General features: G+C 59.5%; 60 protein-coding genes and 1 pseudogene (1 of these 61 cut by a window edge). 32 read left to right on the top strand and 29 right to left on the bottom strand.

The window, feature by feature from the left end; translation table 11 throughout:
• The 3 genes in view from Q1A06_RS17405 to Q1A06_RS17395 are tightly spaced (each overlapping or abutting the next) and all read right to left on the bottom strand, a layout consistent with a single transcriptional unit that may run on beyond the window.
• On the bottom strand, positions 1-17 hold the start of the coding sequence (locus tag Q1A06_RS17405) for a CusA/CzcA family heavy metal efflux RND transporter (RefSeq protein WP_299566620.1). The gene continues 3,133 nt to the left of window position 1, outside the view; only the first 17 of its 3,150 coding nucleotides appear in the window; it begins with the start codon at positions 15-17; the stop codon falls past the left edge of the window.
• Complete coding sequence (locus Q1A06_RS17400) at positions 14-1,450, bottom strand: efflux RND transporter periplasmic adaptor subunit (RefSeq protein ID WP_299566619.1); 1,437 nt, start codon at positions 1,448-1,450, stop codon at positions 14-16. Before Q1A06_RS17400 ends, Q1A06_RS17405 begins: the two co-directional genes overlap by 4 nt.
• Positions 1,447-1,845, bottom strand: a complete 399-nt coding sequence (locus Q1A06_RS17395; RefSeq protein WP_299566617.1) for a FixH family protein — start codon at positions 1,843-1,845, stop codon at positions 1,447-1,449. Before Q1A06_RS17395 ends, Q1A06_RS17400 begins: the two co-directional genes overlap by 4 nt.
• A 265-nt stretch (positions 1,846-2,110) precedes the next feature.
• Between Q1A06_RS17395 and Q1A06_RS17390 the strand changes: the two genes are divergently transcribed.
• Entirely contained in the window at positions 2,111-2,383 is a 273-nt protein-coding gene (locus Q1A06_RS17390; protein ID WP_299566615.1) for a hypothetical protein, read from the top strand.
• On the opposite strand, the gene Q1A06_RS17385 is transcribed toward Q1A06_RS17390, so the two are convergent.
• Entirely contained in the window at positions 2,380-4,707 is a 2,328-nt protein-coding gene (locus Q1A06_RS17385; protein WP_299566613.1) for a heavy metal translocating P-type ATPase, read from the bottom strand. The genes Q1A06_RS17390 and Q1A06_RS17385 overlap by 4 nt on opposite strands.
• Before the next feature lie 215 nt (positions 4,708-4,922).
• Between Q1A06_RS17385 and Q1A06_RS17380 the strand changes: the two genes are divergently transcribed.
• Together Q1A06_RS17380 and Q1A06_RS17375 are read left to right on the top strand one after the other, a co-directional pair.
• The gene (locus Q1A06_RS17380) at positions 4,923-7,274 is read left to right on the top strand and encodes a cation-translocating P-type ATPase (protein ID WP_299566611.1); all 2,352 of its coding nucleotides are present in this window, start codon (positions 4,923-4,925) and stop codon (positions 7,272-7,274) included.
• Between the two features lie 61 nt (positions 7,275-7,335).
• Positions 7,336-7,836 (top strand): L,D-transpeptidase family protein, encoded by a 501-nt coding sequence (locus Q1A06_RS17375; RefSeq protein WP_299566737.1) that lies wholly within the window; start codon positions 7,336-7,338, stop codon positions 7,834-7,836.
• Between the two features lie 6 nt (positions 7,837-7,842).
• On the opposite strand, the gene Q1A06_RS17370 is transcribed toward Q1A06_RS17375, so the two are convergent.
• The 11 genes from Q1A06_RS17370 to Q1A06_RS17320 form a co-directional block, all read right to left on the bottom strand.
• Positions 7,843-8,007: a hypothetical protein gene (locus Q1A06_RS17370; RefSeq protein WP_299566609.1), complete on the bottom strand. Its 165-nt coding sequence runs from the start codon at positions 8,005-8,007 to the stop codon at positions 7,843-7,845.
• Complete coding sequence (gene lnt / locus Q1A06_RS17365; protein WP_299566607.1) at positions 8,004-9,500, bottom strand: apolipoprotein N-acyltransferase; 1,497 nt, start codon at positions 9,498-9,500, stop codon at positions 8,004-8,006. The genes Q1A06_RS17370 and lnt overlap by 4 nt, the downstream gene beginning before the upstream one ends.
• 45 nt (positions 9,501-9,545) lie before the next feature.
• Positions 9,546-10,022 carry a signal peptidase II gene (lspA, locus tag Q1A06_RS17360; RefSeq protein WP_299566605.1) on the bottom strand — a complete coding sequence of 159 codons (477 nt, stop codon included), beginning with the start codon at positions 10,020-10,022 and terminating at the stop codon, positions 9,546-9,548.
• Between the two features lie 3 nt (positions 10,023-10,025).
• The gene (locus Q1A06_RS17355; protein ID WP_299566735.1) at positions 10,026-10,751 is read right to left on the bottom strand and encodes a ZIP family metal transporter; all 726 of its coding nucleotides are present in this window, start codon (positions 10,749-10,751) and stop codon (positions 10,026-10,028) included.
• Between the two features lie 67 nt (positions 10,752-10,818).
• Positions 10,819-11,271, bottom strand: coding sequence for a DUF411 domain-containing protein (locus Q1A06_RS17350; protein WP_299566733.1), 453 nt, complete (start codon positions 11,269-11,271; stop codon positions 10,819-10,821).
• 20 nt (positions 11,272-11,291) lie between these two features.
• Positions 11,292-12,644, bottom strand: coding sequence for a M23 family metallopeptidase (locus Q1A06_RS17345; RefSeq protein ID WP_299566603.1), 1,353 nt, complete (start codon positions 12,642-12,644; stop codon positions 11,292-11,294).
• The gene (locus tag Q1A06_RS17340) at positions 12,641-13,264 is read right to left on the bottom strand and encodes an SCO family protein (protein WP_299566601.1); all 624 of its coding nucleotides are present in this window, start codon (positions 13,262-13,264) and stop codon (positions 12,641-12,643) included. Before Q1A06_RS17340 ends, Q1A06_RS17345 begins: the two co-directional genes overlap by 4 nt.
• An 8-nt stretch (positions 13,265-13,272) precedes the next feature.
• Positions 13,273-13,704, bottom strand: coding sequence for a copper chaperone PCu(A)C (locus Q1A06_RS17335; RefSeq protein WP_299566731.1), 432 nt, complete (start codon positions 13,702-13,704; stop codon positions 13,273-13,275).
• A 70-nt stretch (positions 13,705-13,774) separates the two neighbouring features.
• A complete protein-coding gene (locus Q1A06_RS17330) occupies positions 13,775-14,437 on the bottom strand; it encodes a thioredoxin domain-containing protein (RefSeq protein ID WP_299566599.1) in 663 nt (220 codons plus the stop codon).
• A complete protein-coding gene (locus Q1A06_RS17325; RefSeq protein ID WP_299566597.1) occupies positions 14,434-14,877 on the bottom strand; it encodes a disulfide bond formation protein B in 444 nt (147 codons plus the stop codon). The genes Q1A06_RS17330 and Q1A06_RS17325 overlap by 4 nt, the downstream gene beginning before the upstream one ends.
• On the bottom strand, positions 14,874-15,413 hold the full coding sequence (locus tag Q1A06_RS17320) for an SCO family protein (protein WP_299566729.1): 540 nt from the start codon (positions 15,411-15,413) through the stop codon (positions 14,874-14,876). The genes Q1A06_RS17325 and Q1A06_RS17320 overlap by 4 nt, the downstream gene beginning before the upstream one ends.
• Before the next feature lie 247 nt (positions 15,414-15,660).
• On the opposite strand from Q1A06_RS17320, the gene Q1A06_RS17315 reads away from it, so the two are divergent.
• From Q1A06_RS17315 to Q1A06_RS17280, 8 genes are all read left to right on the top strand, one after another.
• Positions 15,661-16,089, top strand: coding sequence for a helix-turn-helix domain-containing protein (locus tag Q1A06_RS17315; RefSeq protein WP_299566595.1), 429 nt, complete (start codon positions 15,661-15,663; stop codon positions 16,087-16,089).
• Entirely contained in the window at positions 16,086-16,412 is a 327-nt protein-coding gene (locus Q1A06_RS17310) for a YnfA family protein (protein ID WP_299566593.1), read from the top strand. The genes Q1A06_RS17315 and Q1A06_RS17310 overlap by 4 nt, the downstream gene beginning before the upstream one ends.
• Positions 16,413-16,481: 69 nt before the next feature.
• Entirely contained in the window at positions 16,482-17,285 is an 804-nt protein-coding gene (locus Q1A06_RS17305) for a transglutaminase family protein (protein ID WP_299566592.1), read from the top strand.
• Positions 17,286-17,304: 19 nt separating this feature from the next.
• Positions 17,305-17,925 carry a cation transporter gene (locus Q1A06_RS17300; RefSeq protein WP_299566590.1) on the top strand — a complete coding sequence of 207 codons (621 nt, stop codon included), beginning with the start codon at positions 17,305-17,307 and terminating at the stop codon, positions 17,923-17,925.
• Between the two features lie 15 nt (positions 17,926-17,940).
• Complete coding sequence (locus Q1A06_RS17295; protein WP_299566588.1) at positions 17,941-18,849, top strand: cation diffusion facilitator family transporter; 909 nt, start codon at positions 17,941-17,943, stop codon at positions 18,847-18,849.
• A complete protein-coding gene (locus Q1A06_RS17290) occupies positions 18,842-19,399 on the top strand; it encodes a methyltransferase (protein ID WP_299566586.1) in 558 nt (185 codons plus the stop codon). Before Q1A06_RS17295 ends, Q1A06_RS17290 begins: the two co-directional genes overlap by 8 nt.
• A gap of 110 nt (positions 19,400-19,509) precedes the next feature.
• On the top strand, positions 19,510-20,100 hold the full coding sequence (locus Q1A06_RS17285) for a L,D-transpeptidase (protein ID WP_299566584.1): 591 nt from the start codon (positions 19,510-19,512) through the stop codon (positions 20,098-20,100).
• 19 nt (positions 20,101-20,119) lie between these two features.
• Positions 20,120-20,389: a hypothetical protein gene (locus Q1A06_RS17280; protein ID WP_299566582.1), complete on the top strand. Its 270-nt coding sequence runs from the start codon at positions 20,120-20,122 to the stop codon at positions 20,387-20,389.
• A gap of 85 nt (positions 20,390-20,474) precedes the next feature.
• On the opposite strand, the gene Q1A06_RS17275 is transcribed toward Q1A06_RS17280, so the two are convergent.
• The 3 genes from Q1A06_RS17275 to Q1A06_RS17265 all read right to left on the bottom strand — a co-directional run bounded on the left by Q1A06_RS17275 (position 20,475) and on the right by Q1A06_RS17265 (position 23,272).
• Positions 20,475-21,140, bottom strand: a complete 666-nt coding sequence (locus Q1A06_RS17275; protein ID WP_299566581.1) for a L,D-transpeptidase — start codon at positions 21,138-21,140, stop codon at positions 20,475-20,477.
• A 296-nt stretch (positions 21,141-21,436) separates the two neighbouring features.
• Positions 21,437-22,279: a hypothetical protein gene (locus Q1A06_RS17270; RefSeq protein ID WP_299566579.1), complete on the bottom strand. Its 843-nt coding sequence runs from the start codon at positions 22,277-22,279 to the stop codon at positions 21,437-21,439.
• 237 nt (positions 22,280-22,516) lie between these two features.
• Complete coding sequence (locus tag Q1A06_RS17265; RefSeq protein ID WP_366523541.1) at positions 22,517-23,272, bottom strand: hypothetical protein; 756 nt, start codon at positions 23,270-23,272, stop codon at positions 22,517-22,519.
• Between the two features lie 110 nt (positions 23,273-23,382).
• Between Q1A06_RS17265 and Q1A06_RS17260 the strand changes: the two genes are divergently transcribed.
• A complete protein-coding gene (locus Q1A06_RS17260; RefSeq protein WP_299566577.1) occupies positions 23,383-24,642 on the top strand; it encodes a Fic family protein in 1,260 nt (419 codons plus the stop codon).
• Between the two features lie 26 nt (positions 24,643-24,668).
• On the opposite strand, the gene Q1A06_RS17255 is transcribed toward Q1A06_RS17260, so the two are convergent.
• From Q1A06_RS17255 to Q1A06_RS17245, 3 genes are read right to left on the bottom strand one after another with little or no spacing between them, the layout of a single operon-like run.
• Positions 24,669-24,968: a type II toxin-antitoxin system RelE/ParE family toxin gene (locus Q1A06_RS17255; RefSeq protein WP_299566575.1), complete on the bottom strand. Its 300-nt coding sequence runs from the start codon at positions 24,966-24,968 to the stop codon at positions 24,669-24,671.
• 9 nt (positions 24,969-24,977) lie between these two features.
• Positions 24,978-25,244, bottom strand: coding sequence for an antitoxin (locus Q1A06_RS17250; RefSeq protein WP_299566573.1), 267 nt, complete (start codon positions 25,242-25,244; stop codon positions 24,978-24,980).
• A gap of 42 nt (positions 25,245-25,286) precedes the next feature.
• On the bottom strand, positions 25,287-25,466 hold the full coding sequence (locus Q1A06_RS17245; RefSeq protein WP_299566725.1) for a hypothetical protein: 180 nt from the start codon (positions 25,464-25,466) through the stop codon (positions 25,287-25,289).
• A gap of 294 nt (positions 25,467-25,760) precedes the next feature.
• Between Q1A06_RS17245 and Q1A06_RS17240 the strand changes: the two genes are divergently transcribed.
• Genes Q1A06_RS17240 through Q1A06_RS17175 form a run of 14 tightly spaced genes read left to right on the top strand, consistent with a single transcriptional unit; the run spans position 25,761 to position 37,142 of the window.
• Positions 25,761-26,120 (top strand): hypothetical protein, encoded by a 360-nt coding sequence (locus tag Q1A06_RS17240; protein WP_299566571.1) that lies wholly within the window; start codon positions 25,761-25,763, stop codon positions 26,118-26,120.
• Positions 26,074-26,811 carry a lytic transglycosylase domain-containing protein gene (locus Q1A06_RS17235; protein ID WP_299566723.1) on the top strand — a complete coding sequence of 246 codons (738 nt, stop codon included), beginning with the start codon at positions 26,074-26,076 and terminating at the stop codon, positions 26,809-26,811. The genes Q1A06_RS17240 and Q1A06_RS17235 overlap by 47 nt, the downstream gene beginning before the upstream one ends.
• The gene (locus Q1A06_RS17230; RefSeq protein WP_299566569.1) at positions 26,808-27,098 is read left to right on the top strand and encodes a TrbC/VirB2 family protein; all 291 of its coding nucleotides are present in this window, start codon (positions 26,808-26,810) and stop codon (positions 27,096-27,098) included. Before Q1A06_RS17235 ends, Q1A06_RS17230 begins: the two co-directional genes overlap by 4 nt.
• 9 nt (positions 27,099-27,107) lie before the next feature.
• On the top strand, positions 27,108-27,386 hold the full coding sequence (locus tag Q1A06_RS17225; protein ID WP_299566567.1) for a VirB3 family type IV secretion system protein: 279 nt from the start codon (positions 27,108-27,110) through the stop codon (positions 27,384-27,386).
• Positions 27,376-29,772 (top strand): type IV secretion system protein B4, encoded by a 2,397-nt coding sequence (locus tag Q1A06_RS17220; protein WP_299566565.1) that lies wholly within the window; start codon positions 27,376-27,378, stop codon positions 29,770-29,772. Before Q1A06_RS17225 ends, Q1A06_RS17220 begins: the two co-directional genes overlap by 11 nt.
• Positions 29,769-29,984 carry a hypothetical protein gene (locus Q1A06_RS17215; protein ID WP_299566563.1) on the top strand — a complete coding sequence of 72 codons (216 nt, stop codon included), beginning with the start codon at positions 29,769-29,771 and terminating at the stop codon, positions 29,982-29,984. The genes Q1A06_RS17220 and Q1A06_RS17215 overlap by 4 nt, the downstream gene beginning before the upstream one ends.
• A gap of 4 nt (positions 29,985-29,988) precedes the next feature.
• Positions 29,989-31,167, top strand: a complete 1,179-nt coding sequence (locus Q1A06_RS17210; RefSeq protein WP_299566561.1) for a lytic transglycosylase domain-containing protein — start codon at positions 29,989-29,991, stop codon at positions 31,165-31,167.
• A complete protein-coding gene (locus tag Q1A06_RS17205; protein ID WP_299566559.1) occupies positions 31,164-31,961 on the top strand; it encodes a type IV secretion system protein in 798 nt (265 codons plus the stop codon). The genes Q1A06_RS17210 and Q1A06_RS17205 overlap by 4 nt, the downstream gene beginning before the upstream one ends.
• A 14-nt stretch (positions 31,962-31,975) precedes the next feature.
• A complete protein-coding gene (locus Q1A06_RS17200) occupies positions 31,976-32,623 on the top strand; it encodes a type IV secretion system protein (protein ID WP_299566557.1) in 648 nt (215 codons plus the stop codon).
• Entirely contained in the window at positions 32,620-33,324 is a 705-nt protein-coding gene (locus Q1A06_RS17195; RefSeq protein ID WP_299566555.1) for a TrbG/VirB9 family P-type conjugative transfer protein, read from the top strand. Before Q1A06_RS17200 ends, Q1A06_RS17195 begins: the two co-directional genes overlap by 4 nt.
• Complete coding sequence (locus tag Q1A06_RS17190) at positions 33,321-34,646, top strand: TrbI/VirB10 family protein (protein WP_299566553.1); 1,326 nt, start codon at positions 33,321-33,323, stop codon at positions 34,644-34,646. The genes Q1A06_RS17195 and Q1A06_RS17190 overlap by 4 nt, the downstream gene beginning before the upstream one ends.
• 1 nt (position 34,647) lies before the next feature.
• Positions 34,648-35,682 (top strand): ATPase, T2SS/T4P/T4SS family, encoded by a 1,035-nt coding sequence (locus tag Q1A06_RS17185; RefSeq protein ID WP_299566551.1) that lies wholly within the window; start codon positions 34,648-34,650, stop codon positions 35,680-35,682.
• A 15-nt stretch (positions 35,683-35,697) separates the two neighbouring features.
• A complete protein-coding gene (locus Q1A06_RS17180; protein ID WP_299566549.1) occupies positions 35,698-36,117 on the top strand; it encodes a hypothetical protein in 420 nt (139 codons plus the stop codon).
• On the top strand, positions 36,117-37,142 hold the full coding sequence (locus tag Q1A06_RS17175) for a type IV secretion system protein (protein WP_299566547.1): 1,026 nt from the start codon (positions 36,117-36,119) through the stop codon (positions 37,140-37,142). The genes Q1A06_RS17180 and Q1A06_RS17175 overlap by 1 nt, the downstream gene beginning before the upstream one ends.
• Before the next feature lie 197 nt (positions 37,143-37,339).
• Here Q1A06_RS17175 and Q1A06_RS17170 read toward each other — a convergent pair whose 3' ends face one another.
• From Q1A06_RS17170 to Q1A06_RS17150, 5 genes are all read right to left on the bottom strand, one after another.
• The gene (locus Q1A06_RS17170) at positions 37,340-37,861 is read right to left on the bottom strand and encodes a hypothetical protein (RefSeq protein ID WP_299566545.1); all 522 of its coding nucleotides are present in this window, start codon (positions 37,859-37,861) and stop codon (positions 37,340-37,342) included.
• Between the two features lie 179 nt (positions 37,862-38,040).
• On the bottom strand, positions 38,041-38,982 hold the full coding sequence (locus Q1A06_RS17165; RefSeq protein ID WP_299566543.1) for a toll/interleukin-1 receptor domain-containing protein: 942 nt from the start codon (positions 38,980-38,982) through the stop codon (positions 38,041-38,043).
• A 129-nt stretch (positions 38,983-39,111) separates the two neighbouring features.
• Positions 39,112-39,372: a hypothetical protein gene (locus Q1A06_RS17160; RefSeq protein WP_299566541.1), complete on the bottom strand. Its 261-nt coding sequence runs from the start codon at positions 39,370-39,372 to the stop codon at positions 39,112-39,114.
• A gap of 382 nt (positions 39,373-39,754) precedes the next feature.
• Positions 39,755-42,835: an SMC family ATPase gene (locus Q1A06_RS17155; protein WP_299566539.1), complete on the bottom strand. Its 3,081-nt coding sequence runs from the start codon at positions 42,833-42,835 to the stop codon at positions 39,755-39,757.
• A complete protein-coding gene (locus tag Q1A06_RS17150; protein ID WP_299566538.1) occupies positions 42,832-43,968 on the bottom strand; it encodes an exonuclease SbcCD subunit D in 1,137 nt (378 codons plus the stop codon). Before Q1A06_RS17150 ends, Q1A06_RS17155 begins: the two co-directional genes overlap by 4 nt.
• A 72-nt stretch (positions 43,969-44,040) precedes the next feature.
• Here Q1A06_RS17150 and Q1A06_RS17145 point away from each other — a divergent pair, with 72 nt between their 5' ends.
• Positions 44,041-44,832 carry a WYL domain-containing protein gene (locus tag Q1A06_RS17145; protein WP_299566536.1) on the top strand — a complete coding sequence of 264 codons (792 nt, stop codon included), beginning with the start codon at positions 44,041-44,043 and terminating at the stop codon, positions 44,830-44,832.
• A gap of 89 nt (positions 44,833-44,921) precedes the next feature.
• Here Q1A06_RS17145 and Q1A06_RS17140 read toward each other — a convergent pair whose 3' ends face one another.
• From Q1A06_RS17140 to mobC, 3 genes are all read right to left on the bottom strand, one after another.
• Complete coding sequence (locus Q1A06_RS17140) at positions 44,922-46,898, bottom strand: type IV secretory system conjugative DNA transfer family protein (protein ID WP_299566534.1); 1,977 nt, start codon at positions 46,896-46,898, stop codon at positions 44,922-44,924.
• Entirely contained in the window at positions 46,891-49,140 is a 2,250-nt protein-coding gene (locus tag Q1A06_RS17135; protein WP_299566532.1) for a relaxase/mobilization nuclease domain-containing protein, read from the bottom strand. Before Q1A06_RS17135 ends, Q1A06_RS17140 begins: the two co-directional genes overlap by 8 nt.
• An 88-nt stretch (positions 49,141-49,228) precedes the next feature.
• A complete protein-coding gene (mobC, locus tag Q1A06_RS17130) occupies positions 49,229-49,816 on the bottom strand; it encodes a plasmid mobilization relaxosome protein MobC (protein ID WP_299566530.1) in 588 nt (195 codons plus the stop codon).
• A gap of 522 nt (positions 49,817-50,338) precedes the next feature.
• Between mobC and Q1A06_RS17125 the strand changes: the two genes are divergently transcribed.
• The 5 genes and pseudogenes from Q1A06_RS17125 to Q1A06_RS17105 all read left to right on the top strand — a co-directional run.
• Entirely contained in the window at positions 50,339-51,040 is a 702-nt protein-coding gene (locus Q1A06_RS17125) for a ParA family protein (protein WP_299566528.1), read from the top strand.
• 247 nt (positions 51,041-51,287) lie between these two features.
• Positions 51,288-51,686, top strand: coding sequence for a hypothetical protein (locus Q1A06_RS17120; RefSeq protein ID WP_299566526.1), 399 nt, complete (start codon positions 51,288-51,290; stop codon positions 51,684-51,686).
• A gap of 159 nt (positions 51,687-51,845) precedes the next feature.
• Positions 51,846-52,085, top strand: coding sequence for a hypothetical protein (locus tag Q1A06_RS17115; protein WP_299566524.1), 240 nt, complete (start codon positions 51,846-51,848; stop codon positions 52,083-52,085).
• Between the two features lie 121 nt (positions 52,086-52,206).
• Positions 52,207-53,328, top strand: a complete 1,122-nt coding sequence (locus tag Q1A06_RS17110; RefSeq protein WP_299566522.1) for a Fic family protein — start codon at positions 52,207-52,209, stop codon at positions 53,326-53,328.
• Positions 53,329-53,957: 629 nt separating this feature from the next.
• Positions 53,958-56,086 (top strand): annotated as a pseudogene (locus Q1A06_RS17105) (restriction endonuclease); the annotation flags it as partial.

Here is a 56,086-nt window from a genome sequence, read left to right as displayed (position 1 = left end):
ATGATACGGGCGATCATTCTGCGGCTTCCGGGGCGACCAGTGCGGCGAGGGCTGCGTTCAGGTTGCTCTCCGCGTCGATCAGAAAGGTCGAGGTGGTGACGATCCGGTCGCCCTCGGCAATACCTTCGCGAACTTCCACCATCCCGGCTGCCTGCCGCCCCAGCACCACATCCTGCGGTGCGAATTTGCCCTCTCCCATATCCCGGATCACCACCTGACGGTCGCCGGTATCGATTACTGCTGTTTCCGGCACTTGCACTACGGGCGCACCGTCGCCCGTCGCCAAAGCCACATCAGCGAACATGTTGACCAGCAAGCGACCCTCGGGGTTGGACAGATCGATGCGGATGCGGGCCGTCCGGGTCTGCATATCGACCTCGGGATAGATCTTGTCGACCAGGCCGCTGAAGATCTCGCCCGGCAGGCCCGGGAAGGTGATCGTCGCAACGTTTCCATCCGAAAGTCCCGCAAGCGCAGACTCCGGCACGTCCGCCATAACCCAGACGACCGAGGTATCGGCAATGCGAAAAAGCGTTTCTCCAGCCTCTGACATCATGCCTTCGATGGCCATCCGTTCGAGCACGACGCCTGACCGCGGTGCCATCAGGGTGATTTGCACCGGCGTACGCCTGTCCGCGGAGATCTTGTCGATGACGGCTGTTGGGACGCCCAAATTTGCCAACCTTTGGCGGCTGCCTTCGACGCGCCCTTCACCGTTTCGCAGGTCGGAAACATACTGCGCTGCAGCAGCGACGACCTCCGGGGAATAGAGCATCGCCAGCGGTTCGCCCGCTTCAACGATTGATCCGGTCGTTACATCCTCGACTTCTTCAATGAACGCATCCGCACGCAATGAGATGACACTGACACGACGATCATCCAGCGCGACGATCCCCGGCGCACGCACCATCGTTGCCATAGGTTGAAGCACCGCGAGTGACGTACGTACGCCGGTGCGCTGTAGTTTGCCCGGTGACACATTCACCGATCCGGCATCGTTTGCCTCGCCTGCATAGACGGGAAGATAGTCCATCCCCATGGAATCCAGCTTTGGCACCGGCGAGGTATCGGGCAGGCCCATCGGGTGGCGGTAGTAGAGAACGGTTCGTTCGCCACCATCTGCATCTGGGGGGGTAACCGACTCTGGATCAAACGATACGTCTTCGCTCGCCAGAACCGGCAAAAACCCCCTGCCATCGGCGGTGTCAGTCGGTGCGGCGGACCATTCGGCAAGACCGTCAGGGTGTCGATAATAAATGATCGGGCCTGTCGCCTTTCGGGGTGCGGCTGGCATTGCTTCAGCTTCGCGTCCCATCAATGCGGTGATTTGCACCTGCACCGCATCCGTCAGCATAGCGGGCGTCCAGCCCTTTCCGCCCGCCGCAAGGCCCGCCCATCCAGCCACACCGCCAACCACTCCGATCAGCACGAGTTTGCCACATATGCTCATGGCTGTACCTCGATCACGATCTGCGCCTGAACGGTTTCCACCTCGCCCTGCACCTTGGCCGCAACTGAGAAGCGCCAGTTTCCGTCCATCGTCAGATCGGCGGAAAAGCGATAGAGACCGGGCTCTTCGCCGGGTAACGCAAGGACCGGTGAAGTCATCGTCTCCATGCCGTCGGGCTCCATATCCAGCCTTGTGGCAAAGATGACGGCACCTTCGACGGGCGCATTGGTGCGGGTATCGATGAAACGAAGTTCTATAACCGCACCATCGCCGAAGGGATAAGTCGTTTCGACAAGAACGAGGTTGAAATCTGATGCAGCCGCGTGAGCCATCGGCACGGAAAGCTGCGTCGCGACCACGAGGGCCGCAAGAATGCTGGGGAAATAACGGGGCATGATACGCCTGTATTGACGGGCAATTGGAACGCCAGCAATCAGGTTGACCTTTTTCCGGTCAAAACGTTACTTCGGCGCGTGGATTTTCTGGTGCGACAGGCACCCGATCCGTCAAGCCTTGGGCGGTCTTTGCAGCGCACCGACCGCGTGTCGTCGGTTTGCGGTCGCATCAGCCCAAAAAAAAGTAGCACGCCCGGAGCCCGCGAGGCTCGTTAGCGCCGCTCGTTCCTGCCCCGGAACAATCGGAGCTACCCGACATTGCATCGTGGAAATGCAAGCGGCATTGCATTCCGGCATGTCCGGACAATCATCCGGGCAGCAATCGCTCTGCATGGCCATTGCAGGCGCAGGGTCCACGCTTGAAATGGACGCAAGACTGGTTTGCGCCAGAACAGCGCCAACCAACAGAGCAACCAGAAAAAGGCGCGTTTTGAGTAACATGCAACGGTCTATGCTGGAGTTTTCGAAAATCAGCAATACACGTTTTGCTGAAGCAGAAATATTGATCGTCTCCACGTTTCAGGCGCAGATCGCCTAAAGTTTCAATCGCCGTAGTCTGAGCGCGTTCGCGATGACCGAGACCGACGAGAGGCTCATGGCGGCTGCAGCGAACATGGGCGACATTAACAGGCCGAAAACCGGGTAGAGCACTCCCGCAGCCAAGGGCACACCGAGCGTGTTGTAGGCAAAGGCCCAAAACAGGTTCTGGCGGATATTGCGGATCGTCGCCACTGCCAGTGTCCGCGCTTTGACGATACCGTTCAGATCACCGCGCAACAGCGTGATGCCCGCACTTTCTACCGCTACATCCGCGCCCGTGCCCATGGCCAGGCCAACATCCGCTGCGGCCAGGGCTGGTGCGTCGTTAACACCATCGCCCGCCATCGCGACCTTGCGGCCTTCGGCATGCAGCTCGTCCACCAGCGCCTTCTTATCTTCCGGCAGAACGCCGGCCCGCACCTCGTCGATACCAAGGCGCTGCGCGACGGCCTTGGCCGTGCGTTCATTGTCTCCTGTCGCCATGATGATCCGCAGGCCAGCCTCGTGCAGTTCTTTGATTGCCGCGGCCGTCGTTTCCTTGATCGGGTCGGCGACGGCGACAATACCGGACAGTTTTCCGTCTATGGCCACGAACATCGCAGTCTTGCCGTCGGCGCGCAGGGCATCTGCTGTTTCCTCCGCCGCAGAGGTATCGAGGGACATGTCGCGCATCATTGCGGTGTTGCCGAGCGCGACTGTCCGGCCCGAGACGGTCCCGCTCACGCCTTTTCCGGTCACCGCCTCGAAGTTTTCGGCATTGCCGACCTTGATGCCCTTTTGCTTCGCGCCTTCGACAATGGCCTCTGCCAGCGGGTGCTCCGAGCCTTTTTCCAGGGCGGCCGCGAAGGTCAGAATGGTCTCCTCGTTCTCGTCGCCCAGAGTGGCCACATCGGTCAGCTTCGGCTTCCCCTCGGTCAGGGTGCCGGTCTTGTCCACGATCAGCGTATCGACCTTCGCCATGCGTTCCAGAGCTTCGGCGTCCTTGATCAGCACACCCGCCTGTGCACCGCGCCCTGCGGCCGTCGTGATCGAAATCGGGGTCGCCAGACCGAGAGCGCAGGGGCAGGCGATGATCAGCACCGATACCGCCGAGGCGATGGCAAAGACCAACGCTGGTTCGGGCCCGAAACTCAGCCAAGCGACGAACGCGAGCAACGCGACCAGGACAACGGTTGGCACGAAATAGGATGCGACCTTGTCTGCAAGACCCTGAATCGGCGCGCGGGACCTACGCGCGTTCGAAACCATCTCGACGATCTGGCTCAGCATCGTATCGGCACCCACGCGCGCAGCCTCAATGACGAGAGAACCATTCTTGTTGATGGTGCCGCCAGTGACGTTATCGCCGGGACCTTTTTCAGCCGGCAGCGGTTCGCCGGTGATCATGCTCTCGTCGATGGAGGACGTGCCGTCGATGACCGTGGCGTCGACGGGGATCGCGTCGCCGGGACGCACCCGCAGACGATCGCCTTCGACGATGTTTTCCAGCGGCGCGTCATATTCCGTGCCGTCAGGCAGGATACGTCGTGCCGTTTTTGGGGCCAGATCGAGCAGCGCCCGAATGGCATCGCCGGTCCGTTCCCGCGCCCGCAATTCCAGAACCTGCCCGACAAAGATCAGCGTAATGATGACCACCGCGGCCTCAAAGTAGGTGCCGACACCCGCGCCCATCCGGTAAACCTCCGGAAACACGCTTGGAAGGAACGTGGCGACCAGTGAATAGATGTAGGCCGCACCGACACCGATGGCGATCAGCGTCCACATGTTGGGCGAACGGTTCACGATCGAAGCCCATCCCCGCTCGAAGAACGGCTTTGCCGCCCACAGCACGATTGGTGTCGCCAGCACGAACTCGATATAGGTCGCCAGCTGATGCCCGATCCAGTCCCGGACAGGCAGACCGACCAGCTCACCCATGGTCAGGATGACCAAGGGAACGGCCGCGGCGGCACTGATCCACATCCGGCGGGTGAAGTCGGTCAACTCTTCGCTGGGTTCGTCCGAAGGAAGCATCGGTTCAAGCGCCATGCCACAGATCGGGCAAGGTCCGGGTTCGTCACGAACGATTTCGGGGTGCATCGGGCATGTATACTGCGCGCCTGCCTGGGACGTCATGCTACGATCCGATGCCTTGCCAGAGGCGTAGTAGACTGGATCGGTCTTGAACTTGGTCTGGCACTTGTCGGAGCAGAAATAGAAAGTGTCACCTTCATAATCCGCCTGACAGGCCTCTGGCGAAATAGTGACGGACATGCCGCAAACCGGATCCTTGGCCTGTTTCGATGACCGCTCTGACGCATCCTTGTTTCTTATCTGATCCATTGCCTAACCTTTCAAAACTACAATGGAAGAGAAAATAGTGATTCCAGCAGATGGAAGGTCAAGTCCTATCGGCTTGCTTTCGTGCCCGAACAATTCAACGGATGTTCAATGTTGACCTGTGACGGTCTCACGACTGGAACATGCAAGAAACTTCTTGAACCTCTAGCAACTGAAGCTCCTATCTTCCATTTAGCGCTCATTTTTCGAGGTTTCCAATGCAAGACGACGGTCCTAGCAAGCATGCACACGTTCATCAGAGTAACCGTAAAGACACAAAAGTCTGCTGCGGTCAGACCGCCGAGACTGTTGCGGAGGTGTCGACCACCCCGGAGTCGGCAGGACGAAGTTTTCGCGTAAACGGTCTCGATTGTGCCGAAGAAGTCGCGATCCTGAACCGTGTCGTCGGGCCTGTAGTCGGTGGATCGGACAATCTGGCGTTCGACGTTTTGAACGGTCGCATGACGATCCTGAAAAGCGCCGGTTCCGTGAGCGATGATCACATCATCAAGGTCGTTGGCTCGACAGGGATGAGCGCGAAGATCTGGGACGCTGAAACCGCCGAAGAAGATCAGGCGGCGCATTTCGCTCGCCAGCGCCTCTTTACCGGGCTGAGCGGCGGCTTCTGGGCGGCAGGCTTTATCTATCACATCATCGAGACCGGAGCAGGAGGGGCGTTGCGGCTGTTTTCCGGTCATGGCGAGACCTCAATGCCTTTCATCGAAATCGGTCTGTTTCTGTTGGCGGTGGTTCTGGGGGCTTGGCTGGTCGCGCCAAAGGCATGGTCGGCGGCGCGCAGGTTGTCGCCGGACATGAACCTGCTGATGATCGTCGCCGTCGCAGGTGCCATCGCCTTGGGCGAATATTTCGAAGCGGCGACAGTCGCGTTCTTCTTTGCTCTGTCGCTCACGTTGGAATCCTGGAGCGTGGGGCGTGCGCGAAATGCCGTCTCGGCGTTGCTGGACCTGGCTCCACCAACGGCCCGGGTCATCCGGGACGATGGAAGCGAGGCGGACGTTCCGGCAGCCGAGGTCGCCATCGGCGACCGTTTCGTGGTGCGGGGCGGCGACAGGATTCCGCTCGACGGCGAAGTGGCCGACGGGCGCGGCGACGTGAACCAGGCTCCGATTACCGGCGAGAGTGCGCTTGTCGCCAAGGAAACCGGCGACGAGGTCTATGCCGGGACGATCAACGGCGACGGCACGCTGACGGTTCGGGCGACGAAGGCCGCAGGCGATACGGTGCTGTCGAAGATCATCCGCATGGTGGGCGACGCCCATTCGAGGCGGGCCGAGGTGGAGCAGTGGGTCACGAAGTTCGCACGCATCTACACGCCCATCGTCATGGTGCTCGCCCTGCTGATTGCCGTCGTGCCCCCGCTGCTGTTCGCGGGCGCGTGGAGCTACTGGATCTACAACGCGCTGGTGCTGCTGGTCATCGCCTGCCCCTGTGCGCTGGTCATTTCCACGCCGGTTTCGATCGTGGCCTCGCTTGCCGCTTCCGCGCGCAACGGCGTGCTGATCAAGGGCGGGGCCTATGTCGAGGCTCCGTCTCGGCTGACAGCGCTGGCAATGGACAAGACCGGCACGATCACGATGGGCGAGCCGGAAGTCGCGGGTCTGCATCCGCTGAACGGCACGACAGACCGTGATTTGCTGAGTGCCGCCGTGGCGCTGGAGGCGCGGTCGTCACACCCACTCGCCCGCGCCATTCTGGCCCGTGGCGAGCGCGATGGGCTGGAGCGGTCGGCGGCAACGGACACACGGACTGTGCCGGGCCGGGGTGTCGAAGGGTCATGGCAAGGCAAGTCCATCTGGCTCGGGTCTGACCGGTTCGCTTTGGAGAAGGGTCTGGGTGATGGCATTCCCCGCGACCTGCTGGAACGGATCGAAGGCGCGGGCAGCACGCTTGTTGCCGTTGGATCGGGCGACCAACTGCTCGGCCTGATCGAACTACGTGACCGTATCCGCCCGGACGCGAAGGGAATCGTTGCGAAACTCCATGCGCAGGGCGTGAAAACTATCGTCATGCTGACAGGCGACAACGAGCGTACCGCGCGCGCAGTCGCGGCGGAAGTCGGGATCGACGAGGTTCGCGCCGAGTTGCTGCCCGAAGACAAGGTACGCGCAATCGAGGAGCTGGTCGCGACCCACGATGTGGTGGCGATGATCGGCGACGGCGTGAACGATGCGCCTGCCATGGCGCGTGCGCATTTCGCCATCGCAATGGGGGCGGTAGGGTCGGACGCCGCCATCGAGACTGCCGATATCGCGCTTATGACGGACGATATCGGCAAGGTGCCGTGGCTGATCGGTCATTCGCGCCGGACGATGAACATCATCCATCAGAACATCGCAATCGCACTGGCGACGAAGGCGCTATTCGTCGGCCTGACCGCCTTCGGCATGGCAACCATGTGGGGTGCCATTGCTGCAGATGTCGGCGTTTCACTACTGGTCGTGGCGAATGCACTAAGGCTGCTTCGATCCACGACCGATACGGGCACCCCGACCGGGGGCGACCAGGTGGGAGAGAAAATGGCGCAAGGGGCCTTGGCGCACGGGCATTGATTGATGCGATGCCCCGCGACCGATACAAGCAAACGCATAATTTGATAGAGCGGATGACATGATGAAAACAACACGTCGTTTTGCGGTTCTGGGAGGATTGGCCATTGGCCTCGCCGGATGTGCCAGCAAATTCCGGACCTATGACGGGCCCGCAGTCACACGGCTGCAAATGTTCAAGGGCGACCGGAGCTTGTTCCTCTACAACAACGCCCGGGTTCTGAAAGCCTACCGGATTGATCTGGGCTTTGCGCCAGAAGGGCACAAGCAGTTCGAGGGTGACGGAAAAACGCCCGAGGGGGCCTATACGATCGACAAGCGCAACCCGGACAGCCTGTTCCACCTGTCAGTTGGCATCTCATACCCAAATGAGGCGGATATCGCATACGCCGCCTCTCAAGGACGCGAGCCGGGTGGCGAAATCTTTATCCATGGCGGGCCACGGCCCGGCATCGACGCGATCAAGCCCGATTGGACGGCGGGGTGTATCGCAGTGACGGATCGCGAGATTGAAGATATTTACGCGATGGTGCGCGACGGGACGCCAATCGACATATTCGCCTAGCGCCGTTCAAATCAGGCGCGCAAGAAGGATTGACAGGAAAAGCGCCAGCAGCCCGAATACGATCGCTGAACTCGTCGCATACTGAGCGATGTCCTTCTTGTTTCCACCACGCTTCTTTGCAAGATATCCGCCCCATGCGGCGCCTACCAACGCTCCGAAGATCACGATCATAGTTCGTTGTCCTTTCTGAAATTCAGTCCGATGGCGCTGGCGAGGCACGCTGCTAAGATAAGCAGGAATGTCATTTGCCCATATTTCGAGAATGGCGTGGGCGGAAGCGCAGCAGGCAAGGGGGTGTCGAGCACGCCGGTTTCGTCCATTTCAAGGCGAGAAACGATCCGTCCGAAGCCGTCGATAACCGCCGAAATACCCGTATTCGCCGCGCGTACCATCGGCAGGCCTTCTTCGACCGCGCGCATCCTAGCAGAAGCCAGATGCTGTCTGGGTCCGAGCGACGCTCCGAACCAAGCGTCGTTCGTGGCGTTGAACAACCAACCCGGTCGATCCGCAGCGTCCACGACCCGTCCGGGAAATATTGCCTCGTAGCAGATTGAAAGACCGACCGGAGGTAAGCCGGGTAAATCGAGAGTATCCGGGCCAGGACCGGGCGTGAAATCACCCAAGCCTGCGGTCAGTCGATCCAGCGGAAGGAGGCTTCGGAAAGGAACGTATTCCCCGAACGGCACAAGATGATGCTTGGCATAACGAGCCACGATCCGACCGTTTGAATCAATCGCCAGCACCGAATTTCTGTAGCTCGTGCCATTCCCGTCCGGCGCGCGGGTCTGTGCCCCGGTCAGAAGGATACTGCCTTCAGGCAGAAGGTCGGCGATCCGGTCCAGCATCGTGACGTCTTCGTCAATATAGCCGGGAAAAGCACTTTCTGGCCAGAGAAGGAGGTCGAACCCTCCCGGTTGCGCCGACAGGTCGAGGTAGCGCGCAATGTTGCGGGCACGAAAGGCAGGGGCCCATTTCTCTCTTTGGGGGATATTCCCTTGAACGATCCTGACGGTGGTGTCGGTCGGCAGCGGTCGCTCCGCAAGTCGGACCATGCCGAACGCTCCGACTCCTGCCGCCACCGCCGTGAAAAGAAAGATGGCACTGACGTTTTGCCGACGATCCTGTGCAAGGAGCGTGACGGGCAGGACCGACAGCAGAACCGTGAGAAGGCCGAGTCCGTAGCTTCCGACCCATGCCGCCATCTGACGCGGTATGTCATAGTCGGCCCACGCATAACCAATCAGGTTCCAGGGAAAACCCGTCAGAACCGTGCCGCGGAGCCATTCCGAGACTGACCAGCAGACGGCGAAGATCAATGCGCCAGGCACACCATGCGCTTTGCTGGATGCGAACGCCGCCATCGCCGCCGCCGGAAACAGGGCAAGTCCCGCTGACAGTCCCGCCACCGCAGGGACAGCCATCCAGCCGAACCGCTCCGCATCGACAAAAAAGCTCTCTGCGATCCAGGACAGTCCGAACAGGAAGAAGCCGACGCCGAACATCCACCCGGCAAGACCGGCCCGTTTGCGGCTCTCTCCGACCGTGATGAGATACAGCCCACCAAATGCGATGGGCAGAACCACCGGTGTAGAAAACGGCGGCAGAGCGCAAACCGCCAGAGCACCGAGGGAAAATGCGCCGAGCGTGCGGGCAATGCCCGTCACTCTCCGAACCCTTGGAGCGGTGATGCCGGTCAAAAACACCATCACTTATTTCGATATTTCCGATGAGGCGACCTTTTCACGTCCTGTAAAGATCAGCAGAACTCCAACGCCGCAAACTACAAAGGCATCCGCCAGATTGAACGCAGGCCAGTGCGTCGTTCCGAGATAAAAGTCCAGAAAATCGGTCACTCCGCCGAAGCGAAGACGATCCAGAATATTTCCCAGAGCGCCGCCGATCACCATGCCATAGGCGATCGCCTCGGCTGCTTGCGTGGCCCGGATCAGCGAGACCACAAGAAACAGAACGACGGCGGTGGCGACCAGTGCCAGTCCCCACCATGGCACGTTCTGAAAGAACCCGAAGGTCACACCATAGTTGCGGTGAAAGATCAGGTTGAAGCCAGGGAAGACGGGAATGCCTGCGGCCAGTGTGTCCGCGTTGGCAAGGACAAAGGCCTTCGATGCCTGGTCGGCGGCGAAGGCCGCGACGGACACGCAAATTCCAAGGGAACGGATTGCCATGATTCACCCCAGCCAGACATCGAGAAACAGCATGACGACGAGGCCGATCGCGAGACCTGTGGTCGCCTGTTTCTGGTGGCCGCTGCGATGGGTTTCGGGGATGATCTCGTGGCTGATGACGTAGAGCATCGCGCCTGCCGCAAAGGCCAGACCCCAGGGCAGAAGGGGTTGGGCCACAACAATTACCGCAGCGCCCAGAAAACCGGTGACGGGTTCGACAAGGCCGGTCAACGCCGCAATGCCAAACGCACGGCCCGCCGAGTATTTTTCACCCAACAGGGCGACTGCCACGGCAAGACCTTCGGGTGCGTTCTGCAATCCGATCCCAAGGGCGACGGGAAATCCGCCGGTGAAACCGTCAGCGCCAAACGCGACACCGACAGCCAGACCCTCCGGCGCGTTGTGAATCGTGATAGCAATAATGAAAAGCCACACGCGCCGCAGCGAGACAGCCTCCGGGCCTTCGCGACCGCTGCTGAAATGCTCGTGCGGGATCATCTCGTTCATCAATGCGACCACGCCCATCCCCATCAGGATTGCCACGCAGACGATCAGCGCCGGGATTGCTCCGTCTCCGTATCGCCCTTCTGCCGCGTCGAGTGCGGGTATGATGAGCGAGAAGAACGATGCCGCGAGCATGACCCCTGCGGCAAAGCCAAGGGAGATGTCGCGCCACTTGCGCGAAGGGGTCCGGCCGAAAAGCACGGGCGTCGCTCCGACGGCGGTCATCAGACCGGCGGTGAGGCTTCCCAGAAATCCAAGTGCGACGGGCGAAAGAGTTGCGACCTGCTCCACCTCAGTTCGCCGGATAGGACGAAAAGACTTCGGTGGTGCCGTCTGCTTTGACCAAAAAGACGTCGTAGGCTTCGATATCGTCGCCGAAATCCATGCCGGGTGAGCCGATGGGCATGCCGGGCACGGCGAGACCTACGGCATCGGGACGTTCCTCAAGCAAACGGGTGATGTCGGCTGGCGGGACATGTCCCTCGATGGTGTAGCCATCGATGGTGGCCGTGTGGCAGGAGAACATATTGACGGGGATGCCGCGATCCATTTTGAGACGGATCAACGCACCGCCCATGTTCTCGCCTTCCGGCGCGAACCCGGCCTCGGACAGCTTTTCCATCCAGGCAACACAGCACCCGCAGCCGCGCGTCTTTCCGACGTGGATGGCGGTCTGGGCGGTCGCTGCCGTGGCGGCGGCAATAAAAAGTGTCGTGGCGGCGAGAGTTCTGAGCCTGTAGATCATCATTTTTCCTTTGAAATTATTCATGTGTCTTCGCTGAGTGTCGTCGCGAAGCGCGTGCGTGTTGCTTCCAGGATCGCCGTGGCATCGCCGGTATCGAGACTTTCGGCTGAGGCCAGTAATTCCTCGCCAAGCGGGTCGATGGGCCGTCCGTCCACGCGCACTTCGTAGTGAAGGTTCGGGGCCGTTGCCGTGCCTGTCTCGCCAACCTGGCCGATCACCTCGCCCGCCTGAACACGGTTCCCGACTGTCAGACCCTCGGGCACGGCGCTGAGGTGCGCGTAGCGGGTCAGCGTATCGGACCCATGGGCGATCTCGACCACCCGACCGTAGCCGTTTCGCCACCCGATAAAGGAAACCCGTCCGGGCGCGGTGGCCGCGATCGGCGTCCCCGCCGCGGCGGCATAGTCGACCCCGGTGTGCATCCGCATGTTGCCGTAGATCGGATGCTTGCGCTGGCCGAAGACGGACGACAGGCGCGCACCTTCCACCGGCGGTGCGACCGTCCGCAGGATTTCGCCATTCAGATAGACCGTCGCGCGCCCTCTATCTTCGTCGGACCACACGATCTCGAATCGGTCGTCTGCCAGATCAAGCGCGGCATAAGTCAGAAGTGGTTGGCCCACCTCGGACCCGTCGGGAAGGATCGGCTGGCCCCAGAGGATATTTAGACTTTCGCCACCTTGCAGATCGCGGCGGAAATCGACCGTGTCTCCCAGAACTTGTGCAAGATCGACAGCGAAACGAGGCGGCACGCCTGCCCTGTCGAGCGACGCATAGATCGACCCGCTCACCAGCAACTGACCCGCCCGTTCGACTGTGGAGGCGGCAGGCGCTATCGTCCGGCCGGCAATCGTGTCGTCCAGAGTGACTTCGATCCGGATCCCATCGTCGACGGTTAATGTCACGATCGCTGGCGAACCATCCAGGCGAAATCCGACACTCAGACGGTGGCCCGGTCGAAGACGACGCAAATCATATTCGACCGCCACTGCGAGTGCGATTTCCGCTCGCATCTGCGCATCCATTTCAGCGCGGGAGAGAAGCACGTCCAGCGTATCACCGGTCTCGACCGTCGCTTCCCAAGGCGGCATGGCGAGGGCCTGAACGATTGCCGCAAGATCATCTTGTTCTGGACGTGCGAGAATAGGAAGCTCCGGCATCTGGAACGCAGCTTCTACGCTGTTCGACATGGGATCGCGGACTGCGCCGATGACGCCGGGTCCAGCAATGGGTTCCGGCGGAGCAACGAGAGCTGTCGGAGCTTCGAAAAAGATGTTGTCGGGTGGGGGCGCTGAGACCAGCGTCCTGCTCGCAATCGTGCCGACCGCTGCCGCAGCCACCGTCGTTCCCAGAACGATATGTCTCAATCTCAAGATTCTGCCCCCTCGGCTCTGTCCTGCATCGCGCGCCTTATCTTCGGCACGGCGAATTCGCGTGGTTCGTGATAGTCGATGATGCTCACGAAACGGCCTGTCGCATCGAACAGGAACACGCCAGCCGTATGGTTCATCGTATAGCCGCCGTCCGCGCCCTCGACCTTCTCATAAGTGGCCCGGAACCCTTCGGCGGCGTCAGCAATCTGGTCTTCCGACCCTGTCCACCCCTGTATCTGTGGGTGAAAGTAGGAAACGTATTCGGCCAGGGTTTCTACCGTGTCGCGATCCGGGTCGACGGTGATGAGGATGGTATTCAGATCCTCGGCCTCTGTCCCGAGATCGTCGAGCCAACCGGAAATATCCGAAAGCGTCGTCGGGCATACATCCGGGCAGTAGGTGAACCCGAAGAAGACCAAGCTGGGTTGTCCGATCAGCGATGCGGGGCTTACATCCGCACCGTCCTGATCGGTCAGATTGAAATCCATTGCGGTCAGCGGCAGGGGCCGCTCGCCCGAAACCGGGCCAGCACCAGGCCCATCGACCTGCCACCATCCGATGAAAAGAGCGAAGACAATCGCTACTGCTCCAATCGCTATGAATTTCGCCGCTTTGCCCATTGCCGATGTCAGCCTTCGGGACCACGGGCTCCGACCCCGAGGATCGGCACGTTCACTTCCAGCTCTGTGCCGTCGGAAAAGAGCAAGGTCAGCGGGAACGTCTCTCCTTCGACTAGCGGTGACTGCAACTGCATCAGCATGGCATGATAGCCGCCGGGTTCGAGAGCGACCGTTCCGCCAGCCGGGATTGCGATATCCTCGGCTGGAGTCATGCTGCTGACTCCGTCAGAGTTTGTCCGGGTTTCGTGGACCGAGGCCATGCCGGAAATTTCGGCGCGCAAGCCGACAAGCGAGACAGTATCCTTGCCATCGTTTCGGATGGTCAGATAGGCGCCGCCCGGTCGCGACATGCCGATGCTCGCGCGCGCCCATGGATTTTCCACCGAGATCAGAGTGTCATTTGAGGCGTCCTGCGCCGCCGACATTGTTGGCAGGTTCATGACCAGAGCGACCGCCAGACCCAGAAACCCCTTTGCAAAAACTTTGAACACTCTGTTTCTCCAATTCATTCTAGTTGCCCGCCGTCGCCGCGACTTCGGACCTTACGAGCGCCAAAAGTTGCTCTGCACCGAAGTCGGGCAAGGGTTTGCCGTTGACGAAGAAGGTCGGCGTCTGTCGTACACCGACGGCTTCGACATCGGCGCGGTCCTGATTGAGAACGCCGACGATGCTGGGCGATCTGATCTGGTCCGCCGCTGCCGCGGTATCCAGACCCGCCGCTCCGGCGATTTCCATGATCCGCTCCGCTGCCGGAGCGCCGTGTGAGGCCCACGCGGATTGGTTTTCAAGGAGCGCCTCAAGCACGGGGATGAAAACCTTCTGCAACCTGGCCGCTTCCAGCACCTTGATTGCCAGCTCCGACCCTTCACCGTGAAAAGGCGTGTAGCGCATGACGACGCGCACATCGTCGGGATATTGCTCCAGTATCTGTTTCACGATGGGATGAAACGCGCGGCAGGCCTCGCAGGCAGGATCGAAAAACTCCACGATCGTCACGGGCGCATCCTCGCGCCCGAGGACGGGAGAATAGGCCCGGATGAGACGGTCCTTTTGCTCCAGAGGAGCAGCCGTCGCCGCCGGTGCCGGATTGGGGCGTGATACGAACCATGCGCCAGCCGCAAAAACGGCCAGCACGACGGCGAGGGTCGCAAGAATGAGTGTCTTTCGATTCATGTTGAAATCCGTCGAAGTTGAAAGAGAAAGAAAAGGATCGCCCCGAACGTCAAAACCGAAAGAAACGGGATCGGCAGACCGACGATCAGCATGGCGTCATCCGTGCAGGACGGTCCGGTTGCGGTGCAGGGCGTGATCGGCGCTGGCACGATCCCGGCGTAAAGCAGGGAATGGTAGAGAGCGATGGCCGCTCCGAAAAGCGCGAGAGGAGCAGCGTAGCGCCATATTGAGAAATCTGATCGCCAGGCGGCCAGACCCAGGATGATGGCAAGCGGGAACATGAAGGCGCGTTGGAACCAGCACAGATTGCAGGGGGCCTGCCCTAGGACTTCGCCGATGAAAAGCACGGCAAGCGATGCCGACAAGGCAATGATCCATGCCGAAAGCAGCAGCGCTACCGGGCGGTAGGCTATCCCCTGTGCATCAGAGGCAGCCGTCACGCGCCGATCCTGTCGCGAAGATCGGAAACGATACGTGCGGGATCCTGATCGTATTCATAGATGCGGACAAACTCCCCCTGTGGGTCGAACAGAAGGAAAGATGACGTATGGCCGACGGAGTAATTCTCAGGAGCCGAAGCGTCGTCGACCTTCTGGTAGTAGATATTGAAGGATTTCGCTGTCCGTTCGATTTGTTCCGACGACCCGCTCAGGCCAAGAATTCCTGGACCAAACTGCGGAATATACTCAGCCAGAACGCTTGGCGTATCCCGTTCCGGGTCGACGGTGATGAAAAGCGGTTGGACACCCGCACTCTGGCTGCCGAGATCGTCCATAACCTGCGCGATGGTGGCCAACCCCATCGGACAGACGTCCGGGCAGTTCGTGAAGCCGAAAAAGACGAGCATCCAGCGTCCGCGAAAATCCTCTTCGGTCTGAACCATGCCGTTGTGGTCCGTCAGTTCGAAATCCGCGCTGAAACCTTCGCCCTCGGGTGCAAGTCGGGCGGCAACCGGACCCTGATCACGTTCGGTCATCCAGAGCGTGGCGACTATCACGACAGCGACCGCCACCATCGACCAGAGAGCTATCCGGACCATTTTCATCGTTTACGCCATCCATTTGTTCAGTTCGTCGATGTGGCGGATACAAGCTACAGCAGATAGAGGTTCAAGCATAAAATTGCTTTTCCTGGATAGTTGTCACGCCAATGTGAAACCTTCGTCTTTTCAAGGGAGTTGGTCCTCCTATAAACTACAGTCGCTGTAGACAGAAGGGGCACACATGCTGGCAATTGGAACACTCTCCCGCAGAACCGGAACCAAAGTTCAGACGATCCGCTATTACGAAGAAATCGGATTGATGAATGAGGCCGGACGAACGGCGGGCGGACAGCGCCGTTACTTCGAAAAGGATCTGGACCGGCTGGCCTTCATCCGGCACTCGCGACAGCTCGGCTTCTCGCTCGACTCCATCCGGGAACTTCTGGACCTGTCAGACAACCCGTCTCAGCCCTGCGCCGAAGCGGACTCGATTGCCCGACGTCAACTCCGTCAGGTCGAACAGCGGATCAAGCGTCTGCAAGCCCTCAAGAAGGAGTTGAAGCGCATGGTCGCCGAATGCGATGGCGAGAGTGTCGCCGAGTGCAAGGTTTTGGAAGTTCTGCGCGATCATTCCGAATGCCTGACGGAGCATGATGAGATCGGCGCATGAACGCTGCAATTGCCTATCCGCTGGCGGCATTGGCCGAGATTGCAGGCTGCTTTGCCATCTGGACCTGGTGGCGCACCGGGTCCTCGCCTCTTTGGATCTTGCCAGGTGTGGTGTCGCTGGTCGTCTTTGCATGGCTTCTCGCGCAAGTTCAGACTTCTGCGGCAGGCCGTTCATTCGCCGCATATGGTGGCATCTATATCGCTGCGTCGATTTCCTGGATGTGGCTGGTCGAAGGGCAACGTCCCGATCGTTGGGATCTGATTGGAACGGTTGTGGCGCTTATCGGTGCAACCATAATTCTCGGGGGAGCGCGAGATACCTGAAGAAAATGCTTGAAGCTACAGTCACTGTAGGTGTTACCTCTTCATCGAATTGATTTGAGGACACTGAAGATGAGCCACCCAGACGCTGAACTTAGTCCAACGCGGCTTCTCGATTTCCAGACTGCTGCGATAGCCGAACTGGTCGAAGCCCGCGCTTGGCGGGATTTGTCCGAACACGACCGGATCGGTGCGGCCTATGACTTCGTGCGGAACAAAATCGCATTCGGCTACAATGCAGCCGACGACCTTCCCGCCTCGGCTGTGCTTCGGGACGGCTATGGCCAGTGCAACACCAAGGCGACGCTGCTGATGGCATTGCTGCGGGCTCTGGACGTTCCATGTCGACTGCACGGATTCACCATCCACAAATCATTGCAGCGCGGGATCGTGCCGGAAATCGTCTATCCGCTGGCGCCGAACAGGATCCTTCATAGCTGGGTCGAAGTCTGGCACGAGGGACGCTGGATCAATCTGGAAGGCTTTATTCTCGATGATGCGGTCCTGACCGCCCTTCAAGCCAGGTTTGCGAATGAGATAAAAAGCTTGTGTGGGTATGGGGTCGGGACAGATAGCCTTTCTGCTCCCTCGGTCGAATGGAGCGGGACCGATACGTATATCCAGAGAACCGGTATCAACGCCGATCTCGGATTGTTTGAGACACCGGACGATTTTTATGCGCAGCACCAACAATCCTTCGGACGTCTGCGAGGGCTGCTTTACCGCTACCTGATCCGCCACTGGATGAATGCCCGCGTAAAGTGGATGCGGACCGGTAAAGTCCCTTTCATTCCGGACCTCGGGCAATGCTCCGTTTTGCCGAGAAACATTCCTGTCGGGAACATGCGGTCCGGTCAAACGGTTGCAAAGCAATAGCTTTATCAGGATTTGCCAAATGTCGAACAAATTTTCCAGCACATCGAATGAACGAGAGCGTCGCACGCTCTGGATCGTCCTCGGGCTCAACCTCGCGATTGCCGTCGGTTTCTTCGCAACCGGAGCAGTCGGCGACTCCAGCGCCCTTATCGCCAACGGTCTCGACAACACGTCCGACAGCCTTGTCTATGCCATTAGCCTGCTTGCCCTGTCACGTTCAGCGAAGTGGAAGCGTGGAGCGGCCAACGCTTCCGGCGCACTGCTTCTCTTATTCGCAGCGGGCATTCTCTACGACGCATGGCGCCGTTATGTCGGAGGATCTGATCCTCTGGGCCCACTTATGGTTGCAATGGCGCTGACAGCCGCTGTCGTGAACGGTATCTGCATCTGGTTGTTGGGCCGTCTGCGGGAGCCGGACGTCAATATTCGGGCCGCGAATACGTTCAGTCTCAATGATTTCGTCGCCAATCTCGGGATCCTGATCGCCGGTGGCCTTGTCGCCTGGCTCGGCACCAACTGGCCCGACCTCGTTGTCGGTGTTGCTGTCGCAGGTATCGCGGCTTGGGGCGGGGTGGAAATCTTACGCGACGCGCATGGAGAACATCACAAGGCTGTCCACGACGACAGACCCGGCAAATAAGAGGAGGATGGCAGAATGCCCCACGATCACGGACATATCGACGCCGAATCCGGCGACAAGAGGGTTGCTATTGCAATCTGGGCCAACGGTCTTCTGACAATCGCACAAATCGTCGGCGGCATCCTGTCGGGCAGTCTCGCGCTGATCGCCGACGCGATCCATAACTTCTCCGACATGGCGTCGCTCGTAATTGCGTTCGGCGCACGCAAGATTGCGCGCCGCCCCGCCGATGCGAAGATGACGTTTGGATACGGCAGGGTCGAGATCGTGGCGGCGCTGATCAACTATACCTCGCTCATCATCATCGGGCTCTATCTGGTCTATGAAGGTGCGATGCGCTTTGTCGACCCGCCGGAAGTCGCCGGTTGGACCGTGGTAATACTGGGTGGCGTGGCGCTGTTCATCGACACACTGACGGCGTTTCTGACCTATTCCATGCAGAAGGGCAGCGTAAATATTCGCGCCTTGTTTCTGCACAACCTCAGCGATGCACTGGCCTCGGTGGCGGTGATCGTCGGCGGTGTGTTGATCCTGCTCTACGACATCCGCTGGGTCGATCCAGCGATCACCATTGGCATTGCCGCATATATCCTCTGGCTCGCGTTCACCGAGATCGGTGGGCCGATCCGCACCCTGATGCTGGGTAGTCCGCCCGACATCGACACGGACGAGGTCATCGCATCCGTCGAGGACTTGGGCGGCGTGGAAGAACTGCACCAGGCGCATTTCTGGCAAATGCAGGAACATCGCGCCGCCCTCGATACGCATGTCGTGATCGAGAACGACCGCTGGGATGACCTCGACAGTATCAAGGCGGCGATCAAGGCGCGGCTGAAAGACCAGTTTGGTATCGACCATTCCACACTGGAATTCGAACGGTCACGGAACAAGCATCAGGACGCAGACAGGTATGGTCATGGATGACCTCAAGACCCTGATCCTCCTGCTGGGGTGTGCCGCAAATCTCCTGCTGATCGCGGGCATACTCTGGTCGATCTTTCAACCGGAGCGCCGTGTCTGGCCCCCGGAGCGCTCTACCGCGACCCATAAAACCATCGTCTGGGGGATGACGTGCTTGGGCTTTGGGTCCACCATAATCCTGGGCTTTCTGGAATGGGGAGCATTCGATTTTCATTGGGCGATACGCTGGGGTCTTGGGTTTGGCCTGATCGTTCTAGGCAATGCCGTCGTCTGGTCTGCTGTCATGCAACTCGGGATGGGCGCGACAAGTGGCGACGACGGCGTTCTTCGAAGCGGTGGCCTATACCTGTTCTCCCGCAATCCTCAGTATGTCGCCGACATCGCGATCCTCATCGGGATCGGGCTGTTCTCCGCGTCGATCCTTGCATGGCCGGTGATTTGCACTGGCATTGCGGCATTGGTCCTCGCGGTGTTCGCTGAAGAGCGCTGGTTGATTGATCGGTTTGGAGACGCATATCGCAACTATCTGCACACAACCCGGAGGTTTCTCTGACAGCGTAAGGACTGATGATCTCACGGTTTTGTGAATAATAGCCTGTTGAAGCTCTAGTTGGTGGAGGTCGGATAGTGCAAAAAAAACAGATATGGTTGGAGGCTTTGACGATGAAACGAGCAAACGAAAAAGCAGTTACACGTAGGGCTGCGCTTCTGGGGGCCGCCGCGAGCGGATTGGTTTTCGGAACTGGCACGGTCACGGCACAGACAAACGATGGTCTGGCGGCACCAACGGTGCGTAGTAATATATCCGGGTTTAGGGTTGCGTCTTGGCAAGACCATTTCGATAATCTGCGAAACGGCGCAATCCTCTGCGACATCGACTCCCGCGCGGTGCAGTTCTGGTCTGAGGACGAAAGCCTTTACAAGCTCTACCCCTCCAGCATCCCACTTACGGAGGAGCTGACACGTCGCGGCTATACCGAAGTCGTCCGCAAAGTGGATGGCCCGAGCTGGCGGCCTACGCCGTCGATGAAGGAGCGCAATCCCGAATGGCCGGACTTTGTCGGCCCCGGCCCCGACAATCCACTTGGGACGCACGCGCTCTATCTGTCGTGGCAGTATTACCGGGTGCACGGGACCGGCGACACACGCAAGATCGGCAGACAGTCGTCGAATGGTTGTATTGGTCTATACAACGAGCATATCAAGGAACTGTTCGGGCTTGCCGAAATCGGAACTCAAGTGAAGATTTTTTGAAAGTAGAAGAGTTATGCGGATGTATCCTCAAACCGGTTTGATCGTTGTAGCTGCGCTATCGTTGGGAGCATGCTCCGGTTCTTTCACGGGTGCATCCGATACTACTGGAGCCAGACAAGTGCCGGAAGCCGTCGTAGCGATGGCGGGACCCAATCAGGATCTTTTGACAGCCCGACTTATGCCGGAAAACGGGTGCTATTGGTATCTGCACAACGGACCTGTTGAAACGACCCTGTTGCCCCTTCGGACCGCCGCGGGAAATCCAATCTGCCAACAATCGGCGACCTAGATTAGTGGGGAGCGTGAAGCCAACGACAGTCAGATTGCCGTTGTTCTCGAAGAGCACTCCCTCAACACCCGCCCAAACCTCAACTTCAGCTCTGGGCGGTTACGCTCTCCTCAGCTGAGTACAGAAAGGCTGTCGATCCGACCTGAACTCGCGGATAAAGTTCGTTGATATGCGCCATGACCATTCGAACGCACCCCGAACTTGCGCGCCCGCCGATTGAGCGTGGGGAGGGTGTTCCGTGGATGCGAAGATATGTATCCCGTTCGCCGACAAAGAGATAGAGGGCTCTTGATCCAAGTGCATTTTCAGGCCCGGGCTCCATGCCGTCGGCGATATCGGCGTAGAGCTCCGGGTCGCGGTCAATCATGTTCTGCGTCGGCTGCCAATGCGGCCAACTTACCTTCCGCTTGATGGAGTATGTACCTGGTTCGTAAAGGGAGCCGCGCGCGATCGCGACACCGTAGCGCATCGCTGTGCCGCCTTCCTCAATGTGATATAAATATCGTGCCACTGCATCTACGTGAATGTCGCCAGGGACCAGCCCGTCTTTCGCTACAACTCGTTGAGGTAGAAAGCGAGGGTGCAATCCCCAAGGATTAGATGTCTCAAGATCAAAGTTGGGTGGTGTTATCTCGGAGTCCCAAGCCGCTTTCTGAGCATTTGTTGGCCAAGTGTCCGCAAAAACTGGTGCAGCCATAGGCGCTGAAAAAAGGGTGGCAGTAGTCACTATGAAATGTCGTCTTGTTAGCATTGAGCGTCTCCAACTGATTGCAAGATCTGAGGTAAACCTAGTATGGCTGCTCGTGACGTCTAAGACCTCTAGCAACTAGAGCCTCAAGGATAGATTTTCTTGATCTCGGTTCTGATCACAAATCGACGCATAGCTGCTAGCATTCAAATTTGCTTTTCGCAGCGCTCCAACCCCATCGCACTAGGATTGCCGATTGCTACATCTTAATGCGGCACGCGCAAGTTTGAACTGCAATAAGTCCCTTGTATCGCTGGAAAAGAAGCAGGCATTTGGCACGCGTGCTGAAACAAATTGATTCATCTAGAGATCTCCCCCGCCAGAACGGCCCTGCCATGCACCGCCAAGATCGCAGAGAATCTCTGGCACCCGAACTGCCGGATCACGTCGATCACCCTGGCTTCGTAATCGGCGTGCCCGATGACCCGACATAGGTCCGATGCGTGAAATTGACGGTTTGCGCTTGGCGCAGCTTGGATCTGATCGAGCAATTCACGCTCTTTTGGATCAATTACCCGTTTCGGGGCTGGAGTGGGTTCCGAGCGAAGCGGTGTTGCCGGTGCAGTGCGCCACCGACGCATGAAGCCGAGCAAGTAGCCTGCAGGAACTCTGCCGTTGCCTCGCGCCCGGTTAAACGCGAGGAAGCGATCCCAGATCAGTTGCGTGTCGACGTTCCAGCAGGGTAGGGCGGTCTTCGCTGCCCTGATCAAGGTTGCCCAACATGTCTGAAAAACGTTCGAGTTCGCGGTGATTTCAATTAGACCTGAGAATATAGTTTTGTTATTATTATCTCTAGATAGTGATGTGTCACCCTCACCTGACACGAGATCATGGGCATCCTCCTCTGCATCAAAGGCCGCAAACCGGAAGAGCCAGGGGGCAAATTTGCCGTTTGATTTCTGGCGCACCAGCTCCAGATCCGACGCTTCGAGTTCGCTCAGAAGGACCGTCAGATACTGGCGCGAGATGCCCATCTTGCTTGCCAAGACTGAGAGGGTGAAGGCGGCTGTCCCGCGCGACAACCCGTTGTAGCCCTCCTTCCAGGCGATGCCGTCAAGGATGAGAGTGGCAAGCTTGTGAGCGGATACGGAAAGATCAGTCTGCGTAATGCGTCGTAGTATCAAGCCGGTTGTGGGTTCCATGGTCGGGGTCTCCTGAGAGAACCGACGCCATGTCGTGAGACAACAACATTCTTGCCAGCAAAACAACTTTGCTGGTTGCGGGTGTTCGGACAGTGCGCTAGAAAATTCTTGTTCACGGATTTTTCTAGCGCGGCGTCAGGCTTCACGGTCTGGCGTCGTTTCCTTTTCTGGGTTGATTGCACGGCTTCCGGTGCAGGGATTTGCGAGGAGCGCTCAGGAAACCTGGCGCTTGGTTGGTCAGTAGCGGACTTCTTCGGAGCCGTAGTTCCCGGCGTGATCACGCCAGTCCACGAAGACAGACCGATAGAAATAGCTTCTGCATCCGTTCGGGATGGTTAGCTCAGACGCGGTCGGCACCTGCGCCACGCCGGACCTTGTCCAGCGATAGTCACCTTGAAGGCCGTATGATCCCAAGCGCGTCGAGTCGCTTCGATTGCAGTCGCCATCGCGGTTTTCGTTTTGGCGGTATTGGATATGGTAGACGCGGATGCTCCTCACGAAGTCGAAGGCGTCGCCCGAGATGTCGATGTCCGCTTGATCATCGGCTTGGACATGAACAAGAGGCAGGGGAGCCGTTTTCTGACGGACCGAGAGCGGATCGCGGAACGCAATGTCATAGAGCCGCTCCATGGGTGACATCGGTGCAGGCTCGTTGAAAGACGCCCCCATCGGGCAACGCCAGATCTGCAACGGCGGTTCGATCGGCCACGGTGTGATCCGGCGAATGAACACTGCCCGCGCGTGCGCGCATGGTGCGGATGCAGGCCATCCCCCAGAAAGACATAGCAGGATCGCGCAGTCGACCTGATAGGCTTGGGCCGCGGCGGGCGAACCCACAAGAGAGGATATGCTGATTGCCGCGGCGGCTGCCACGCTATGGACCATGTGTTTCATGATGCCGACTCCATCTATAATGGTGCAGCGATACGAAACAACATTAATGATAGCAAGGAGATTTGATTGATTGAGATGTGCAAGTTTCAGCGCAGCCATTCATCACATCTTGGACCGTAACAAAGCCTTCTGAAGCGTTAGCGGTCAGAGAACCGGCCAAATTGGCGGAATAATTATCACTTCCTAGCTGATCAACCATTTGATAGCGTTTGTTTTTTATTGAGATTAATCACGGCCAAAAAAGTGGCCAGAAAGCAGGACAAGTGACGATCTCCGATGATGGCGAGACAGTAGGTCTGTTCGAGCCTCTCATGGTTTCGGAAAATTCTCCGGCTCGGGCGGGTTTGAACGATCTCGCGCTGGAGCTGGCTGAAAAGTCTGCGGCGTTCCGGAGTGGATTGCCTGCTTCCGTCTCGGATGCCTTGGCAGATCTGGTGCGGGCGATAAACTGCTACTACAGCAATCTCATCGAGGGACATGACACTCATCCCATCGACATCGAACGAGCGATGCGGAACGACTACAGCGCCGATCCATCGAGGCGTAATCTTCAGCTCGAAGCCAAGGCGCATGTCGCAGTCCAGAAATGGGTCGATGAAGGCGGAATGTCGGAGCCCGCGACCGCGCCTTCATCGATCATCGAGCTGCATCGCCGCTTTTGCGAACTTTTGCCGCCTGAGCTTCTCTTTGTTGAGAATCCGAAGACAGGCGATCAGATCTCAGTTGTTCCTGGCGAGTTTCGCACCCGGTATATCGAAGTTGGACGGCATGTCGCCATCAGCCCAGGTGCTTTGCCGCGCTTTCTCGAACGAATGGACAAGGCTTACAGCCTACCGGGCCGTATCGAACCGATCCTTGCTGCTGCTTGTGCCCATCACCGACTTCTCTGGGTGCACCCTTTTCTGGATGGCAACGGAAGAGTTGCCCGTCTGATGTCCTATGCCATGCTGCGCAAGGCTCTCGATACGCGTGGCCTTTGGTCGGTAGCGCGCGGGTTTGCGCGGCAAGAGGCGGCTTACAAAGAGCACCTGGCCAGCTGTGACGGTCCCCGTCGTGGAGATCGCGACGGACGCGGCACGTTGAGCGAAGCCGCACTTGCTGCGTTCGCGGGCTTCTTCCTGCGCACCTGCATAGACCAGGTGGAGTTTATGGAGAGCCTCATGCGGCCGGGGCGACTGCGTGACCGCATCCTGATCTGGGCGGAAGAAGAAATCCGCGCAGGAGCGCTACCTCCGAAATCCAATACAGTGCTGAAGGCCGTGCTCTATCAGGGGCAGATCGAGCGCGGGGAGGTCGAGACCATCCTTGGCACCAGCGACCGCACCGCGCGGCGGGTGACATCTGCGCTCGTTGAGGCGGGCGCATTGTCCTCGGCATCAACGCGGGCTCCGCTAAAGTTGGCATTCCCTGCTAAGTACGCGGGGAGGTGGATGCCCGGGCTGTTTCCCGACAGGGATGGGCAAGTCTGAGCCACGGAATTCGAGGTCGGTCCGGTTCAAAGCCGGTCCTTGAGCCGCCGTATGAAGTCCATACGTTCATGCAGAACGGCGATAACAATCGGCCGTGTATCGGCAAGCCAGACGATGAAGTGGTGTTCGCAGCGGTGGATCCTGACATTGTCGGGCAGTTGTTCGAACTGTCGGGACCGAGTGCGGTCTGACGCGATCCTGTCACAGCAAGCATCGATCTGGTCGAGATACCTGTCGGCCTGATCCGCGCCCCAAGTTTGATAGGTGTAGGTCCAGATGGCGCGCAGATCGCCCTCTGCTGCACGCGTCAGATCGTAGTCAGCCATCCGAGGGTTTTAACGCTCAGCCTGAGCGCGCGCTTCGCGTCGGATGTCACGGATCGACTTTGAGGACAGTTCGCCGCGACGGGCCTCCTCGATACGCGGCGCGAGGAACTGCGTCAGAGCACCGAAGGCGGCCTCCTCGCTCATACCGTCCAAGGGCGGTGCATCGCCAAGCGTTCGGTTCAACACATAGTCCTTGATACTTTGGCCGCTCAGGGCCGCGATAGCCTTGAGTTTTTGATGTTCTTCAGGGGTGATATCGATCGAGAGTCTGGGCATGGGGGAAACATAACTGCTTCGGTCCCACAAAACAACATTTGTTCACTCCACGGCATCCAAGAACCTGCCATAATCCTCACTGACTTCACGAGCCTCCGCGAAGGCGCGAGCACGCTCTTCATCGACGCAACGGAAATATTCCTGAACATCAGTGATGTAGGTTTCAAAATCCGCCCGGATCAGTGCGGCGTAGGTTCGCATGTCGTCTTGGGACTGGGGCAGAAACGGTCGCTCGGGCGGAACGCAATCCGCAGACGCAGGTACTGGCGCGCTTCCAAGCAAGACCGGCAGCAATAACGTAGCAATGCGCGCACAGGAAATGTGCAGGGCAAAACTCCTTTGCTGCCTTTAAGATCACGTATCTGTCAGCTATCACTGTTATTGGAGCAAGGCGATGTTCATCAAGTCGTTTTAATTGTCTTGCTATCATTAATGTTGTATTGTATCGCCCGTGGTGTTTCAACTCTACGGGACCGATGCTGCACCTCAGGCAGAGAAAGGACCCGTGGGAAAGCCATGATAGAAGAAGCCCCCAATGTGGTTACAGAAGACGGACTGCGCGGCCTGCTCACCGAGGGCTACCTCATCGAGGTGGTCTGCAAGGAAGAAGCCGAGAAGCGGCATAACAGCTGGTACGGTACGTGGGTCATCCGCGCCGTCGCGTCTGATGGACGTGATGACAAGATGCTCGTTACCAGCCGAAGTGTTCTCAAGCTGCGCGATTTCAAAACCATCGTTGGCCTTGTCAGCTTCCTGGCCGACATGGGCTGCACGACAGTCAGCATTCCGCTCAACGAAGGTGGTCGTGAGCGTCACGCCGCTCCCGGTCATACATCAGGGTCGCAAAACGGAGCGACCCCGGTCAAGGACAGCTAACCGCGCCTTTGCGCTCGTCGTTGTTTTGGGTACAGGCGTTTGTTCCGCGCCCTTGGCGGCTGAAACACGGGCGGGTGCCGACGCTTTCATTTTCTCTGTTGGTCCCGATGGCCGACTGAATTCCGTCTCTGATGACGCAAGCACCCTGCGCTCCTTCTCCGAGACCCAAGAGGCGACGGATCGCCTTTTTCTTTTCGCAGAACCACGTGGCCCTGAAGTAGTCACTGAGGTGGCGATCCCGGCTCCGCGTGCTGTTCGCGCCTCCGCAGAAATCCTTGATGCGATCGAGACCACTGCCCTGCGGTATGCCGGGCATGGCGCTCTGCGTCGTGCGGGCCTCTCCGTCACCGACTGGGCGCTCCTCTACCGCGCCAATATTGAAGTCGAGAGTGCCTACAACCCGATCGCACGAAGCCCGGTTGGCGCCATCGGCCTCGGACAGTTGATGCCGGGCACTGCAAGCGATCTCGGCGTCGATCCCCACGATGTCGCCCAGAACCTCGACGGATCAGCGCGCTACCTTTTGATGATGCTCGACCAGTTCGGCGACGGAGCCTTGGCGCTTGCGGCCTACAATGCCGGCCCTGAAGCGGTCACCCGCCACGGAGGCATTCCCCCCTACACCGAAACCCAAGGGCATGTGGCCCGTGTGACAGCCGTGTTTCAGCGGTTGAGAGGAGATCTTTCGTGAATTCCAAACCATCTGTTGTCGCGCTTGGCGCGATGGCTCTCATCGTACTGGCAGGGCCCGCACTCGCACAGAGCATCGACCTCTCGCCTGTGCAGACGCTGCTGCAGGGCATCGTCGATGCGATCACGGGTCCCTTGGGCATCGTGATCGGCACGCTGGCGTTAATCGGCGTGTTCCTCTCCTGGCTCTTTGGCATCCTCGATTTCCGCCAAGCGCTCTGGGTGGTGGTTGCAATCGCCGGCATCGCCGCAGCGCCCACCATCGTCGCCGCGATCTGGACGACCTGAGTAAAACCCATGGCTGACCAGTCCCGCGTCTTCATCGGCCTTCTCAGGCCACCCAAGCTGATGGGCTTGCCAATCATGTACGCCATGGTCTGGCTCTTCGGCTCAACGCTTCTGTTCCTCTGGGTGCAGAGCTGGGTGGTGGCCGTCTTTGCGGGCCTGGCCTGGCCCGCGCTCTGGAAAGCCGCGGACTGGGATCCGAACTTCCTCGATGTTCTGGTGACCACGTTGCAGGAAACGCCGCCGACAAAGAACCGCAAGCTCCACAGAGGCGATAGCTATGCCCCGTGATGGAATTGCAGGCCAGGATGCAGGCGCGCTCGATCCGCTGACGGCGCTGCCCACATGGGTCAAGGGCGAAAAGCGGCTATCGTCCATGCTGCCCTACGTCAGCCTCGTGACCGACCGGACGATCCGGACGCGCGGCAACGAGCTTATGCAATGCATCCGGCTCGAGGGGGTCAACAGCACAACGAGCGAGGACGCCTATCTCGACCGGATTGGCGTCCTCCTTGCGGGCATCGTCGCACAGGTCGGAACCGAGTTTTCTTTCTACCTGCACAAGGTCTCGAAGGCGGTCGATGTGACATTGCCGCCCATCCCGGGCGAGAGCTTCGCGACCGTCGTAGATCAGCAGTGGCGCGCCCATCTTGGCCGGTCGGGTCTGCGCGACAAGACGCTGACCCTCACGGTCCTGAAACGCCCTGAGACCGGCAGTCGTCTGCCATTTGGGCTCGGGGCCTCCCGCACACGGCTCGCGGCCGACACAACACGGCGGCTCAGGAAGCTCGATGAGGTCGTGGGGTTTCTGCTCTCGTCCTTTGATGAGATGAAGCCGCGCCTGCTGGCGGCCAGCACTGGCGAACTTCTGGGCTTTCTGGGCTCGCTCAACACGGGCGAAGAGCATCCGCTCTTCCCGCGCTCGGCACTTGGCGTGATTGCCGAGGATGTGGCCAATACCCGCGTCACCTTCCGCGGCACGACCATCGCGCTCAGCGACGGCGCCGTCGGCGACAAGGTGGGCGCGATCTTCGCGGTGAAAAACTACCCCGCTAAGACCGACAGCCTGATGCTTGACGAGTTGAACCTGCCCGTCGACATGGTGGTCACGCATTCCTTCGTGCCGATCAACGCCAACATCATGGCGGGCCGGATCAAGCGCCAACTTCGGCTGATGCAGGCCGCCAATGACGGGGCCGTCAGCCTCGCGCAGGAACTGGAATTGGCGCAAGACGATCTGGAATCGAAGCGCCTGATCTTCGGAGAGCACCACATGACGGTCGCCGTCTATGCCCGCAGCCAGGCCGCCCTCGACGACATCGCAGCAGAGATCCGCAACATCTCTGCAACCTCCGGCATCAATCTGATCTCGGAAGGGCTCAGTACGCGGGCGCATTTCATGGCGCAGCATCCCGGGAACACCGGGGCGCGGAGCCGCAAGGCCGCGATCACCAACCACAACTTCGCCGATCTCGCCACTTTCCACCGCACCCCGCTCGGCAAGACCGGACCAGAACTGCCCTGGGGCGTGCCGATCACGCTCTTCCCGACGCCAGAACGCAGCGGCTTCCGTTTCAACTTCCACGAACAGGGTGCGCCGGATCGCGAACCCACGGGCGGTCATACGCTAATCTTGGGCCGTCCCGGCTCGGGCAAATCCGTGCTCGCTGCTTTCTTGATGACCATGGCCCGGCGTGCGGGTGCGCGGCTCTTTGTCTTTGACTACCGCGCAGGTATGGAAATGGCCGTCCGCGCCTTGGGCGGCAGCTATTCAACCGTGCGGGCCGGACGGCCCACGGGGCTTAATCCGCTCCAGACCGAGATCGACGCGCGTGGTCAGGCCTGGCTGGCCGACTGGCTTGCAAGCCTTCTCGAGCGCCGCGACCGGCCCCTGACCCCGGTGCAGACCAACCGGCTGCAAGAGGTCGTGCGCCAGAATGCCAGTGCCGGGAATGCGGGCCTTAGGAACTGGTCGGACTTCGCCTCGCTTCTCGTCTCTACCGATGACGAAGGCGATCTCTTTGAGCGCATGCAGGAATGGACTGCTGAGGGTCGCTACGGCTGGATTTTCGGGGCGAATACTCAGGATACCTTCAGCCTGGATGGCGATGTCTCCGGCTTCGATCTGACCGGCATCCTTGATTCCGAAAGTGAGCGGGAACGCATGGCCGTCCTCTCCTACCTGTTCCGCCGGGTTGAGCGGGTGATCGAGGACCGCAAGCCCACAATCATCGTGATCGATGAGGCCTGGAAGGCGCTCGACAATGCCTATTTCGCGGAGCGGCTCAGCAACTGGCTGGTGACGGCCCGCAAGCAGAACGCCGTCGTCGTGATGATGACCCAATACGCAAGCCAGCTCGAGCGCACCCGCACCGGCAAGACCATCGTGGAAGCCGTGCCGACCCAGGTGCTCCTGCCCAACATCCGCGCCTCGGCCGCCGACTACGCGATGCTCGGCCTCAGCGACAAGGAACTCGATGTGCTTCTGGGCGTCGGCTCCGCCTCGCGGCTGGCGCTTGTGCGCGATGATCGGGGCGCGGTGGTGATCGACGCCGATCTCAGTGCCCTTGGCCCCCTCGTGACCATCCTCGGTGGCATGGAAAAGGGCGAAGACCTCGTCGGCCCCGATTACCGCGAGCGACCAAATTTCTGGGCTGATTTCAGGAGAGTGACATGACCCGCACCATCACCCGCAGCGCCGTGCTGCTTGGCCTCGGCCTGACCCTGACGGCCTGCGCGCAGCATACCCCCGCGCAAGCCAACTGCTTCAGCTTCCGGGATGCCCCCGCGCAGGCGGCAACCGTTACGACGACGATTTCCACCATGGGGGCGGCGGTCACGCGCCGCGACACGGCTTGCGATTTCGTGATGGTGGGGGCGGACGGCTGAGCGCATGCGGACCTGGCTTCCACTCTCGATGGTCGGCCTTGCGCTGGCGGGTCCCTATGCGGGGCCAGCGGTCGCTCAAGGCGTGCCGACCTTCGATGTGCGCCTCTTCGCCGAGCGGCAGGCGATCCTTGAGCAGACCGACCGGGATCTGGCGCTTCAGCAAGACCGTCTGACCCGCGAGGAGGAACTGGCCGAGATCGAACGCCAGCAACTCGCCTCGCTTGAGGGGTTGATGGATGCCATGTCGCTTGGCTCGGCCGATGTCGCGGGCACAGTGGCCGGGCTCGAGGCGGGGCAGGGGGTGGTTCAGGGGTCTGGGGGCGACGTCGAAAGCGCGGCCGCCAGCCTCTATGCACCCGAGGACAACAACCCGGCCGCGGCCCGGATGTTCGGCGATGCCCGGGAAGGGATCGAGGAGCTGATCATCCGCGCGGCCCGCGACACCTATAATCTGCCGGGCGTCAGCCGCGCAGGGCTCTCGCTCGTTCAGTGGCGCTGCCTCCTGCAAGCCCTGATCTGGCAGGAAAGCCGCTTCCAGATCGGGGCGCGCTCCCCCGTTGGGGCCTTCGGTCTCACCCAGATCATGCCTGGAACCGCAGGCGATCTCGGCATCTACCCAGCCTATTACGACGACCCCTACCTGCAGGTCACCGGCGGCGCGCGATACCTCGCGCAGATGCTGAACATGTTCGATGGCAACATCATCCACGCGCTCGCGGCCTATAACGCGGGTCCGGGTAACGTGCAGAACCACGGTGGCGTGCCGCCCTTCGCGGAAACCCAGCACTACGTCTTGGTGATCCCGCAGCAGTACAACAGCTACCTCGCCGCCGTCGGCGGCATCGATGCCCTGGGCACCATCGACCCGTTGCTTCTCGCCAATGCGAGTTTCAGCCTCTCGGCCCATGGCGCGGGCGTCTATGGCGACTACTCGCTGGTCTCGGTGCGGGCCGCGGCCCTGCGAGTGCAAGGCATCATCACCCGGATCGGCGAGACCGAAGACCTGCACGAGGCGATCGCGCTCAACACCTATGCCCGGGCCGAGCTTGCCCGGCTGGTCGCGATCCGGACCCGGATCAAGGCCGCGCACACCCAGCCCTTGAGCGAGGAACAACTCGCCATGGCAGCCGCTCAAGCCGCTGAGCGGCAATACATGAATTTCAATCAGGAGGATTTGCAGTGATCGCGCAATTTACCCGTTCCATTTTCACCAGTGCGGCGGCCGCAGCGCTTGCCTTCAATCTCACCGGACCCGTCGCCGCACAAGGCGTTCCCACGGTCGACACCCAGAACATCGCCCAGGAAATCCGCCAGCTTCAGCAGATGTTGCAGGATTTCGGGCTCCAGACCGATCTCCTGGACAATGCCCTCGAGCAGCTCGACATGCTGCAGAGCCAGCTCGATCAGCTGAACGAGATGTATGCCTCCCTCACCGGACCGCGCAGCATCCTCGGCCTTGCCATGGGTGGGGATTTGGACAACCTACTTGAGGCGAATATTGAAGATATTCCCGGTCTGATCCGGGGTATCCAGGCGGGCGACTGGAGCAGCCTCATCGGCCCTAATTCAGGCCCGATGCGCACCCAGATGGAAGCGGCGCTGGCAAGTGCCGGTTTTGACGAAGACTCACTGCGCGAGATTGCCACCAGCGGCAATCCAGGTGCGGAGGGCGTCGCCACGCGTGCAACTACCGGTGCTGTCATGTCCGCCGCTGCCCAGAACAGTCATGCCGAGGCTGAACAATCTCTCGAGCGGGTTGAACGTCTGGTCGAGATGATCCCGGATATGGAGGATCTGAAAGCCTCCATGGACCACAATACCCGCGTTACGGCAGAGCTCGCCATCGCCATGACACGCATGTGGGAGTTGGAAGCGATCCAGACCCTCGGCGCGGGCAATGCAGGCGTGGTCGATGCCGCCACCGTTGCCGAAGAGCGACGGTACATGGACTTCACCCTACCGGAACTTCGACCATGAGTGGAGCAATGGGGATGAACACACGCGAGCTCGTGGAGGAGGAGCTTGTTTATGGTGCCCTGCGCCGTGAACAACTGTGGAGGATGATCGGTCTCGGTGGCGCAGGCTTTGGCGCGGTGGGCTGCCTCGCGGCCGCGGCTGTTGCGCTGATGGTCGAGGCACCACCCCCAGTCGTTGTGCCCTATGATCCGGCAACAGGCATGGCGCTCCCGAACGCCAGGGTCGAAACTGTGTCCCTCGCAGAGCGCCCCGCCGTGATAGAAGCACAAATATACCGCTATATTTATGAACGCGAGACATACAACCAACTCGACAATGATCTACGTGTGCGCCGGGTCCTGGCACAGTCATCCGGTGCCGCCGAGACGAGCATGCGCGCAATATGGACGTCCGGGCAGGAGAACTATCCGCCGACGCGGTACGGCGCATCAGCCGAAATGGCCGTAGAAATCGCCTCGATCACGCTGATCGGCGAGAACCGGGCGCAGGTGCGTCTCAGGAAACGCCTGACCAGCCCGCAGGGTGCGCAGGACGGATCGTTCACAGCGACGCTGATGTTTGCGTTCCAGCCCGAACGGACCCGCTCGATCGACGATGTCTGGCAAAACCCGTTCGGCTTCACTGTCACCCAATATGCAATCCGATCGGACCGTTCCGAATGATCCGTGCAAAAATCTCCACCCTTTTGACCGCCGGTATTCTGGCGCTCACGAGTGCTTCGGCTTTGGCCGAGACGACGCCACGCCCCGGCTCCCATGACAACCGCGTCCGAGTAGCGACCTGGACCGAAGGGCAGGTTTACCGCTTTGTCACGACCCTGACCCGCGTGACCACCGTCGAGTTTGGTGAAGGTGAGACCATTCGTTCGATCATCGCCGGTGATACTGTGGGTTTCCAGTTCGACGGCGTTCCCGGCGGGCGCGCTTTCGCGATCAAACCTACGGCCTCGGGTGTGGCCACCAACATCACCGTCTATACCAACCGCCGTTCCTATTACTTCCACGTCGTCGAGGCGCGAGAGACCCCACATTATGTGGTGCAATTCCGCTATCCGGAAAGCCGCGTACAACCCACCCGGGCAGTCGCGGCTGAGGCTCCCAATGCGAATTACACTGTCAGCGCCCGTGAAGAGTTCACGCCGACAGCTATCTGGGACGATGGCACATTCACCTATTTCCGCTTCGCGAGAAATGCGCCGGTCCCGGCGATCTTCCGGTATTCCAATGGCAGGGAGCGGGCGGTGAATAGCCAGGCCTTGAGTGACGGCGTGATCCGCGTCTCGGGCGTCAACCGACAATGGGTTCTTCGCTTGGGTGAAGCTGTCGTCTGTGTTCAGGACGCAAGGACCGAGGCCACATCATGACGCAGGATACCGAAGATCTTGCCGCACGGCTTGCAGCGCTTGAAGGCACCACAGCTAACGCGCGGGTGAGTAAACGTCCATCACCGGGCGCCGCAATCCTTGGGATTGTCGGTCTTGCGGCTTTTGGTGGTCTCGCCTGGGCTGCCCTGCAGCCTTCCCCGGATGCTCCAATGGTGACCGCGGCCCCCGAGGAGTTCCAGAACTCCGGGCCCGGCTTCGGGGACCTGGGACGCCCACCTGTAGCGCAGCCAGCACCGGCGCCGCCGGTGGAGACCGGTCCGACAGAGTCCGAACTTGCGTTGATGGAAAGCCTTGCAATTTTGCGGGCCGAACTCGAAGAAATGCGGGCACGCCCGACTGAGACATCGGACAGCGGGGCTGAACAGGCCATCGCAGACCTCACGGCTCAGATCTCGGCGCTGCAGGAGCGCTCCGCTGAGGCACAGCGCACGCTGGAGCGGCAGTTGACCGAACGCGACCGTGAACTTAACCAACTGCGCATGGACCTTGAGGTCGCGCGCCTGACCCCGCCCGCGCCGACGGACCTCGGCCCCAACGAAGAGGAACTGCGGCTGGCTGAACTTGAGCGCCGACGTGCCGCTGAGGCTGAGGCGCGAGCAGAACGGATTGCGTCGCCCATGATCGCGTTTTCCGGAATGGGGGCAGGGACAGACCGCGAAAGTACGATTGAGGCTGCGCGCTTGAATGCCGATGAAGCGTTTGTGCGCGCCGGTGCGCGGCCCGCGCCCGTCACGCGCGCTGAGGTGATTGTGAACCCAACGAACACGGTTATTCAGGGCACCATGATCCAGGCGGTGACCGAAACCGCGCTCGACAGCACACTGCCCGGTGCAATTCGCGCCATCGTCTCCGAAGATGTCCATTCTTTCGACGGAATGCGCGTCCTGATCCCGCGCGGCGCGCGCCTGATCGGGCGCTACCGCTCCGACGTGGCGCTTGCGCAATCGCGGGTCATGGTGGCCTGGGACAGGATCATTCTGCCTGACAACCAGACCGTGGAGATCAGCGCTTTCGGCGGCGACGAGCTTGGCCGCACAGGCACCACCGGCTTTGTCGACACCCGCTTTGCGCAGCGCTTCGGCTCTGCCGCCCTGATCTCATTGATAGGTGCCCTGCCAGCTGCCGCAGCGGGCCAGATCGATGACGAGGCTGCCGCCGATGTCGCCAGCGATGTCGGTTCGGACCTGCGCGACAGCACCCAAAGCGTGATGCAGGATTATCTCGCGATCCGTCCGGTGATCCATGTCGATCAGGGCACGCGGATCACGGTCATGGTTGACCGCGACCTGGAGATATTCTGACATGGCGGCAAGCTATCTCGAAGCCTCGCTCGACAGGCTCGGCGCGCCCGTGCAGCGTGACGACACGATCGAGATCTGCATCAATCCAGACGGGCAGGTTTGGGGAGAGTTCCAGAGTGACCACTTCATGCGAGGGCTCGGCACCCCGCTCACCCAGACCGAGATCAAGGACCTTGGCAACCAGATCGCCTCGGCCGCTTCGACCACGCTCAGCACCAAGAAACCCATCGTCTCGGTCTCGATCCTCTATCGCGATCGTCCAATCCGGGCGCAGGTCATTCAGCCTCCCGCAGTTGAGGGCGGGTTTTCGATCTCGCTGCGGTTTTTCTCCTCCCTGCCGCTGGAGGCGATCAAACTCGGCTTTCTCTATGGTAAAGAACGCAGCCTCGAAGGCCTTCGCCGAGAGAAGAACGCCGCGTTACGCGATGTGGTGGCATCGGGTGACATCGACGCCGCCCTGCGGTTTTGCGTCGAAAACAAGCTCAACATGATCGTCTCGGGCGGCACTTCGACAGGCAAGACGGTCGCAGCGCGCAAGATCCTCTCACTTATCCCACCCGAGGAGCGGATCATCACCATCGAAGAAGCGTCCGAGTTGCGTCCCGAACAGCCGAATGCCGTGACGTTGATCGCCGACCGTGATGCGGATGCTCGGAGTGCCGATGTACTATTGGCTTCCACGCTGCGCATGCGGCCCGACCGGCTCGTGCTGGGCGAAGTGCGGGGACGCGAAGCCATGACCTTCCTGGAGGCCATCAACACCGGGCACGGCGGCTCACTGACGACGCTACATGCCGAGACACCGCAGCTGGCCGTCCGCCGCCTCGCCATCGCCGCTCTGAAAACCGATGTGCCGATGACCTATGCCGACATGATCGATTACATCGAGGGCTCGATCGACGTGATCATCCAGGCAGGACGTCATGAAGGCGCGCGCGGCATCACCGAGTTTTTTCTCCCGGGCCAAACGAAGGATTTCAGCCTCGACAGTATCGACGGCAGAGGCAAAAAGAACGCCTCCGTCGCCGCCGAATAGAAAAGGAATACCCTCATGCGAAAACATATCGCAGCACTTGCGCTTTCCTCCTTCGCGGGGCCGCTGGCAGCCCAGACATCACCGCAGGTCCCAAATGATCTCACTGTGAACATGACGCCGCAACAACACCGGATTTGCAATGACCGCCCGGCGCGACCAACTTGGATGGACGAAATCAGCCCGCGCGAGGCCTACAAGGCGCTGACTTTGATGGATCTATACGAACTGCGGGCATGGCAGTCGATTAACGAAACAGGAGACTGCGGCTGTGACGTTCGCTTCCCTGCTTGGGAAGCTGCGGAAGAAGAATTCAACAAAGCCTTGCGCGAAGCGCCGGCCGTGGAACACACCGCAGCACAACGCGAAATTAGGCGGCAACGGAATGATCTTCGTCATGCTGTCCAGGACATTTGTGAAGCCGAGGGCAACTGGTAATGGGTGTTGTCAGCTGGATGGTAGGAACGGCTGACAGCTTTCTTGCCGATGCAGCCGAGTCCCAGTTCGGCGCCGTGGCGAGCAATACCGGCGCGATCATCCTACTGATGGTCACGCTTTCGCTGATCGGCGTTTGTATCAACATGGCCTTCCAGTTCCGTAGCATGGATGGGGCAAACTTCTTCTGGTATCTTGTGAAGCTCGCCCTGATCGGGTTTTTCGCCTTCAACTGGGCGAACTTCAATGCGGTCTCCAATGCAATTATTGGGGGCTTAGACTATATAGCCGGAGCGCTGGTTTCCTCAGTGGGCGGGGCAGGGGCTGGTGCCACACACTTCGCCGGAGAGTTCGACAATTTGATCGAGCGCTTTGCCACATACCTGAACGCGATCGGCAACAACCTGAACTGGATGACCGGCGCGATCCTCGGTGGGATCGGCCTCGTTATGCTTAGTCTGCTCGGTTTCATGACAGGCATCGTGCTGATCTTCGCCAAGATGATGCTGACACTCATGCTTGGCCTCGCACCGATCATGATCGCGCTGTCGCTTTTCGATGCGACGAAGGATTTCTTCCACAGGTGGGTCTCAACGACGATCAGCTACGCCTTCTACCCCATCGTGATCGCAGCCATGTTCTCGACCGTGGTCGGCATGGCCAACTCACTCCTTGCCCAGATCGGCGACCCGAATTCCGCGACCAACATTGGCTCGCTCGTGCCATTCTTTGTGATGGTATTTCTGGCGAAGGGATTTGTCGCTGCAACGCCTCTGATCGTGCGGGGGATATCAGGAAACCTCATGGTGGCCGCGGCACCCGCCATCGTCAACGGGTCTGCAGGACTGCTGCGGGGGTTGGTCAATACGTCCGGCGTTCAGGGCAGGGCTCGGATCGGCGCGCTCACAACGGGTGAGGCAATCGGGCGCGGGGCGGTGCAGACGCCTGCTGCAGTGCGGAGCGCTGTGGCGACGGCAAGTGCACAGGTGGTCAGGATAGCAGAAAGGGCAAAGCGGTTGGGGAGTTGAGGTCCAACGTGGCTTTACAATGATGCATGGTCGTCGAAGTGTATTGGGTGGAATGTTGACCATTGATGTGCGGCATTGCTTTCGCAGCATTCCCAATCAAGTAGTCGTTCATGGAACACGCAGCGCGCCGGGCAGAAAGTTGTCTGGGACACCGCTCAATCATCGTAGCGCAACCTCGCAGGCAAGCCGGTCAGCGCCTATACGCCATGCTGATAAATCGGCGGGCGGCTATTGTCCAAGTCTCCTTGGTTCAAGAAAATTCGGTATCCTGTGAGGTGGAAGGCGGCACTGCCGAGGTCCTTCGCAAGTTCCAGCGTATCCACATGGATAAAGTGGCGATATGTGGCTCGAAATCCTTCACCAGGTGCCGCACGGAAATGAATGCCTTGCGGTCCGATCGTCAGACATGCCTCTTCCTGCGGATCGTTAATCTCAGACAGCGAAACTGCCGCGAAATCAGGCTGGATAATCCAGTCGGTTCCGAAGGAAACACATTGCTCATCTGCTTCCCATTGGAAAACCCGATGCCAATCGGCTTCGCCCTCGCGCCCGAAATCAGGATTCAAAAGCAGAACCGTCGGTTTGCCGTTCGGCTGATCCAATGGTTCGGAGAGTTTAATGCCAAAGATCGGCTGATGACCGTATCTCTTGAGGAGAAACAGGGTACCTTTCGGCACCTCGGCGAGAATCGCTGATCTGGCGTTCAAAGTGCTTCGCATGCGTGTTCCTCCTTAATAGCGGTCAATCCCAACCCCGCCGAATATCGGTTCGGTGACATTCGGGACAATGCACCGCAGTGGTCGGACGGTTTTCACGGCGAGCCTCGCGACGCTCGTACTCATCAAGCACATCGACTTCGAAGCGGTGTCCACAATTGTTGCAACGGAAGTGAACACGCTCAGTCATAGCTGATACCTGCGTTGCCTATGAACTCGTTCCAGAGTGCCTCAGCCGCTCGGTCTGGCGTCAGCCGCTCGTCAGCCTTGCCGAAGATGTTCATGGTTTGGATCAGGAACTGCTCGTAATCATCGGCTGAAATGTTGAAGCCGCCGTTTGCCGTATTGTCGCCAGCATTTTCGCTAAACGAGTAGTAAATGTCGCCCAGAGCGACTTGCGAGCTACGACAATGTACCGAGATGTGGGCCGTACCATTTCGGTGTCCGCCGTTGACAATTATTGCCCCAAAGGAGGTCGCGCTTCTTTCAACGAAACGACCGCGCAATCCTTCGATTGAATCGATTTCGATGATCGCTCGTTGGAAGTAATCCTTTATGGTGGCAAAAGCAGCATCGCGGAAGTCATCCCTGTCGATGTGGTCGAACTGCCGTTTTGCGCGGTAGCGTGCCATTGCGGGGCGTAAGGCAGACGGCTCATAGGCTACCTTCACCGCAGCCGCAGGTACACTTTCAGATTCGATGATGCGCCGAAGCTCCTGCACTACGTTTAGGTAGGCGGTGTTCGGGTTGGCCCATGCGCTGATCGCCTTGCCGTCCGTCGGCACGGCCTTGAGTTGCCGCAACTCACTCATCGCTTTCCAATCGCATTCCTCCACGATGATCGGCACCACACGGGCGGTCCCGGCGGCGTGGCGTTCAAGCGCTCGCCTCATTTCACGCTCGACACAGTAGTCGGATGCGATGAAGTCGGGGCTTACTAGGAGCAGGAACAGGTCGGACGCCTCCAGTTCCCGTTCAATCTCGGCGTCCAGTTCACTGCCGGCCAAGATATTGCGATCATACCAGGTCTCAATACGCCCTTCCCTCGTAAGGTTCTTAAGGTGGACGTGCAGCCGGTCAAGTGCAGCCTTGTCGTTGTGAGAATAAGAAATGAATGCCCGCATCTGCTCAACTCAAAATGATTTATGTTTGTTCATGATATGCCCTAAGCGCTATTTTCCAGAGACACGGCTTAGCTTGGAGAAACTGGACAGTGGCGCTTGAGCTCGAAACCGTTGCTTTACCGTTTGCAATCAGCGCTTCTTGTTTGACTGGGACAACACCGAACCGGCAAGTGCCTTTGTCCTTTCAGAGTAGCGATCGCTGCGAAGTACCTTTGAAGCGAGGTCTTCCATTTTCGCACCTGTTTGTCGATTGGTATTGGACTGACACAACGCCGAACCAGCAAGCTTGCGGGCGATCTGTGAAGAGCCATGTTTGAAGAGGGTGTCTGCTGCAAGCGAGGCAACCTTGGTTGAAGTTCCTTTACGATTCACCGCCATAATAACCTCCATGTGGTGTTTGGTTTGCTTAGAGAGTCTAGATGTGGGTTTGGAGCCAACTGTCCGCAAGCTACACTAGAGAAAATTCAGAATTGCAGCCTCGCCTCAAAAAGGTCCGGCGTGTCCTCGTCGCGCCGCCTGCTCAGACCTTCGCAGAGATGCAGACACGGGTGCTTAATACGTGTCAGGCCTTTGCCGCCCTCAAAGTGGACCCACCCCCCTCTGGGCATGCCCACGCTTACGATCAGCGCACCGCAAATTGGACAAGTCCGCCTGAAGGATGCGCCCTTCCTACTTTCGCGATCGCCCCGAAGTGCCCAACCGCCGCGGACCGAGACTGTTCGTCCCGTAAACAGTCGGCGGGTGTGTTCCTTGCGGTAATACCAACGGTCCGTCATCCCAGTCCCTTTCTTTCCTCCACCCGGCTTCCGCTTGGGGTCGAACGCACGTAGAAGCCTTGTGGTATGGCCTCCTGCACCAGTCCGACGTGCGAGATCAGGCCCACAGCCCGGCTGCCCTCTGTCAGCGCAGCAAGAACCTGGATCACTTGGTCCAGCGTGCCCGCCCCATTCTCGGTGTCGAGGCTGCCGAAGCCTTCGTCGATGAAGATCGTGTCCATCCGGATTTTGCCCGACAGGCTCTCGACCACATCGGCCAGCCCAAGCGCAAGGGCCAGCGCCGCAATGAAGGTCTCGCCGCCGGACAGCGTGGCTGTCGGACGCGCCTTGCCGGTGTTGATGTCAAAGACCTCGATTTCGAGCCCGCGCTTGCCGCGCCCACCCAATGCCTCAATCCCGCGCGCCAGCCGGTATCGACCGCGAGTCATGGGATCGAGCCGCATGTTCGCCGCCTCGAGAACTTGATCGAACATGGCGCCGATCGAAAAGGTCTCGAGCGTCATTTTGAAATCGTTCTTGCCATTGGCCAGATCGGCTAGTCCCCGGAGCGGCCCAGTTTCGGTCTCAAGCCGCTCGGTTTTGGCCAAGGCCTCGGCCAACGATTCCTTGAACTTGGTAAGGGACGAAACATCTGATGTGGCCGCGGAGAGCGCATCGTTGGCGGTTTTCAATTCCTGGGTCGCGTTTTCGAGTGCCAGCTGAAGCGGGGCGAGGTCCGGGCGCTCGCGATCCGCACAGGCGGCCCTTGCGTTCTGCCATGTCGTACGGGCCGCGATTAGGCCCTCATGATGATCGGATACCATCTTACGGTCGGCGTCGAGAGTCGGGAAATGCGCCTTGCAAGCCTCATACCCTGCTTTGTCCAGCCCGACTTCGGCCAGCCGAACGTCAAAATCACCTTGGGCCTTTTCCACGCGCAATGCCTGCGCATCACGCGCGCGTTTCGCTGCTTCGAGTTGCTCTTGTGCACGTGTCAGCGCCTCGCTGGCCACTCGGTCATTTTCTATTGCCAGTTCCAGCGCCTTGGAGAGTTGGCCCTGCTCGCTTTGCAAAGCCTCCTGCCGTACGACAACCGCCTCGGGTGTGCGCAGACCTTCCGGCAAGGCCTCAACCACTGTATCGCGCTTGGCGCGCGCCTCGGCCAGAGTAGTCTGAGCGTCTGCTGCCGCAGTGCGCGCTTTAGCTTCGGCGGTCTCGGCCTCGGTCACCTTCCGCTTCAAATCCGCCATCTGCCCCGCCATCGCGTCAAGATCGACGGCTGCTCCAAGCGCGGCGAGGGTGCCTTCCAGCTGAACTATTTCAGCTTCGATCTCCGCCAGCGTGCGCTCAGGACGTTCCTGTTCGTCGAGAGCCCGTTTCTTTTCGTCAAGCCCCATTCGGCAATTTCCGAGTTCGCTTTCCGCCCGGACCCTGGCTTCGGCTGCCGTTCTCGCCTGAACCTGCGCGCTGCGAAACGTTTCGGTCAAACCAGATTGTTCGGGCGTGCCATGGGCCGGCGCGGGATGATCGTGGGAGCCACAGACGGGACAGGGCGCGCTCTTCGTCAACTTTTCGGCCAGAATGATCGCCTGCGTGCGCGAAAGCCGCGCCTCGGCCTCGGTCAGGGCCGCCTCGGCAGATTCTGCCGCTCTGGTCTTCTTAGTAAGCTCCTTCTCGGCTGCTTCGACCTTTTCTTCGGCCTCCGCGACCGCCCCTTGCGCCTTGGCGTGCTCCCCGGCTTTTACCCGTTCCCGGTTAACCGTGGCCACTTCACCGTTTAGCTTGACTCGTGCTGCCTCGGCCTTGCGCGCCTGTTCGAGCGCCAGATCGGTTACGTCGCGCCGAGACTGGAGCCTTTTGCGCGCCTCTTCGGATTCTGTGTGCGCCTTTTTCGCCGTGGCGTCGTCCCTCGCAGAGCCGTCGAAAGCAGCCTGCAATTTCGCAGCCAGCCCGACTCTTTTCTCGATCTCCTCCAACCGCGTCAGATCGGCCTGAATCACCTGAAGCCGCCCCTCGCCGACCTTTGCCTCTGTTAGTTTCCTCGTCGCTTCCTGTTGCGCCCCGTTTGTGGTGTTGAGATCCGCTTCAGCGTCGGTCACGGTCTTCTCCGCGTCCCGGCTGCCGCGCTCGGCATCGCGCCAAGCCGTCTCGAGATCGCGCGCCTGGAAGGCATTCACCACTGCATCGACCCGCTCCGCAAGAGCATCGACCTCGCCCGTTTTCGCTTCGAGATCGTCAAGCGCCTGCCGTGCCGATTCGACGACGGAAAAGGCCTTTTCGATATGCTCACCTTCAGCCAGAGCCTTGCGCTCGGCTTCGTTTGCCGTTTCCGCGCCCTGCTGAATACCCCGCTTTTCTTCGACTTTGAATTCAGCTGCGGCAATCCCTAGTTCCAGCGCTTCAGCGCTCTCGAAGCCGCGTTCCTCGAGTCGAGCCATGTAGAGCGCGCGCTGGTCGCGCAACGCCCGTTCTGCTACTGAGGCTTCGTCCTTCAGCTGTGCGGCGAGATCGCGAAAGATCTTCACGTCGAAGAGATCTCGCAATATCTCGACACGCGCGTCAGTCTTAGCGACCAGAAACGTTTCAAACTTGCCTTGCGGCAAGAGCACGATCTGTCGAAACTGATCTGGCCCGTAGCCCAGCAGCGCCTCGACCTGCTGCCCCACGAGCGTGACCTTCTTTTCAGCAATGACGCGGCCAGATCGACTCGGGCCAAGCGTGTCCACCGGGATCCCGGTAACGTCGAAAAGCGAGGCTTCCGCTGCGTCCTCTGTCGTCCCTTCGCCGCGCGCCTTCGGACGCTCCTGCACCGGACGACGACGGATCAGGTAGGTCTTGGCACCCAGTTCAAAGACAAATTCGACTTCAGTGTGTAGATCCGGCGCAGAGTGATCTGAACGCAGTGAACGTGGTTCCTGATCGGTCTTGGTTGGTACTCCGAAAAGCGCGAAGGACATCGCCGAAAACAGCGACGACTTTCCAGCGCCTGTCTGTCCGTAGATTCCGAACAACCCTGTCTCAAGCGCGGAGCGGAAATCGACTACTTCGGTTGTCGCGAACGGCCCGAAGGCCTGAAGCGATAGGCGGATGGGTCTCATGTCTGCTCCTCCCAGGACGCTGCTGCGTGGAGCTTGTCCGCTACGATCGCGACTTCGGCGGCATTTGGCTCCCGGCCGCGCACAACCTTTATGAAGTCGCCAACCATCTCGATCGGCGTGACTGCTGTGCGCCCGCCGCCAGGCATCTTGGTTTCCGGCGCGCGCGCCTGCCGGGCGTAGGCCAAATGACAGGCATTGGGGTAGGTCGCGCGCAACCGCTTCATCGGATCGATTAGAGGGTTCTCATCAGTCAGGATAGCCTGGATAAAATCTTCAGACGGAGTTCCGGCCAAAAGATCCGAAAATGCCCCAGTGAGCGAGCGCACCCGCCGGATCGGGCGGAACGGTACGGTGCGGATCTCGACCCCTTCAGGCGTTAGATCGATGACAGCCATGGATTTTTCGTTTCCCGCCTCGTCGAAACCGAACGCGAGCGGTGCGCCGGAATATCGAATATAGCGCGCGCCCACTTCCTGCGACTTGTGCAAATGCCCCAGTGCAACGTAATCCGCCCCGTCGAAAGCATCGAAGGGAACAGTTTCGATGCCGCCGACGCGCGTCAGGGCGCGTTCGGTCTCGCTGACCGCGCCGCCAGCAACGAAGGCATGGGCCACCACCACCCAACGCGCTCCTTCGGGCACCTGACCCCTCGCTGCGGCGATCTGGGCAGCGATGACATCTGCTGGCGCGCTGATGCCCTCGTCCCCGAACACCTCCCGCGCGGCGTATTCATAGGAAAAGGGCAGCGCGGAAAAGGCGATCTCGCCATGTTCGTCACGCAACACAAGCGGCGTTTCGACCGCGTCGACGATCCCACGCACCAATACCCGCGACGCGGTGGAAAAGACAGACATTGCCTCGATCCGGTCGCCGGAATCGTGGTTACCCGAGATCATGACCACGGCGGCTTCGCTCTCCTCTGCTACGCGCTTGAGGAACCGATTGAACTGCCGGATTGACGAATTGGGCGGCGAGGCACGGTCAAAAACGTCTCCTGCTATCACAAGAACATCGGCCCGCTCGGCCACGAGCGTCTCAAAAATCTGGCCCAGGATGACCTCGTGATCCTCCTCGAGGCTCAAGCCCATGAACTGCCGCCCCAGGTGCATATCTGCAGTATGAAGTATTCTCATGAGATCAATCCACTTTCTATACGTATAGTTAATATATGGACTTAACGCGCGGAGTCAAGTAGTACTCGGCGCATGAGCCTCGAAGATCTCAAACACGCGCAACGCGAACGAATTTTGTTCCTCGACCAATGTCTGACCTGGAGAGGTCAGGCGAACCGCCGTGACTTGATGGAACGGTTTGATATCTCGATGGCACAGGCTGCCGTAGACTTTCGAATCTATCTATCTCTGACGAATACGCCGCCAGTCTACGATACCGCGGAGAAGGCCTATTTCTCGACCGGCGACCACCGTCCTTTGACTGACGCTGGCCCGGAACAGGTTTTCGAATTGCTGGATAACAAGACGACATCGCTTGGCGCGAGCATCCCGCTTCCCAATCGAGTGATGGATCCCATCGTATTTGCACAGCTCTACCGCGCCATGAAGAGCGAACAAGACATCCAGATTACCTACACTTCGATGACAAGCGGTCTCTCCGACCCGCAGTGGATCAGTCCGGTGCGGTTTCATTTCGATGGAGAAGCAATTTATCTCCGAGCATGGAGCTATAAGCACGAGGCGTACCGCGATTACCTTCCGATACGAATAACGAAACAAACCAAGGCGGAACCGCGGGAGACGCCATCTCACTTACCTCTTGATACGGACTGGAACAGCTTTGTGCGTTTATGGATACGTCCGCGTTCAGATCTATCCGACGCACAAGCCCAGGCTGTTCGGCTAGAGTACGGCTTTGAGGACAAGACGCATATATTGATCGAAACTCGAAAGGCGCTGGTGTTCTACGTTATTAGGCGATGGCGGCTTAATCAGGAAAAGGCGCGCCTCGAGTTGGAAAAGGTCGAAGAGGCGGGCACGTGAAGCCGAAGTATGCTGCCAGGTGCACGAATCCCCGCCTTCGGGAACTTAGAAGTTGCCAATCCGATGGGTCAGCGCCCGGTAAGGGCGGATCACGCATATTCCGCGATGATCGCCCGCGTCGTCTGTACAGCCGCCGCGAGTTGAGTCCTGTCTGCCTCCGTGAACCCCAGTCCCGCCAGATCGACCGACAACTGACCTGACCCACCGCCACCCGCTGCTGCACGAGCGGCTCTTCCTCGCGCCCGACCTGACAGCCCGAGCTTCGAAACCTGTATCTCCGTTGCCGGTGTGGCGGGTCCTGCTGTCGCCGGGCTAGACCCCTGCGCCCCCGAAGCCGCCCGTACCTCCTGCAATTCCAGCCTGAGTTTTTCAACGGTTTCCCGCGTCTCGGACATCTGGCGATCCCGCCGCAGTCCGTCCTCATCCGGATATGGGAAGCTCCCCGCCTGACCCGCATGCAGAACCTTCAGTGCCGGATCCTCGAAATACTTGATCCTCCGCGCCCGGATCGGCATCTGCGCGTCGATCACGAGGATCACCTCGTCTAGGTCCATGCGCCGGGCCTGATCTTCAGTGAGGAGCGGTGTGTCCTCAGTCCGCTCGGAGACGCTTCGTCCCTCGAACGGATTGCGCCCGACAGCACGGGACCGTGTCACCACGCGCTTGGTGGTCTTACCAACTGCCTGGCTCAGCTCCTCGATGGTCTTCTGCTCAGACGGGGTGAGGTACAGTTTCACGCCCGCGCCGCCTTGGAGCGACCGGCGGGTGTTCTCGCCATAGATTTCGTCCAGCGCGGGGATTGTCTGGGTGACGATGGCGAGGTTGCCACCGAAGGAGCGCAGTGTCTTGATGCTTTCGGCAACGATGGGCATTTTCCCGAGCCGGTCGAATTCGTCGAGCATGATCATGACAGGCCAGGGTTCATCATCACCCGGCTCCTGGGCCTGCAGCGAGGCGATCAGATCTGAGAAAAACAACCGGATCAGCGGGGCGAGCGGGCGGATCATCTCGGATTCAACCACGAGATAGATCGCGTGGGGGCGGCGTCGGATGTCCCGAAAGGAGAAGTCCGAGGTCACTGTCGCGGCATCAATCGCCCGGTTGTCCCAAGTGTCCAAACCTGAGGTCATGAGAAGCGACATGTACGAAGTCAGCGTGTCGTTGTTGGTCGAGGCCATGCGCTCGAAGATCAACTTGGCCGACTTGTTCTTCACCTCCTGCGAGCGCTTCAGATATTCCTTCTGCTTGTCGCCCCCAGACGCCGTGATGCGGTAGATCTCGCCGATGGTGGGCATTCCGCGCTCGAAGGCCAAAAGACCCGCCGCAACGAAGAGATCAATGCCCCCAGCCAGGAGCCCGCTCAGCTTTTCGTTGTCGGTCTGGAGGAAGAGCTTAGCAGTAAGCTTCAGCTCCATCTGCTGCCGGTCGGGGTTGGTCATGGCCGCGATGCGCGCCAGCGGATTGTAGCGATGCGTCGGACGATCCCAGTCGGTCGGGGCAAAACGGAAGACCTTGTCACCCATGCTGGCGCGGAAGCGCGAGGTCTCGCGGAAGTTCTCGCCCTTCACGTCGAGCACCACGGCCGAGCCCTTGTACGTGAGCAGGTTCGGGATCACGAAGCCCACGCCCTTACCTCGGCCCGTGGGTGCCACGATCAGCGCATGCGGGAAGGTTTTCGAGACGAGAAATGGCCGCTTCGATTTCGGGGGGCCTAATTTACCGAGGAGGAAACCGCCGCCCGGCTTGGCGAAGAAACCATTTCGCTTCATTTCGCCTCGGGTTTGCCAATGGGTCGTGCCGAAACGCGTCAACGCCTCCCCTAGCAGCGTTACGCTCAGCATCAGGGCCGCGAGACCGAACCCGCCAACGATGAGGTTGACCCAAAGGAATTCCTTCGGCGCAGACTGTGACAGATCCGGATATTCGCGGACGAGCAGGGTGACGTCGAAACGCGTCGGCGAAAGCCCGTACCTAAACATGATAAACCCGGTCGCCACGACATAGCCCATCGCAAGGCCGACCAGCACGAGGCTCAGGACACCTCCAATGATCTTGCCCCTATCCATGGGTGACCCCCTTTTCGCCATGTGACGCGGCGTGGCGCGCGCGCTGCGCCTCGATTTGTTCCTCAGCCAGGGCGTCAAGAACGCGCTCCATGGCCGGGCCATGGGCAGTAACCTCGCTGCTCTGGAAATAGGTCTTGGCCAATTCGAGCTGACACAGTGGATCCTCGGTGAACTTGTCCAGCACTTCAGCATTGCCGGACCGCAACGCGGTGATCGCATCGGGCGACAGCCGTTCGTTCACCTGCTCGACCAGTCGCTGCTGCTCTGCTTCGGATATCGGTTCTGGTTCCCCGGCGTCGGTTTTGCGCACAAAAGCCATAACGGCAGGGGCAGTCTCTTCTAGGTAGCGTCGCTCAGCATAATCCTGACGCGCCCGATCCTCGATCTCGAAGCTACGTTCGCTGATATAGGCGCGTGAGGCCCCCAAAGCGCGAAGGTGATTGATCTCATCCTGGACCGCCGAACCGAAGTTGTCATCTGGCATCTCCGTACGGTAGCGGGCGACCGTGCGAAGCTCCTCGGTGATCGGACCGAGATGTTCTGATGGATCCCGCAAGGCGAGGTCCATGTCACCTGCGTGTAGCGTGCGGTTTTGCTCCGCGACCGCGTATTGCGGCGGCTTGAAGCCGTCAGTCACCTGCTCCCAGGCCATCGAGGCCAGCTCGGCATGTTGTGGCGATCTTTGTGCATGGGCGTCAAACGCGGCACGCGCCTCTTCCACCTCGATCACACCCTTCCCTCGCACTGATGAATCGTCCGAGAACGGATAGTTGAAATCAGTCCGGCGGAACTGCGCCACAAGTTGCTGGAACTCCTGCCTCTCCGTTGGTGCGAAAACGTCCGGCCGGTCACCTTCGGTGGTCTGGCCTGATAGCTGCGCGCCATCGCCAAGCCGGAGTTCGGCATCACCCTTTTCAACCTCATCGACGGCTCGCAAGACCTGCGCACCCGTCAGGACATCGCCCAAACGGACATGTACCGCTTGCAGCCGGTCAAGTGCGTCCTCGCGGTCCTCAGCTTTCTCCAGATCGAGATCCCCGTCCTTTGCGATCGCACGCAGGTCCTGCGCCAGCCACTGCCGCTCAAGCGCAGCATTTCCGGCCCCCTCGCGCATGCGGGCCGCGACGGTCTCGGCATCAATGCCGGTCCCTTGCAGCGCCTCGGCGAGCTTCTCCTTCACCTCACTCACATCTAGGCGCGCGAGATGATCCTCTCTCACATTGGGCCGCGCATAAATGCCGTCCCGGGACGGTGCATCGATCAGGGCGCTGGAACGATCACCCAGCGGGTTCAAATGCGCGACCGAGGCCAGCACGTCCGTCAGCTTGCGCTCAATCTCCGGTCGCTCGGTGGCAGGTGCTCTGTCGATCGCCGCTTCGATCTGGCGGATGTTCTGGGAAAACTCGGTAATCAGCGTATCAAACGCTGTCTCGTCGTCGGACATGTAAATAGCTCCATCGGATTGGATTGAACTGCCGCTGGCAAGGAGGGTGCTGGCGCGCTCGAGGGCTTCGGCCAGGTCTTCGAAGTTTGATCGTGACGCTTCAGCCGCAAGCCCGCGGTAAACCAGCACATTGCGCCCAACCGTCTTCAGGGCTGCCGCCAGATCAGTGCCGGTTCGCTGGCGTTCAACCGGGGGACGCCCCTCTTCACGCGCTTTGTAGATCTCGTCGATTTCGGCGCGGTAGGTCGTGACCCCCCGATCGAGACGACGCGTAGCCTCGAGCCGGATCCCATGGACCTGGGCCGCCTCAACCATCGCGACCCGAAAGGCGTCGTAGTTGAAGTGGTGATCTTTCCCGAGGAAGAACATTTCGCCATCCTTGCTGCGGCGGTTGAGAACAATATGCGCGTGTGGATGTGCGCGATCTTGGTGTATTGCAGCAATATAGTCGAATTGCGACCCCTCTCCTTGAAAGAACTGCTCGCAGACGACTTGGGTAATGTCGCGCACCTCTTCGCCCTTCGTGCCGACGGGAAAAGCCATCAGCAGATGCGAGGTATGGCCAAGTTTTGGGCTGTGTCGCTCGCCCCACTGGTTCTCGAAGCGCCGTGCGACGCGCTCGATCTCCGCCTCGGTCAGCGTCTTCTTGCCGTCATGGGTCCCACGGCTGTCGAGGATGTGGCTCGATTTGGTGGTGAGATAGGTGAGCTGCGTCCGAAGCTGCGCGCCGGTATGGCAACCACCTTTGGAGATCGGCTTGAAGATCGCAGGCGAGTAGCCCCGCGCGGCGCGGACCATCTGCGCACCTTTTGCGAGGCCTTGCCAGCTGCCCGAGACCCGGCTCCAATCACGGTAGAAAAGTGTAGGACCCGCGCCGCGCGCGCTCTCAGTCCGCGCCATTCGGCCCCCCAGAAGACAGACCGGCTAGGGCCTTGGTCACTTCCAGATCGAGCGTCCGACGTCGTGCTCGGAAAAGTTGCTGGATCTGGTCGGCCATGTCGAAAACAAGGCCCGCCAGTTCCCGAATCTCGGCATGGCTTGCCGCGGTATAGGGTGGACGCTCACCCCGAACCTTGGCTTCATTCAGCCGCCTCGCCACCTGGTTGACGTTGTTGCCCACCCGATTGAGCGCGGCACTCATCGTGCGCAGTTCTTCGGTCATCGCCTCATCGGGGCGCAGGATGTCGTCTGCGGCAAGCATCAGGCGCCGCATGGCGTCTGCGCGATGCGCGATGCCCCTTCGCCCGAGAGCCGCATCAAAACCGCGAAGATCGCGGGCGCTGACCCGGATGCCGATCACGCGCGAGCGGCTGGCATTCACCTCCTGCCGTTCGGTGCTGTGGTTGGACGCGTTGTAGATCGATACCCGACTGACCCCGTAGCGGGTTGCGAGCTCGCGCACAGGGATACCCTCAGCACGCGCTTTGGCGATGCTGAGACGTTCATTCTCGGTGAGGCGACGAGCACGAGGCATGTAAAGTTAACGTTCCTATTTCTTGCCATCTTCGTACAAGCCCGCCGACTCCCAACGCAAGTGGAGTCGGCACTAAGGGCTTGTACTCAATGTAGAAAATCGCCTCGAAGTGGCGATTTGACGTCCTTTGTCAAATGGATCGCGCAACGCGCTCCTTGGACTGCGCGACGTGACAAACGCATCGCGCTGCACGCTGTCCGCACGCCGTTTTCGGCTCCCCGCAGGACGTCCTTTGCCAGACGCCGACTGCATGATGTCGAGCGCAGCACGGCAGCAAGATCACGTCTCGCATCAAATGCGTTCCGCATGCTGGCTCCCGTCAACCGTCCTTCGGGAATTGGAAGTCGCAGCACGTCAGGTGCTCAATGCCGAACGCAGGACGGACCCCGCAGCATGCCATACGCGCACTGCATCCCGACATCTGCTTGACCCTCCCGCCTCGACCGATTAGCGACGTTTCAACCTTATTGTTGCTTTTCACTATTCTTGCAGAGAGACGCCAAAATGCCCAACGATAATCTCGTGGTAATCGCCGCGATGGCCCGGAAAGGGGGGAGTGGGAAAACCACGCTCTCGCGCGCCTTGATCAGCGCAGCCGTTGCCGCCGGTCGCAGAGTTCTTTTGGTCGATACAGACAGCACCGGGGTACTCGGAGCCTGGCACGCGCGGGCGGAGGCTGGGGGTCTTGGCTCACCGCTCCTCCGCTGCGTTACCGTCGAAAGTGTTGCTGGAGTCGAAGGCAAGATCGAGCAAGCCTATGTGGCGGACACGGCGGATTTCATCTTCATCGACACTGCCGGGGTCGGTGCTGAATGGTCAGATGGCATTGCGGTTCTCGCCGACCACATCGTGACGCCTGTTATGCTGTCGACCTCGGATTTTGACGTCGGCGCGCAAACTGCCGATTGGTTCCAGATGCTGAAATCTCGGGTTGACGATCCGAGCAACCTCCCGCGTCACCACGTCGTTTTAAACATGGTCGACCCGAAAACCACAAAGGCAGACGCGGCTCTGATCGAGGAGGCACTCACACGGTTTCCGGTCATTGAAACCGTAATGATGCGTCGGAACACGTACAAAGAGATGGATCAGAAAGGGCTTCTCCATGCCCTAGCGCTGGAAAAGCAGTCCGATCCTAACCCGCTGATACGTCCGCATGTGCGTCATGTCGTCGAGGCCCTCGAGGAAGCAACCGACATTCTCAATAACATTTTGGCGGCGTGAGGGCAGTCGATTGCGAAAGAAAATCCCGACAGTGACGAGACCTGATCCAACCTACTCTGCGGCGCTAGTACAGACCGGCCGGGATATTCCGGAAAGGGGAGAAAAGGAACCGGCGCCTGTGATTGCGAAACCCGCGTCCGTTGCCGATCCTACAATGCATCCCTTAGGGACCGAGACTGAAAGGACAGAGGCACCGCATACGGCCCACGTGGAGAGCACTGGACAAGATCCTAGTCCGAAGCCTTACGTGCCAACCCGAACCAAGACCCCGACCCGGAAGATCGATATCAGGGTCAATGCTCTCGAACGGCAAGAAGGGGCATTGCAGGCCTGTAGCGTCGAGCCCGCACATGTGGTGCGAGCCGCTCTGCGCCGCGCAGTCAAGGGCTGGCATCTGTCACCGATCTTCGCGCCAGCTTCCGACGAGCAGCGCACCCGCAACACGCAATGGCAAGCCCGCACGTCGCTGGCTGTTGATGCCACAAGCCTGGCCGTCCTGCTGCGCGATCACGACCCGCTCGACGTCCTAAGCAAATGGGCTTTGATCCGGGGGCAGGTCGAGCCACGCATCTGGGCTGAAATCGACATTCTGCTGGACGAAATTACGGATCGTGCTGCACCGCCGCAAGAACCCGTCAGTCTGTAAGGGACTTATCCAAAAGGACAACTTGCGTTTATCGGTGGATCTTGGCCGACCGCGCCGAGTTCATCTTGCAGTTGCAGAAACTTGGTCGTAACACCCGGTCAAAGGATTCAGCGGCCTCCGTGTTCACCAGTTTCGAGGTCCAAGTAAGAGGAATGCACCATGGCCCCGAAACCCCGCCTGACTGGCGAACCGATCATGCGCATCCTCTGCAAGAAGACCGACAGCCTGGTGGGCTATCTCTACCAATGGGACAATGGCGATCTGCAGCCGGCTTGGTTCGATGACGCCATAGCAGATGTCCGCTATGAACCTTTTGATCAGATTACAGAACAGAGCCCACTCGACGCGCTGGAGACTGGTCGGAGGTCGCATGATCCGTCACATCTTGAGAATGTCTAACGCCGAAACCAGTCGCAACCCGAGCAGGCTGTTCGCGATGCGCGCCATTTGAGCGATAGCATTGACTTCTATGCATCATAAATGATCTACGTGTGAGTTATAGAAAGGATCTCTATAACTCATGCGCTGGAACTGGACACTGCCTGATTGGCCGGATTTCCGGTATGACGCCTCCGTTCTGGAGCCTTTAGAGCAGAAATTTCTGCTGTCCTCCGGCGAGATTTTCGGTGCCGTGCATCATGTTAGCCCATCAGAGCGCGAGCAGCTGCGCATCGAGCTTCTGAGCGAAGAAGCGATGCAAACCAGTGCCATTGAGGGCGAAATCCTCGACCGGCTAAGCGTCCAGTCGTCTCTGCGCCGCCATATGGGGCTGGACCCTGACAGCTACCCGACCAAGCCGCGTGAGCAGGGCGTGGCGGAGATGATGGTGGACCTCTATTCAAGATTTGCCGAGCCGCTCGACCACGAGACGCTGTTGCGCTGGCACCGCATGCTCCTGTCCCATGATCGCCGTCTCGAAACCATTGGCGAGTACCGACGGCACGCCGAGGCGATGCAAATCGTCTCGGGCCGCCTTGACCGACCGACCATCCATTTTGAAGCGCCTCCCTCAGTTCAGGTTGCGCCGGAGATGGAGCGTTACGTTGAATGGTTCAACAAGACCGCACCCGGCCGCGCAACGCCGCTCTCAGCCCTGACGCGTGCGGGGCTCAGTCACCTATACTTTGAGAGCATCCATCCTTTCGAGGATGGCAATGGCCGGCTAGGCCGCGCCGTGGCCGAAAAATCCCTGGCGCAGAACATTGACCAGCCGAGCCTCATAGCGCTTGCCTTCACCATCGAAAAAGAACGCAAGGCCTATTACGACCAGCTCGAGTTCCATCAAAAGACGCTGAACGTGACGGAGTGGCTCGTATGGTTCGCCGAGATTGTCCTGAAAGCCCAGCAGGTCACGCTCGACCGTGTCGGGTTCTTCATCAGTAAGGCGCACTTTTACGACCGGCACCGCGATCAGTTAAATGGACGCCAGGAAAAAGCTATCGCGCGGATGTTTCGGGAAGGTCCCGCCGGGTTCAAAGGCGGGCTCAGCGCCGAGAATTACCTCAAGATCACCGACACCTCGCGCGCGACCGCAACCCGGGATCTGCAGGACTTGGTCGAAAAGGGTGGGTTGAAACGAACTGGTGAGCGGCGGCACACGCGCTATTGGCTAAATCTAAGCAACGAGGGATCATTAGACTGATGGGCCAAGAGCGACACAGCAAAGGATTAATCCGGAGGACCGCGAAGACAATTAGTTGCCCGCCGAAGGCGCGCAACCAACCCGCCCTGGCTGTTGCGTCGTCGATCCAGCTGCCTCAGATTTTTCCGAGTGCGCTGAACGAAAGCAACTGTTAAATTGACGAAAAACAATAAGGAATTCTGGGTTTGAGCAGTGAAATCGCAAGTCAGGGCAGTCTATTCTCTTCAGACTTCTTAACCGAAACCATCCACCAGGTTTCGGAATGGAGAGCCCTTGGCGATGATGCTCTTGATCAATTCAGCGCAGCCATTCGTTCGGCATTCGACCGCTTTCCAATTTCTCAGACACCCAACGAAAGCCAGACGGAAGACGATCTGATTTGGCCAATTCTTGAAGCACTGGGCTGGGCTGATTCTTTGCGCCAGCAAAACCTATCCCCGCGCGGACGCGAGGACGTGCCTGACGGTTTGCTCTTCGAAAGCGCTGAGACAAAAGCCAAGGCAAACGGCTTCCCTGAAGAGTGGAAACGCTACGAGTTCGGTCGCGCGGTGATTGAATCAAAGCGATGGGCTCGGCCCCTCGATCGGCGCTCCGGCCGGCGAGGGGAAGAAACCGCCCCGTCCACCCAGATGCTGCGTTACTTGCGCCGCATCGACGACATCACCAGCGGCATACTACGTTGGGGCATCCTGACGAACGGCTCAAAGTGGCGGCTGTATTTTTCAGGTGCGCGGTCAGTTTCCGAGCAGTTTTTCGAGCTCGACATTACGGCAATTCTCGATCTGCCTGGGCACAATGACGGGCATTTTGCTCTAAACGAAGCAGATCGTCGCCATTGGCTAAAGGTCTTCTACCTGATCTTCAGGCGCGAAGCATTTGTGCCTGCGGGAACTGATCCCCGCACCTTTCACGAAAAAGCCCTCGAAGAAGGCAAGTTCTACGAAGAGCGCGTTGCCGAAGACCTGTCCAACAAGGTTTTCGGAGAGGTGTTCCCTGACCTTGTTCGCGCGATCGTAAAAGCCGCGCCCGAAGCCGATCTACAAGAGGTGCGCCAAGCTGCACTGATCCTGCTCTACCGCCTCTTGTTCATCCTTTACGCCGAAGACCGCGACCTCCTGCCGGTCAAGGACAAGCGCTATGACGATTACGGGCTGCGCACCAAGGTGCGCCTTGATGTCAAAGAGCGCAAAGACAAAAACGATGTCTTCTCGGAAACGGCTGCGCGCTATTGGGGTGCTATGTCCGATCTATTCATGGCGATCGACCAGGGTGACGCCTCGATCGGCCTTCCGCCGTACAACGGTGGTCTCTTCGATCAGGAGCGCCATGCGATCTTGACCAACATCCGCATCCCCGATGCGGTCATGGCGCGCGTTATAGACGCACTGTCATTTGAAAGAACGCCAGACGGCCGCAAGTACATCAACTACCGCAACCTTTCGGTGCAGCAGCTTGGCTCGATCTATGAACGGCTTCTCGAATATGAGGTCGCACACGAGGACGACGAGATCACCGTTCAACCGAATATTTTCGCGCGCAAGGGATCCGGCAGTTACTATACGCCGGATGACCTTGTGCAGCTCATTTTGACTGAAACCCTTGAGCCGCTTGTCGAAGAGCGCAAGCGCGCCTTTCGGGACAAGATCGAAGAGCTGGGGCAGAGCGACCTGCCAGACCATCGAAAGATCGGCCAGCTCAAGCGTCTTGATCCGGCAACAGCCCTTCTTGATCTGAAAATCTGTGACCCCGCCATGGGCTCCGGCCATTTTCTCGTCAGCCTTGTCGATTTCATGGCGGACCAGGTAATCGCCGCAATGGCGGAGTCGGAGCTCGACGCGCCCGAGGATTGGGGCGATTACATTTCTCCGCTTGGAGAGCGGATCGATACGATCCGCAATACCATCTTGGCAAATGCCGACGAGCGGAATTGGACAATTGACGAGGAACAGCTCGACGACCGGCATATCATCCGGCGGATGGTTCTCAAACGCTGCATCTACGGTGTGGACAAGAACCAAATGGCGGTCGAACTCGCGAAGGTGGCGCTGTGGCTGCACACGTTCACCGTGGGTGCGCCACTGTCTTTCCTCGATCACCACCTGCGGTGTGGCGACAGCCTTTTCGGGTCATGGGTCAAGAACGGCATCGATAAAGCCGCGACATACGGGACACCCCTCCTATTACATGAGCCTATGAAACGCGCACTGCGCGCGGCTTCCAAAATGCAAATTGTCGAAGGGCTGACGGACGCAGAGATTGCCGAAGCGCATCGCTCTGCAGATGTCTTCGCCGAAGTCGAGGAAATGACCGCGCCGCTCGACGCGCTATTGAAGCTGATTCACGCGCTAGATTGGATCGGAATCAAGGACAAGGCTGGCAAAGCCGCGCTCAAAGTGTTCTTCGACGGCCAGTTTGGTGACCCTCTGGCCATCGCAATGGGAAAGCGCGACCCAAAGATCAAACGCGTGGCCGATCAGCGTTTTGCCGAGATACTGGGCGAAGCCCGCGAATTGGTCACAGAGGAAAACTTCCTCAACTGGCAAGTCGCTTTTCCCGGCATCTGGTCGGAATGGGAGGCTGAAACGCTCACTGGCGGTTTTGATGCGGTGGTCGGCAATCCGCCTTGGGACCGTATCAAGCTGCAACAGGTCGAGTGGTTCGCGGCGAGACGGCCCGAAATTGCCCGTGCATCACGTGCTGCTGATCGCAAAACCATGATCGCAAAGCTACAAAAGACCGGTGATCCGCTCGCGCAGGA

It is taken from the genome of uncultured Sulfitobacter sp., from assembly GCF_947497275.1.
Classification (GTDB): Bacteria; Pseudomonadota; Alphaproteobacteria; order Rhodobacterales; family Rhodobacteraceae; genus Sulfitobacter.
The sequence above is the reverse complement of the archived record's forward strand: the minus strand, read 5'-3'. Positions and strand labels throughout refer to the sequence as shown.

Bases quoted from the DNA above. Each gene is read 5' to 3' on its own strand.
- Q1A06_RS17380 (WP_299566611.1), top strand. From the start codon at position 4,923: ATGCAAGACGACGGTCCTAGCAAGCATGCACACGTTCATCAGAGTAAC.
- Q1A06_RS17320 (WP_299566729.1), bottom strand. From the start codon at position 15,413: ATGACCGAACGTGATCAGGGTCCGGTTGCCGCCCGACTTGCACCCGAG.
- Q1A06_RS17165 (WP_299566543.1), bottom strand. From the start codon at position 38,982: ATGCGGGCATTCATTTCTTATTCTCACAACGACAAGGCTGCACTTGAC.
- Q1A06_RS17375 (WP_299566737.1), top strand. From the start codon at position 7,336: ATGAAAACAACACGTCGTTTTGCGGTTCTGGGAGGATTGGCCATTGGC.
- Q1A06_RS17340 (WP_299566601.1), bottom strand. From the start codon at position 13,264: ATGGGCAAAGCGGCGAAATTCATAGCGATTGGAGCAGTAGCGATTGTC.
- Q1A06_RS17220 (WP_299566565.1), top strand. From the start codon at position 27,376: ATGCCCCGTGATGGAATTGCAGGCCAGGATGCAGGCGCGCTCGATCCG.
- Q1A06_RS17200 (WP_299566557.1), top strand. From the start codon at position 31,976: ATGAACACACGCGAGCTCGTGGAGGAGGAGCTTGTTTATGGTGCCCTG.
- Q1A06_RS17240 (WP_299566571.1), top strand. From the start codon at position 25,761: ATGATAGAAGAAGCCCCCAATGTGGTTACAGAAGACGGACTGCGCGGC.
- Q1A06_RS17160 (WP_299566541.1), bottom strand. From the start codon at position 39,372: ATGGAGGTTATTATGGCGGTGAATCGTAAAGGAACTTCAACCAAGGTT.
- mobC (WP_299566530.1), bottom strand. From the start codon at position 49,816: ATGCCTCGTGCTCGTCGCCTCACCGAGAATGAACGTCTCAGCATCGCC.
- Q1A06_RS17290 (WP_299566586.1), top strand. From the start codon at position 18,842: ATGGATGACCTCAAGACCCTGATCCTCCTGCTGGGGTGTGCCGCAAAT.
- Q1A06_RS17330 (WP_299566599.1), bottom strand. From the start codon at position 14,437: ATGAATCGAAAGACACTCATTCTTGCGACCCTCGCCGTCGTGCTGGCC.
- Q1A06_RS17210 (WP_299566561.1), top strand. From the start codon at position 29,989: ATGCGGACCTGGCTTCCACTCTCGATGGTCGGCCTTGCGCTGGCGGGT.
- Q1A06_RS17350 (WP_299566733.1), bottom strand. From the start codon at position 11,271: ATGATCTACAGGCTCAGAACTCTCGCCGCCACGACACTTTTTATTGCC.
- Q1A06_RS17155 (WP_299566539.1), bottom strand. From the start codon at position 42,835: ATGAGACCCATCCGCCTATCGCTTCAGGCCTTCGGGCCGTTCGCGACA.
- Q1A06_RS17190 (WP_299566553.1), top strand. From the start codon at position 33,321: ATGACGCAGGATACCGAAGATCTTGCCGCACGGCTTGCAGCGCTTGAA.
- Q1A06_RS17195 (WP_299566555.1), top strand. From the start codon at position 32,620: ATGATCCGTGCAAAAATCTCCACCCTTTTGACCGCCGGTATTCTGGCG.
- Q1A06_RS17255 (WP_299566575.1), bottom strand. From the start codon at position 24,968: ATGGCTGACTACGATCTGACGCGTGCAGCAGAGGGCGATCTGCGCGCC.
- Q1A06_RS17385 (WP_299566613.1), bottom strand. From the start codon at position 4,707: ATGGATCAGATAAGAAACAAGGATGCGTCAGAGCGGTCATCGAAACAG.
- Q1A06_RS17305 (WP_299566592.1), top strand. From the start codon at position 16,482: ATGAGCCACCCAGACGCTGAACTTAGTCCAACGCGGCTTCTCGATTTC.
- Q1A06_RS17170 (WP_299566545.1), bottom strand. From the start codon at position 37,861: ATGCGAAGCACTTTGAACGCCAGATCAGCGATTCTCGCCGAGGTGCCG.
- Q1A06_RS17300 (WP_299566590.1), top strand. From the start codon at position 17,305: ATGTCGAACAAATTTTCCAGCACATCGAATGAACGAGAGCGTCGCACG.
- Q1A06_RS17110 (WP_299566522.1), top strand. From the start codon at position 52,207: ATGCGCTGGAACTGGACACTGCCTGATTGGCCGGATTTCCGGTATGAC.
- Q1A06_RS17215 (WP_299566563.1), top strand. From the start codon at position 29,769: ATGACCCGCACCATCACCCGCAGCGCCGTGCTGCTTGGCCTCGGCCTG.
- Q1A06_RS17180 (WP_299566549.1), top strand. From the start codon at position 35,698: ATGCGAAAACATATCGCAGCACTTGCGCTTTCCTCCTTCGCGGGGCCG.
- Q1A06_RS17275 (WP_299566581.1), bottom strand. From the start codon at position 21,140: ATGCTAACAAGACGACATTTCATAGTGACTACTGCCACCCTTTTTTCA.
- Q1A06_RS17140 (WP_299566534.1), bottom strand. From the start codon at position 46,898: ATGGATAGGGGCAAGATCATTGGAGGTGTCCTGAGCCTCGTGCTGGTC.
- Q1A06_RS17395 (WP_299566617.1), bottom strand. From the start codon at position 1,845: ATGCCCCGTTATTTCCCCAGCATTCTTGCGGCCCTCGTGGTCGCGACG.
- Q1A06_RS17115 (WP_299566524.1), top strand. From the start codon at position 51,846: ATGGCCCCGAAACCCCGCCTGACTGGCGAACCGATCATGCGCATCCTC.
- Q1A06_RS17280 (WP_299566582.1), top strand. From the start codon at position 20,120: ATGTATCCTCAAACCGGTTTGATCGTTGTAGCTGCGCTATCGTTGGGA.
- lspA (WP_299566605.1), bottom strand. From the start codon at position 10,022: ATGGCAATCCGTTCCCTTGGAATTTGCGTGTCCGTCGCGGCCTTCGCC.
- Q1A06_RS17270 (WP_299566579.1), bottom strand. From the start codon at position 22,279: ATGGAACCCACAACCGGCTTGATACTACGACGCATTACGCAGACTGAT.
- Q1A06_RS17265 (WP_366523541.1), bottom strand. From the start codon at position 23,272: ATGGCTGCGCTGAAACTTGCACATCTCAATCAATCAAATCTCCTTGCT.
- Q1A06_RS17355 (WP_299566735.1), bottom strand. From the start codon at position 10,751: ATGACCGCCGTCGGAGCGACGCCCGTGCTTTTCGGCCGGACCCCTTCG.
- Q1A06_RS17310 (WP_299566593.1), top strand. From the start codon at position 16,086: ATGAACGCTGCAATTGCCTATCCGCTGGCGGCATTGGCCGAGATTGCA.
- Q1A06_RS17370 (WP_299566609.1), bottom strand. From the start codon at position 8,007: ATGATCGTGATCTTCGGAGCGTTGGTAGGCGCCGCATGGGGCGGATAT.
- Q1A06_RS17135 (WP_299566532.1), bottom strand. From the start codon at position 49,140: ATGGTCCGCGCCGCGCGGGGCTACTCGCCTGCGATCTTCAAGCCGATC.
- Q1A06_RS17175 (WP_299566547.1), top strand. From the start codon at position 36,117: ATGGGTGTTGTCAGCTGGATGGTAGGAACGGCTGACAGCTTTCTTGCC.
- Q1A06_RS17295 (WP_299566588.1), top strand. From the start codon at position 17,941: ATGCCCCACGATCACGGACATATCGACGCCGAATCCGGCGACAAGAGG.
- Q1A06_RS17150 (WP_299566538.1), bottom strand. From the start codon at position 43,968: ATGAGAATACTTCATACTGCAGATATGCACCTGGGGCGGCAGTTCATG.
- Q1A06_RS17400 (WP_299566619.1), bottom strand. From the start codon at position 1,450: ATGAGCATATGTGGCAAACTCGTGCTGATCGGAGTGGTTGGCGGTGTG.
- Q1A06_RS17285 (WP_299566584.1), top strand. From the start codon at position 19,510: ATGAAACGAGCAAACGAAAAAGCAGTTACACGTAGGGCTGCGCTTCTG.
- Q1A06_RS17335 (WP_299566731.1), bottom strand. From the start codon at position 13,704: ATGAACCTGCCAACAATGTCGGCGGCGCAGGACGCCTCAAATGACACT.
- Q1A06_RS17250 (WP_299566573.1), bottom strand. From the start codon at position 25,244: ATGCCCAGACTCTCGATCGATATCACCCCTGAAGAACATCAAAAACTC.
- Q1A06_RS17225 (WP_299566567.1), top strand. From the start codon at position 27,108: ATGGCTGACCAGTCCCGCGTCTTCATCGGCCTTCTCAGGCCACCCAAG.
- Q1A06_RS17315 (WP_299566595.1), top strand. From the start codon at position 15,661: ATGCTGGCAATTGGAACACTCTCCCGCAGAACCGGAACCAAAGTTCAG.
- Q1A06_RS17185 (WP_299566551.1), top strand. From the start codon at position 34,648: ATGGCGGCAAGCTATCTCGAAGCCTCGCTCGACAGGCTCGGCGCGCCC.
- Q1A06_RS17145 (WP_299566536.1), top strand. From the start codon at position 44,041: ATGAGCCTCGAAGATCTCAAACACGCGCAACGCGAACGAATTTTGTTC.